This window comes from Isoptericola halotolerans, assembly GCF_013149785.1.
GTDB lineage: Bacteria > Actinomycetota > Actinomycetes > Actinomycetales > Cellulomonadaceae > Isoptericola > Isoptericola halotolerans.
In genome coordinates this window covers 430,087-479,066 of record NZ_JABEZU010000004.1, presented here as the reverse complement: position 1 = coordinate 479,066, position 48,980 = coordinate 430,087, and the positions used below count along the sequence as shown (strand labels likewise).

Annotated in this window: 49 protein-coding genes, 4 pseudogenes and 1 riboswitch (1 of these 54 running past the window's edge); of the genes and pseudogenes, 21 read left to right on the top strand and 32 right to left on the bottom strand. The window is 67.8% G+C overall.

Annotated features, from left to right (window positions below; translation table 11 throughout):
- Both HDG69_RS16865 and HDG69_RS16860 read right to left on the bottom strand, forming a co-directional pair.
- A pseudogene (locus HDG69_RS16865) lies at nt 1-101 on the bottom strand (superoxide dismutase); the annotation flags it as partial.
- A 268-nt stretch (nt 102-369) separates the two neighbouring features.
- Nucleotides 370-1,812, bottom strand: a complete 1,443-nt coding sequence (locus HDG69_RS16860; protein ID WP_246256762.1) for an MFS transporter — start codon at nt 1,810-1,812, stop codon at nt 370-372.
- Between the two features lie 227 nt (nt 1,813-2,039).
- Nucleotides 2,040-2,192: riboswitch (cyclic di-AMP (ydaO/yuaA leader) on the top strand.
- A 68-nt stretch (nt 2,193-2,260) separates the two neighbouring features.
- Here HDG69_RS16860 and HDG69_RS16855 point away from each other — a divergent pair.
- The 3 genes from HDG69_RS16855 to HDG69_RS16845 all read left to right on the top strand — a co-directional run bounded on the left by HDG69_RS16855 (nt 2,261) and on the right by HDG69_RS16845 (nt 5,292).
- Nucleotides 2,261-3,067 (top strand): M15 family metallopeptidase, encoded by an 807-nt coding sequence (locus HDG69_RS16855; RefSeq protein ID WP_171784971.1) that lies wholly within the window; start codon nt 2,261-2,263, stop codon nt 3,065-3,067.
- Between the two features lie 43 nt (nt 3,068-3,110).
- On the top strand, nt 3,111-4,508 hold the full coding sequence (locus tag HDG69_RS19655) for a polysaccharide deacetylase family protein (protein WP_171784970.1): 1,398 nt from the start codon (nt 3,111-3,113) through the stop codon (nt 4,506-4,508).
- A gap of 151 nt (nt 4,509-4,659) precedes the next feature.
- Nucleotides 4,660-5,292, top strand: a complete 633-nt coding sequence (locus HDG69_RS16845; protein WP_171784969.1) for an Atu4866 domain-containing protein — start codon at nt 4,660-4,662, stop codon at nt 5,290-5,292.
- 41 nt (nt 5,293-5,333) lie between these two features.
- On the opposite strand, the gene HDG69_RS16840 is transcribed toward HDG69_RS16845, so the two are convergent.
- Nucleotides 5,334-6,500, bottom strand: a complete 1,167-nt coding sequence (locus HDG69_RS16840) for an AI-2E family transporter (protein ID WP_171784968.1) — start codon at nt 6,498-6,500, stop codon at nt 5,334-5,336.
- A gap of 164 nt (nt 6,501-6,664) precedes the next feature.
- Here HDG69_RS16840 and HDG69_RS16835 point away from each other — a divergent pair, with 164 nt between their 5' ends.
- Nucleotides 6,665-7,075, top strand: a complete 411-nt coding sequence (locus tag HDG69_RS16835; RefSeq protein ID WP_171784967.1) for a nuclear transport factor 2 family protein — start codon at nt 6,665-6,667, stop codon at nt 7,073-7,075.
- Between the two features lie 27 nt (nt 7,076-7,102).
- Here the strand turns inward: HDG69_RS16835 and HDG69_RS16830 are convergent, their stop codons facing one another.
- A complete protein-coding gene (locus HDG69_RS16830; RefSeq protein ID WP_171784966.1) occupies nt 7,103-7,357 on the bottom strand; it encodes a hypothetical protein in 255 nt (84 codons plus the stop codon).
- A 336-nt stretch (nt 7,358-7,693) separates the two neighbouring features.
- Here HDG69_RS16830 and HDG69_RS16825 point away from each other — a divergent pair, with 336 nt between their 5' ends.
- From HDG69_RS16825 to HDG69_RS16810, 4 genes are all read left to right on the top strand, one after another.
- Nucleotides 7,694-8,119, top strand: a complete 426-nt coding sequence (locus tag HDG69_RS16825; protein WP_171784965.1) for a hypothetical protein — start codon at nt 7,694-7,696, stop codon at nt 8,117-8,119.
- Nucleotides 8,116-8,457, top strand: a complete 342-nt coding sequence (locus HDG69_RS16820) for a transcriptional regulator (RefSeq protein WP_171784964.1) — start codon at nt 8,116-8,118, stop codon at nt 8,455-8,457. The genes HDG69_RS16825 and HDG69_RS16820 overlap by 4 nt, the downstream gene beginning before the upstream one ends.
- Nucleotides 8,458-8,501: 44 nt before the next feature.
- Nucleotides 8,502-9,032, top strand: a complete 531-nt coding sequence (locus HDG69_RS16815; protein WP_216645805.1) for a GNAT family N-acetyltransferase — start codon at nt 8,502-8,504, stop codon at nt 9,030-9,032.
- A 150-nt stretch (nt 9,033-9,182) separates the two neighbouring features.
- Nucleotides 9,183-9,989: a GNAT family N-acetyltransferase gene (locus tag HDG69_RS16810; RefSeq protein WP_216645804.1), complete on the top strand. Its 807-nt coding sequence runs from the start codon at nt 9,183-9,185 to the stop codon at nt 9,987-9,989.
- A gap of 115 nt (nt 9,990-10,104) precedes the next feature.
- Here the strand turns inward: HDG69_RS16810 and HDG69_RS16805 are convergent, their stop codons facing one another.
- The 5 genes from HDG69_RS16805 to HDG69_RS16785 form a co-directional block, all read right to left on the bottom strand.
- Nucleotides 10,105-10,797 carry a histidine phosphatase family protein gene (locus HDG69_RS16805; RefSeq protein WP_171784962.1) on the bottom strand — a complete coding sequence of 231 codons (693 nt, stop codon included), beginning with the start codon at nt 10,795-10,797 and terminating at the stop codon, nt 10,105-10,107.
- Between the two features lie 302 nt (nt 10,798-11,099).
- Entirely contained in the window at nt 11,100-13,088 is a 1,989-nt protein-coding gene (locus tag HDG69_RS16800) for a right-handed parallel beta-helix repeat-containing protein (RefSeq protein WP_171784961.1), read from the bottom strand.
- Nucleotides 13,089-13,131: 43 nt separating this feature from the next.
- On the bottom strand, nt 13,132-13,965 hold the full coding sequence (locus tag HDG69_RS16795) for a carbohydrate ABC transporter permease (RefSeq protein ID WP_171784960.1): 834 nt from the start codon (nt 13,963-13,965) through the stop codon (nt 13,132-13,134).
- Nucleotides 13,965-14,810, bottom strand: a complete 846-nt coding sequence (locus tag HDG69_RS16790; protein ID WP_171785012.1) for a carbohydrate ABC transporter permease — start codon at nt 14,808-14,810, stop codon at nt 13,965-13,967. Before HDG69_RS16790 ends, HDG69_RS16795 begins: the two co-directional genes overlap by 1 nt.
- 86 nt (nt 14,811-14,896) lie before the next feature.
- On the bottom strand, nt 14,897-16,195 hold the full coding sequence (locus tag HDG69_RS16785; RefSeq protein ID WP_171784959.1) for an extracellular solute-binding protein: 1,299 nt from the start codon (nt 16,193-16,195) through the stop codon (nt 14,897-14,899).
- A gap of 193 nt (nt 16,196-16,388) precedes the next feature.
- On the opposite strand from HDG69_RS16785, the gene HDG69_RS16780 reads away from it, so the two are divergent.
- Nucleotides 16,389-17,429: a LacI family DNA-binding transcriptional regulator gene (locus tag HDG69_RS16780; protein ID WP_343036486.1), complete on the top strand. Its 1,041-nt coding sequence runs from the start codon at nt 16,389-16,391 to the stop codon at nt 17,427-17,429.
- A 481-nt stretch (nt 17,430-17,910) separates the two neighbouring features.
- On the opposite strand, the gene HDG69_RS16775 is transcribed toward HDG69_RS16780, so the two are convergent.
- The 4 genes from HDG69_RS16775 to HDG69_RS16760 form a co-directional block, all read right to left on the bottom strand.
- A complete protein-coding gene (locus HDG69_RS16775; protein ID WP_171784957.1) occupies nt 17,911-18,063 on the bottom strand; it encodes a substrate-binding domain-containing protein in 153 nt (50 codons plus the stop codon).
- A 269-nt stretch (nt 18,064-18,332) separates the two neighbouring features.
- Entirely contained in the window at nt 18,333-18,581 is a 249-nt protein-coding gene (locus HDG69_RS19455; RefSeq protein WP_171784956.1) for a transposase, read from the bottom strand.
- Nucleotides 18,582-18,737: 156 nt separating this feature from the next.
- A complete protein-coding gene (locus HDG69_RS16765) occupies nt 18,738-19,556 on the bottom strand; it encodes a PaaX family transcriptional regulator (protein WP_216645803.1) in 819 nt (272 codons plus the stop codon).
- Nucleotides 19,553-20,122, bottom strand: coding sequence for a GNAT family N-acetyltransferase (locus HDG69_RS16760; RefSeq protein ID WP_171784955.1), 570 nt, complete (start codon nt 20,120-20,122; stop codon nt 19,553-19,555). Before HDG69_RS16760 ends, HDG69_RS16765 begins: the two co-directional genes overlap by 4 nt.
- Before the next feature lie 90 nt (nt 20,123-20,212).
- On the opposite strand from HDG69_RS16760, the gene HDG69_RS16755 reads away from it, so the two are divergent.
- The 8 genes and pseudogenes from HDG69_RS16755 to HDG69_RS19200 all read left to right on the top strand — a co-directional run.
- Nucleotides 20,213-21,199, top strand: coding sequence for an alpha/beta hydrolase family protein (locus tag HDG69_RS16755; protein WP_343036485.1), 987 nt, complete (start codon nt 20,213-20,215; stop codon nt 21,197-21,199).
- A gap of 189 nt (nt 21,200-21,388) precedes the next feature.
- Nucleotides 21,389-21,991: pseudogene (locus HDG69_RS16750) on the top strand (transposase); the annotation flags it as partial.
- Nucleotides 21,992-22,724: 733 nt separating this feature from the next.
- A complete protein-coding gene (locus HDG69_RS16745; protein ID WP_171784953.1) occupies nt 22,725-23,729 on the top strand; it encodes an NADP-dependent oxidoreductase in 1,005 nt (334 codons plus the stop codon).
- A 44-nt stretch (nt 23,730-23,773) separates the two neighbouring features.
- The gene (locus HDG69_RS16740; protein WP_171784952.1) at nt 23,774-24,640 is read left to right on the top strand and encodes an alpha/beta fold hydrolase; all 867 of its coding nucleotides are present in this window, start codon (nt 23,774-23,776) and stop codon (nt 24,638-24,640) included.
- A 233-nt stretch (nt 24,641-24,873) separates the two neighbouring features.
- On the top strand, nt 24,874-25,476 hold the full coding sequence (locus tag HDG69_RS16735) for a TetR/AcrR family transcriptional regulator (RefSeq protein WP_171784951.1): 603 nt from the start codon (nt 24,874-24,876) through the stop codon (nt 25,474-25,476).
- Nucleotides 25,477-25,616: 140 nt separating this feature from the next.
- Nucleotides 25,617-26,429, top strand: a complete 813-nt coding sequence (locus HDG69_RS16730; RefSeq protein WP_171784950.1) for a GIY-YIG nuclease family protein — start codon at nt 25,617-25,619, stop codon at nt 26,427-26,429.
- Between the two features lie 213 nt (nt 26,430-26,642).
- Nucleotides 26,643-26,786: a hypothetical protein gene (locus tag HDG69_RS16725; RefSeq protein WP_171784949.1), complete on the top strand. Its 144-nt coding sequence runs from the start codon at nt 26,643-26,645 to the stop codon at nt 26,784-26,786.
- 396 nt (nt 26,787-27,182) lie between these two features.
- Nucleotides 27,183-27,519: pseudogene (locus HDG69_RS19200) on the top strand (hypothetical protein); the annotation flags it as partial.
- Between the two features lie 156 nt (nt 27,520-27,675).
- Here the strand turns inward: HDG69_RS19200 and HDG69_RS19195 are convergent.
- Both HDG69_RS19195 and HDG69_RS16715 read right to left on the bottom strand, forming a co-directional pair.
- Nucleotides 27,676-28,149, bottom strand: a pseudogene (locus HDG69_RS19195) (DUF4265 domain-containing protein).
- 210 nt (nt 28,150-28,359) lie between these two features.
- A complete protein-coding gene (locus HDG69_RS16715; protein ID WP_216645798.1) occupies nt 28,360-28,890 on the bottom strand; it encodes a barstar family protein in 531 nt (176 codons plus the stop codon).
- Nucleotides 28,891-29,197: 307 nt separating this feature from the next.
- Here HDG69_RS16715 and HDG69_RS16710 point away from each other — a divergent pair, with 307 nt between their 5' ends.
- Nucleotides 29,198-29,380 carry a hypothetical protein gene (locus HDG69_RS16710; RefSeq protein WP_171784948.1) on the top strand — a complete coding sequence of 61 codons (183 nt, stop codon included), beginning with the start codon at nt 29,198-29,200 and terminating at the stop codon, nt 29,378-29,380.
- Nucleotides 29,381-30,396: 1,016 nt separating this feature from the next.
- On the opposite strand, the gene HDG69_RS16705 is transcribed toward HDG69_RS16710, so the two are convergent.
- From HDG69_RS16705 to HDG69_RS16695, 3 genes are read right to left on the bottom strand one after another with little or no spacing between them, the layout of a single operon-like run.
- Nucleotides 30,397-31,320, bottom strand: a complete 924-nt coding sequence (locus HDG69_RS16705; RefSeq protein ID WP_246256755.1) for a DUF4231 domain-containing protein — start codon at nt 31,318-31,320, stop codon at nt 30,397-30,399.
- Entirely contained in the window at nt 31,317-31,778 is a 462-nt protein-coding gene (locus tag HDG69_RS16700) for a TIR domain-containing protein (RefSeq protein ID WP_171784946.1), read from the bottom strand. Before HDG69_RS16700 ends, HDG69_RS16705 begins: the two co-directional genes overlap by 4 nt.
- Entirely contained in the window at nt 31,775-32,362 is a 588-nt protein-coding gene (locus tag HDG69_RS16695; RefSeq protein ID WP_171784945.1) for a rubredoxin-like domain-containing protein, read from the bottom strand. The genes HDG69_RS16700 and HDG69_RS16695 overlap by 4 nt, the downstream gene beginning before the upstream one ends.
- Nucleotides 32,363-32,646: 284 nt before the next feature.
- On the opposite strand from HDG69_RS16695, the gene HDG69_RS16690 reads away from it, so the two are divergent.
- Both HDG69_RS16690 and HDG69_RS16685 read left to right on the top strand, forming a co-directional pair.
- A complete protein-coding gene (locus HDG69_RS16690) occupies nt 32,647-33,273 on the top strand; it encodes a hypothetical protein (RefSeq protein WP_171784944.1) in 627 nt (208 codons plus the stop codon).
- Nucleotides 33,274-33,297: 24 nt separating this feature from the next.
- Nucleotides 33,298-34,269, top strand: coding sequence for a thymidylate synthase (locus HDG69_RS16685; RefSeq protein WP_171784943.1), 972 nt, complete (start codon nt 33,298-33,300; stop codon nt 34,267-34,269).
- A 10-nt stretch (nt 34,270-34,279) separates the two neighbouring features.
- Here HDG69_RS16685 and HDG69_RS16680 read toward each other — a convergent pair whose 3' ends face one another.
- The 8 genes from HDG69_RS16680 to dnaB form a co-directional block, all read right to left on the bottom strand.
- Complete coding sequence (locus HDG69_RS16680) at nt 34,280-35,236, bottom strand: nucleotide kinase domain-containing protein (RefSeq protein ID WP_216645797.1); 957 nt, start codon at nt 35,234-35,236, stop codon at nt 34,280-34,282.
- A gap of 1,026 nt (nt 35,237-36,262) precedes the next feature.
- Nucleotides 36,263-37,126, bottom strand: a complete 864-nt coding sequence (locus HDG69_RS16675; RefSeq protein WP_171784941.1) for a hypothetical protein — start codon at nt 37,124-37,126, stop codon at nt 36,263-36,265.
- Nucleotides 37,127-37,272: 146 nt separating this feature from the next.
- Nucleotides 37,273-37,680 (bottom strand): hypothetical protein, encoded by a 408-nt coding sequence (locus HDG69_RS16670; RefSeq protein ID WP_171784940.1) that lies wholly within the window; start codon nt 37,678-37,680, stop codon nt 37,273-37,275.
- Nucleotides 37,677-37,940 (bottom strand): hypothetical protein, encoded by a 264-nt coding sequence (locus HDG69_RS16665; RefSeq protein ID WP_171784939.1) that lies wholly within the window; start codon nt 37,938-37,940, stop codon nt 37,677-37,679. The genes HDG69_RS16670 and HDG69_RS16665 overlap by 4 nt, the downstream gene beginning before the upstream one ends.
- Nucleotides 37,941-37,975: 35 nt before the next feature.
- A complete protein-coding gene (locus tag HDG69_RS19695; RefSeq protein ID WP_171784938.1) occupies nt 37,976-38,314 on the bottom strand; it encodes a type IV toxin-antitoxin system AbiEi family antitoxin domain-containing protein in 339 nt (112 codons plus the stop codon).
- 138 nt (nt 38,315-38,452) lie between these two features.
- Nucleotides 38,453-38,953 (bottom strand): WhiB family transcriptional regulator, encoded by a 501-nt coding sequence (locus HDG69_RS16655; protein ID WP_171784937.1) that lies wholly within the window; start codon nt 38,951-38,953, stop codon nt 38,453-38,455.
- A gap of 47 nt (nt 38,954-39,000) precedes the next feature.
- Nucleotides 39,001-39,210, bottom strand: a complete 210-nt coding sequence (locus HDG69_RS16650) for a hypothetical protein (protein WP_171784936.1) — start codon at nt 39,208-39,210, stop codon at nt 39,001-39,003.
- Nucleotides 39,211-39,599: 389 nt separating this feature from the next.
- A complete protein-coding gene (gene dnaB, locus HDG69_RS16645) occupies nt 39,600-42,194 on the bottom strand; it encodes a replicative DNA helicase (RefSeq protein ID WP_171784935.1) in 2,595 nt (864 codons plus the stop codon).
- A 306-nt stretch (nt 42,195-42,500) separates the two neighbouring features.
- Between dnaB and HDG69_RS16640 the strand changes: the two genes are divergently transcribed.
- Nucleotides 42,501-43,814 carry an MATE family efflux transporter gene (locus tag HDG69_RS16640; RefSeq protein WP_343036484.1) on the top strand — a complete coding sequence of 438 codons (1,314 nt, stop codon included), beginning with the start codon at nt 42,501-42,503 and terminating at the stop codon, nt 43,812-43,814.
- Nucleotides 43,815-43,920: 106 nt separating this feature from the next.
- Here the strand turns inward: HDG69_RS16640 and HDG69_RS16635 are convergent, their stop codons facing one another.
- The 6 genes from HDG69_RS16635 to HDG69_RS16610 all read right to left on the bottom strand — a co-directional run.
- Nucleotides 43,921-44,937, bottom strand: a complete 1,017-nt coding sequence (locus HDG69_RS16635; protein ID WP_171784933.1) for a hypothetical protein — start codon at nt 44,935-44,937, stop codon at nt 43,921-43,923.
- Nucleotides 44,938-45,135: 198 nt separating this feature from the next.
- Complete coding sequence (rplI, locus tag HDG69_RS16630; RefSeq protein ID WP_171784932.1) at nt 45,136-45,585, bottom strand: 50S ribosomal protein L9; 450 nt, start codon at nt 45,583-45,585, stop codon at nt 45,136-45,138.
- An 18-nt stretch (nt 45,586-45,603) separates the two neighbouring features.
- On the bottom strand, nt 45,604-45,840 hold the full coding sequence (gene rpsR / locus HDG69_RS16625; protein ID WP_106265817.1) for a 30S ribosomal protein S18: 237 nt from the start codon (nt 45,838-45,840) through the stop codon (nt 45,604-45,606).
- Between the two features lie 78 nt (nt 45,841-45,918).
- The gene (locus HDG69_RS16620) at nt 45,919-46,479 is read right to left on the bottom strand and encodes a single-stranded DNA-binding protein (protein ID WP_171784931.1); all 561 of its coding nucleotides are present in this window, start codon (nt 46,477-46,479) and stop codon (nt 45,919-45,921) included.
- Nucleotides 46,480-46,596: 117 nt separating this feature from the next.
- Nucleotides 46,597-46,887, bottom strand: a complete 291-nt coding sequence (gene rpsF, locus HDG69_RS16615; RefSeq protein WP_171784930.1) for a 30S ribosomal protein S6 — start codon at nt 46,885-46,887, stop codon at nt 46,597-46,599.
- Between the two features lie 165 nt (nt 46,888-47,052).
- Nucleotides 47,053-48,980, bottom strand: the 3' portion of a protein-coding gene (locus HDG69_RS16610) for a transglycosylase domain-containing protein (protein WP_171784929.1). The gene runs 601 nt beyond the window's last position; only the last 1,928 of its 2,529 coding nucleotides appear in the window; the start codon falls outside the window, past its right edge; the stop codon is at nt 47,053-47,055.

Below are 48,980 nucleotides of genomic sequence, written 5' to 3'. Positions count from 1 at the left end.
GCGTGGTGCTTGTCGTGGTGCAGCTCCATGATCTTGCCGCTGATGTGCGGCTCCAGGGCGCTGTAGTCGTAGGGCAGGTCAGGCAACGTGTAGACGGCCATCGTGCATCGGTCCTTCCGTAGAGATCAGACATTCCGAGCCTAGGACCTCGACCGCTCTTGAGGTCAACGGAGACCAGCGTCACACACGGAGCGGCCTTGTCGCGCCCGAGAGCCCGAATCGGGCGAAGAGCCGCGGGTCGAAGAAGGCGACGAAGGCCAGGGCTGCGCGGGACCGCCCAGGCTGGTCGGGAGCGGTACCCGAGCGCCAGCAGCTCGGTCCGGTCGGGCCGGGTACGCCGGTGGAACTCGGCCGTCAGGTCGAGGCCGCTCACCGCCCGACCGCCGTCGCCACGGACTCGGGCACCGGCTCGTGCCGCCGCCCGGCACCCAGCAGCGTGACCGCGAGCACCGCACCGATCGTGGCCACGCCGGCCAGCACCAGCAGGGCCACGGCGAACCCGTCCGTCAGTGCCGTCGTCGTCGGCTCGGCGTCCCGGACCGCGTAGCCGACGACGACCGCCGAGGCCAGCGCCGCACCCAGGGTGGTCCCGACGGCGAAGGAGGTCTCCTCCAGGCCGGCCGCCAGCCCGGCGTCCCCGTCCGCGACGCCGGACAGCGCGGCGATCTGCCCGGCGACGAACGCCGCACCCATCCCGGCGCCGAACAGCACCAGGCCCGCCAGCAGGTCCCGCACCAGCGTCCCGTCGGACGAGAGGCGGCTCAGCAGCACGAGGGCCCCGGCCAGCACGGTCATGCCTCCGGGGGCGACCAGCCGGAACCCCGATCGCGTCACCAGGTGCTGCCCGGCCAGCACGCCCAGCACGGACGTGACGGTCATGATCGCCATGGTCAGGCCGAACTGGAGCGCCGAGAAGCCCAGCACCTGCTGAGCGTAGAGAGTCATGACGATGAGCAACCCGTCGACGGCGATGCCGGCGGTCAGGATCACGACGTTGCCCCCGACCAGGGCGCGCGAGGCGAAGATCCGCAGCGGCACCAACGGCGCCGGGCTGCGCTGCTCGACGACGACGAAGAGGGCCGCCGCCACCACCGTTCCCGCGAGGAGGAGCACCGTGAGGGTGTCGACCCCGTGCTCGGCGACCCGGAAGAGCGCGAGCAGCAGCAGCACCAGTCCGCCGGTGGCCGTGACCGCGCCCGGCAGGTCGAGCCGCTGCCGGTGCGCCGTGGCCTCGGGCAGCAGGGCCGGACCCACGGCGAGCACGAGCAGGCAGACCGGGACGTTGGTGAGGAAGATCCACTCCCACCCGGCCCGGTCCGTGAGCACGCCGCCCAGCAGCAACCCCACCGAGGCACCGGTGCCACCCAGCCCGCCCCAGATGCCCAGCGCCTTGTTGCGGTCCGGCCCGTCGGGGAAGACGCCCATCAGGAGGGAGAGTCCCGCGGGCGTCATCACGGCCGCACCGACGCCCTGGAGCGCCCTGGCAGCGATCAGCAGCTCGCTGGAGGCCGCCAGCCCGCACGCCAACGACGCCACCGCGAACAGCCCCACCGAGGCCAGGAAGACCCGCCGTCGTCCCAGACGGTCCGCGAGCCGCCCGCCCAGCAGGAGCAGGCCGCCGATCGCCATGCCGTAGGCGGTGATCACCCACTGCACCTCGGCCGGAGCGAAGTCGAGCTCCGCGGCGATCTCCGGCAAGGCCGCGTACACGCTCGTGGAGTCCAGCACGCCCATGAACATGGCCAGGCACACCACGGCCAGGCACCACCATCGCCGTCGGGCACCCGTCGTGCCGCTGTCGCCGCTCATCATCTGCACGCCCCTCCCTCGGCACCGCCCCGGCCCGGTCGGACCACGAGCGTTCTGGAGGTAGATCCCTGGCGGGGCCACGACTCATCGGTGCGGGTTCTCGTGGCGGTCCGAGAGCCGGCAGGCAGGCCCGGTCGACATCGTCGTTACGTCTTCGTGACAAAGAGGTCGGGAGTGGATATGGTCTCTCCATCTCGCGAAGCGAGGTGCGCGGGTGGCTCGCCGAGCCCTGTCACCACCCGTTGCTCCCCAGATCACGACAGGGACGGGGGACCCACTTCTCGGGCGCGCACCGCGTCCTCGGGGTGAAGCCGGCTCCGCCGGCCGGGTCAGTCTCCGACCCGAACCCGACAGCTAACCCCGCAGGCGTCAGGAGATTCCTCATGGACGACCCCTGCCCGCCCGCCGACGCGCGAACCGACCGCCGACGTCGGGCCCGGGGAGCCGCGGCATGAAGCACGCGCGCGACACCGCCGCGCCGGCTCCCTCCCGGCGCACGCGTCAGGCCACCCGTGGCCGCCACTTCGCGGAGAAGCCACGCCGTCGCTCCACCGCCGGACCGCGGGTCACGCTGAGCGTCACGGCCGCCGCCGCCCTGGTGCTCACCACCGGCGGTACCTACCTGGCCGAGGCGGAACCCGCCGGCACCACCACCGACGCCGACACCACCACCCGCACGGTGAGCTCCGCCGCCGTCCGCGCGGCCGTGCCGGACCGGCCGGCCGTCGAGGACCCGCCCGCCGTGACGGTCGACCGATCCCTGGGCGTGTCCCGCAGCGACGAGCGGCTGCCCCGCACGGACCGTGCCATCCAGCCGGCACCGGAAGCACCCGAGAACCCGCCCGGCTGCGACGTCGAGGTGACGACCGGGTGGTCCAACGGCCGGATCCCCCGCGACCAGCTCTGCGCGCCGTGGCCCGGGACCGTGCTGGTCCGCGCCGACGTCGCCCGCTCGCTGGCCGAGCTCAACGAGCTCTACACGGCCCGGTTCGGGGAGCCGATGTGCCTCACCGACGGGTACCGCTCCTACGAGCTGCAGGTCGCCACCAAGGCCGCCAAGGGCTACCTCGCCGCCACCCCCGGCACCTCCAACCACGGCTGGGGCCTCGCCGTCGACCTCTGCCCGGAGACCTACGCCGGGGACCGCTGGGCGTGGCTGGACGCGAACGCGCCGGCGCTCGGCTGGGTCAACCCGGCCTGGGCGCGTCCCGGGGGTTCGAAGTACGAGCCGTGGCACTGGGAGTCGACCGAGGTCTAGTCCCGGGGTAGCCGTGGCACCGGGTTCCCCGGAAGATCGTGCTGTGAGCACCTCTCCTGGATCTTCCGCCGAGCACACCCCGCAGCGCGGGCGTGGTGTGCGCTGGTGGTGGGTCGTTCTCGTCGTCCTGGTCCTCGCGGCCGTCGCCGTCGGGACGGTCGAGCACCGGGCCTGGGTCAGGGCGGTGGCGGAGCACGAGGCCGAGGTCGCCCGCGTCACCGAGGAGGCGGCCGCGTCCCAGGCCCGCGCCGAGGACGCGTACACGTCCAGCCTCGACGATCTCGACCGCACGACCGAGGAGGCCCGGTCGGTCCTCGCGGCCAGCGAGGACCAGGTGCCCGACCCCGACGTCCGGGACACGCTCGCCACGGCGCTCGACGACGCCGAGGAGCTGCGCGACACCGAGGTCACCTACCAGGAGGTGACACGGACCGTCGACGAGGTCACCCGCCCGAACCCGTTCCACCCCGAGACCCTCCCGGCGGTACAGGTCGAGGCGGTCGACGGTTCGGACCCTGCGCCCGCCGACCTCGACGCCGCCGCCACCGACGTCGACGAGGCGAGCGCCGCCGTCGTCGAGGCGCGCCGGCAGTGGGCGTACGACGAGCTCCAGGCCGCCGCGGTCGAGGGCCGTGACGCCCTGAGCGACCTGGACGGCCAGGTCGGCGCGGGCACCCTGCGTCCGCTCGACGAGGCGGTCACCGAGGCCGGGGCCGCCCTCGACGCCGGGCCCGACGCCGTCGACCCGGACGAGGCCCTCTCCCTGCGCGACACCCTGCTCGAGACCTCCGAGGCCCTCTGGTCCGACCGGCTGGCCGACATCCGGACCGGACGTCTCGCCGCCGCCCGCGACGACGGCGTCGACTGCCGCGTGGACAGGTGCGTCGCGCTGACCTTCGACGACGGGCCCGTCGCGGACACACGGCGCCTGCTGCGGATCCTCGAGCGCAAGGACGCCCCCGCCACGTTCTTCCTGCTGGGTGAGAGCGTCGCCGCCCGTCCCGGGATCGCACGCGCCGTCGCCGACGGCGGTCACCTGGTGGCGAACCACTCGTGGAGCCACCCGCAGCTCACCACGCTCGACGACGCCGAGGTGCGCGACGAGCTCCGGCGCACCCAGGACGCCGTCACCGACGCCACCGGGTCCACACCGTTCCTGCTGCGCCCGCCGTACGGCGACGTCGACGGCCGTGTCCGGACCCTCGCGACGCGCACCGGGCTCGACGTCGTCCTGTGGAGCCTCGACAGCGACGACTGGCGGACCCGCGACGCGCAGCAGATCCGCCGGGACGTGCGCGACCGGGTGAAGGACGGCAGCAACGTGCTGCTGCACGACATCCACCCGACCACCGTCGACGCCGTGCCGAAGATCATCGACGACCTGCGTGACGAGGACTACGTGCTGGTCACGGTCGACCTGCTCGTCGGGACGGGGTCGTGAGCGGGGTGCCGCGACCCACGAGGCGGGTCGGACCGCCCTGGTCAACCTGGGTGCAGCAGGACCAGGCAACGTCACCGGGACCCGCGTAGGTTCGTCGCCAGAGACGTCCGCGACCCCCGCCGCGGTGAGACCGAGGAGGAGCCCGACGACCATGCTCGTCCGTGACGCCACGATCCACACCGCTCCGGGCAAGGTCCACCGTGGTGACCTGCGGGTCAGCGGCCCTGTCATCGCCGAGGACGACGTCTCCTGCGACGACACGACGATCATCGAGGCGTCCGGGTGCTCCGTGGTGCCCCTGCTCGTCGACACGGTCTTCGCGGCCAGCCCTCCGGCACCGGACGACAGCTTCGACCTCACACCTGGTCGTCCGGCGACCTTCGCCGTCATCCAGGGGTCGGTCGGTGTCTCGGCGATCCGGAGCATGCTGGTCGTCAGCCCTCGCGACCTGGAGGCCGTCGTCGTCCATGGGCAGCAGGTGGTCAGGCACGGCGCACCACGGCGTCCTGCAGGCACGGACGACCTCAGCAGGGACTCCCCCCGCCTGGGCGCATGGACGGACTCCCGCCGCGACATGACCCAGTACCTCAGCCCGGACGGGCGTTACAGCGAGACGCGGGGCGGCAGACGCGACGCCTACACCGGCAGCTTCTGGCTCGACGACGATCGCATCACCTACCTGGACGACACCGGCTTCTGGGCCTTCGGCCAGTACCACCGCGGCATCCTGCACCACGCAGGGTTCGTCCTGCATCGCGCCGGCGAGCGCGCGGGACCTCCCTAGACTTCTGGTGCCCCTCGGCCGGACGGGGAACGAACCCCTCGTCAGACGGTCTCGGAACGTTTCTTCCGCGCGAAGCGTGCCGGCTGGTCGGGCCCGTCCCACACCTGGATCGCCCGCCAGATCGACGCGGCGATCGGCACCGCCAGGACGGCGCCCGTGATGCCCACGAGCACCGTGCCCGTCGTCAGCGCGAAGAGGATCACCAGCGGGTGCAGACGCAGGGTCCGGCCCATGACGATCGGCTGGAGGAAGTTGCCCTCGAGCTGGTTCACCCCGACGACGATCGCGACCACGATGAGCGCCTCGACCGGGCCCACCGCCACGAGAGCCACGAGAGCCGCCAGGATCCCCGCCAGCGTCGCACCGACCAGGGGGATGAACGCCAGCAGGAAGACGAGCACCGCCAGCGGGATGACGAGCGGCACACCCACGATCGCGAGCCCGATCCCGATGCCGATCGCGTCGACCGCCGCCACGATCGCCGTCCCGCGGACGTAGTTGCCGAGGGTGCTGATCGTCGCGGCTCCGACCCGGTGCCCCCGCTCGTAGCCCGCCCCCTCGAACGGCCTCAGCAGGAACTCCCACATCGCCGGGCCGTCCTTGAGGAAGAAGAACAGCACGACGATCATGATGAAGAAGCCCGCCACGAAGTCGGCGGTCTGGGAGACGCCCGCGATGGCGCCGGTCCCCACGGCGCTCGACTGCAGGAAGTCCACCGCGGAGTCCCGCACCGACTCGAGCTGTTCCTCGGAGATGTCGAAGGGCAGGTTCTGGACGTAGGACTGCAGGGAGTCGAAGCCCTCGAGCGCCTGGTCGCGCAGCTCGTCCCACTGGTCCACGACCGCACGCACGACCAGCCACACGACCGCCGCCAGCAGGACGACCAGCGTCAGGAGCGAGGTCCACGTCGCCACGATCGACGGCACACCGCGCCGCCGCTGGAACGAGACCAGCGGGGAGATCGCCGCCGCCAGCACGAGCGCGACGAGCACCGGGATCACCACGAGCGTCAGACGCGTGCCCACGAACACGAAGACGGAGACCACCGTGAGGATCGCCAGGACCTGCAGCGACCGCGTGGCGACGCGGCCGACACCGTCCGACCAGAGCCGGGACGCTCCCCCCTCGGTACGAACCTCGTGTGCGGGCGGTCGCACCTCGGTGCTCGTGCGGGTGGTCGGCGGTCTGCGGCGGCCGAAGAGACCCATCGACTGTCCTTCCTCGTGGTGGTTCCGGCGGTGCACGGCTGTCCCGACGCTATGGTGCGCCGGATCTTGTCGCGCGGCGACCTGCCACGCGCAGCGCCACCAGACCCTCGGCGACCCCGCCCGCCCGGTGAGAGTCTGTGAGGACCAGGCCGGGAGGAGCACGCATGGGCCACGACGTGAGCGAGGCGGGGTCGAGCGATGGCCCGACGGCAGAGATCGTCGCGATCAGTGACGAGTGGTCCAGGGCGATCGTCGCCAACGACGCCGGACGGATCGCCGACTTCATGGCGGACGACTGGGTGATCGTCTCCGAGCAGGGCACCACAGCACGGGAGGAGTTCCTGGCGCTGGTCCGGTCCGGGGAGCTGACCCACACGGCCATGGAGCGCGTCACGGCCCCGAGGGTCCGGGTCTGGGGTGAGACGGCAGTGCTCACGGCGCGCGTCACCAACACCGCTCATCATGCCGGGCGACGACTCGACGCCGACGAGTGGACCACCGACGTGTTCGTGCGACGGGAGGACCGCTGGGTATGCGTCCTCAGCCACATCACCGCGGCGGCCGGGCCTGGCTGACAAACGGTGGGCGGGCCGTCGGGCGGGCTACGCGCGGACGACGCGGAGCTGCCAGCCGACGACGGCGGCGACGATCGCCAGGCTCAGCCAGCACAAGCACGCGACCAGCGCGCCGTGGGCGCCCGCGAGCCTCTCGGCCGCCAGGTCGTTGCCGCTCCGGGCGCCACCGAACATCGTCGAGACGTACCACCGGTTGCCCCACCGGAAGCCGTCGGCGACCGCGAGCAGCGCGGCGACGACGGCGACGCCCCGGGCGGTCCTTCGCAAGGTCTCGCTGCGCATGGGCCGAGAGTAGCCGTCAGGTCCGGCGAAAATCCGTCTCCCACCCGTCGTCAGGTGGCGCGCGCGCGCCCTTCCGACCTCCGGACGGACCCGCGGGGCGGCCAGGTCGTCGTCATGACCATGGACACGACCCGTCATCGAGGACGCGTTCATGGCCGACCCTTCCGTGGTGCCCCTCGGAGGATGCTCGCACCCGGGCTGCCTTGCGGAACCCGCGCAGACCTCCCGACCCGCGCCGGTGCTCAGGGCTGCAGGAAGACGAGCGCGCATATCCCTTCGGCGGGGGTGACGTGCATGACTCGGGAGGTGTGACTTTATCTATGTTAAAGTGCTTTCATGCCTGACAACGAGATGACGCCTCATGAAGCCGAACGTCAGCTGCACCAGGTCGCCACGGTCGCGGCGCACGCCCGCAGGGCGACGCGTTGGTACCCCTGGCTGAGCCTCGCGCACGCCGTCACCGCCCTCACCTACACCGTCGCGCTCGACGTGCTCGGAGCGCCGTGGTGGCCGGCGACCGGAGTCTTCGCCGTCGTCCTTGCGTTGCTGTGGTCCGCCGTGGCGAGGAACCATGAGGCCGCCCCACGCCACTGGATCCGCGACATGGGGATCTCCGTCGCGACGTGGGCGATCCTGTACTTCGTCATGCTCGACCCCGCCCTGCAGCTCCTCGGCGCGACCGGGGCCTCATGGTGGGTCGCCGCCGGCGTCGTCGCCGCGTCACCGTTCGCCGCCTGCGCGTTCGCGAGTGCGCGCCGATGACCCACCCGCGAAGGGACCTGGACTCCCTCATCCACTCCCCCGTCCGCTTCTCCGTCCTCGCCGCCCTCGCACACCTCGAGAGCGCAGACTTCCGCTTCCTCGCCGACCTGGTCGAGGTGAGCGACTCCTCCCTCTCCCAGAGCTTGACTGCCCTGGCGGACGCGGACCTCGTCGAGATCCGTAAGGAGGCCGCCGGACGGCGGACTCGCACCTGGGTTCGCATCACCGACCACGGCAGCGAGGCCTTCTCGCAGCACGTGCGCACCCTGCAAGAGATCGCAGACACCGGTGCGATCGAGCAACCGAGCCGAACTCCCTTGAAAGGCGATGCCTCGTGACGACTTCCGTACGCCGCGCTACGCAGGCCGACCTCCCCGCCGCGGTGAGCGTGCTCGCCGCCGCATTCCGCGACTATCCCTGGACGAGGTGGGTGATCCCGAACGACGACTACACCCACCGGCTCGCCGAGCTCCAAGAGATCTACCTGCAGCTGGCGCTGGAACACGGCGTCGTGCTCGTCGACTCACAGGTGCGCGCCGTCACGGCCCTCATGCCACCCACGGCTCCTACCCCACCCGCAACGGTCCAGGAGAGGATCGCAGACCTCCACGGCACCCGACTCCACGCCGTCGCGAACCTCGACCTCCCGGCGTCCCCTTCAGACGCATGGATTCTTGCCACACTCGGTGTCGTCCCCGAAGAGCAGGGTGCAGGCCTCGGGACCCTCGTCACCACCGCAGCACTGCAGCATCTCGACGAGACAGGTGCGCCGCGCGTGTCCCTCGAGACCTCCGACGCCCGCAACGTCACGTTCTACGAACGACTCGGCTTTGCTCTGACGGACACCCACCACACCGGCGACGGACCCGTGGTGCACAGCATGATCAGGAACTCATCGCCCGCTCGATCATGAGACCCGTTCAGCTCGAGCACCACGCATCAGCTCAGGGATGCTCTGCGCGACCTTGGGCGTCGCTGGCGACGAGCACTCCCAGCACCTGCTGCTGCCCGGGCGGCTCAATTCGCGTGCGTTCCTGCCGCGGTCATGCTGGGCTCCTCTGCCATGAGTGATCCCTTCCTCGACGAGGCCGACGTGACGCTCCGGATGGAGCGCAACCTGGCAGAGCATGCCTGTCACCTGCACAGAGGCATGGCTGGTGCGACCGTGACGGAACGCGGTGACCTCCTGGTCGCCGACAGCGGGCTGGACGACGACACCTTCAACATCGTTGCCGCAGCCCGCTTCACCGTCACCGACGCCGCGGTACGCATCACCGAGACGGCTCGGGCACTGGCTCGCACCGGCCGCACCTTCTCCTGGTGGGTGGGCCCCGCTTCAACACCAGCGGACCTCAGCACCCGTCTGACGGCGGCTGGCCTTCCTGCGTCCGAGCACGAGACAGCGATGTGGACCACGCTGGACGACAGCCTGGCGCCGCCCAGCGCCCAGGACCTCGACATCCAGCAGGTCACCACACCTGGGCAGCTCGCCGACCACGCCACCGTGCTGGCCGCGAACTGGGACCCGCCCGCAGACACGGTCCGCCGCTTCTTCACCCAGGCTGCGCCGCAGGCGCTGGCCACGCAGTGTGCGGCCCGGTACCTGGTCGGCTACGTCGAGGGTCGTCCGGTCTGTTCCGCCGAGGTGTTCCTCCATGCGGGAGTCGCCGGCATCTACAACATCTCGACCCTCGCCACCCACCGTCGACGGGGCTACGGCGGCGCCATCACCCGGGCGACGCTCCGCACGGCCCTCGACAACGGTCACCGCGTCGCGGTCCTGCAGGCGTCACCCGACGGTGAGCCGGTCTACCGCCGCCTGGGGTTCCGCTCCTGCGGCCAGTTCACCGAGCACGCCGTCGTTCCCTGACCTTGCTCGACGCCGACCCCCCCTGGGACCGTGGTCATGAACGCGCCACGGGGCGTCGGCGATTGACCGAGAGTGCGGCCCGCACGTCGGAGCTCAGTAGCCGTGGCGACGGTCGTCAGTCGGCAACGAGGTGCGAGGTCTCCCCCACCGCCACCACGGCGCGGTTGTGGAAGAAGCCGTCCTCACGCAGAGTCGTGATGCTCCCCGAGCGCACGTGGAAGGCAACGTGACCGGTGGCCTCGATCGGCATCCCGATCCACGCGGCAACCACGAACGTCGCCGCGAAACCGTGGGTCACGACGACCAGGTCGTCCACGTCGCGTGCCAGGGCTTCGGACATCGCCTCGTAGACCCGGCACGCGACCTCCAGGCGCGACTCGGCCCCCTCGACCCCCTCGTGGTGACGCAGCCGGTCCCCCACCGCCGGCGGCGCGACGAACCGTTCGTCCAACCACGACTGCTCACGACCACCGGCCACCCCGTACGACTTCTCCCGCAGACGCCTGTCGAGACGGGGTTCGACGCCCAGGTCGTCGCCGATCGCCGTCGCCGTCTGGGCCGTCCGGCGCAGATCCGACGAGACCACGGACCGGCTGCGCTCCTCGCTGATCCTCCCGGCCAACGCCGCAGCGATCCGACCCGCGTCGTCGAGACCCTTCGCCGTCAGCTCCGAGTCGAACTGGCCACCGACCAATCCGTCGACGTGGTGTGTCGCCTCCGGGTGCGTCACCACGAAGACAGTGCGCGCTCGCGCAGGCACGACGCCAGGAAGCGGTGGTGCGGGAAGGATCGAGTCAGTAGCGGCCATCGCAGGATGGTGGCACACCCCACGCCTTCAGACAGGTCATGGAATCACCAGTCCGAGGTCATCATGACCTCGAAGTGCGTGGATGGAGGATCGACAAAGCCAGGTTGCGTGGACATGCCTGCCTACCTTGCGCGATCTCGGTCGCGTCCGGGGAGGCACCCGTGCCAGCATCACGACGCGGCCCGGTGCTTCTCGGTCAGCAGTACCGTGTGGCGGGCACATTCCCACGAGCCGGCCGAGGTGATCCGCCGCACCGTCACCTACCCGTGCTGCGGTCCCAGGTGACGTCGGCGACGCTCGTCTCACCACACCCGGATGCGCGATGCGCCCGAGGCGAGGGCGGCGAGCGGACCGGCGGGGTAGGTCTCCGTAGCGGGCTTGAGCGTGCCGACGAGGTCGGTGTCGACCTGGACAGGACTGCCGTCGCGGTCCTCGAACTCCGCGTCCACGAGCCGGACGCGCTCGAGGTCCCTGCCCGTCACGGGCCTGGTGCGCACTCGGTCGAAACCTGGAGGCAGGGTCGCCTCGAGGTAGACCCCGTCGCCGTCCTCCACGACGACCACCGAGACGTCCGGTTCGTCGACGACGACCGCACCCTCTTCCGCCTCGTACGGTGCTGCGCCCGAGGCGTAGACGTTGTCCCGGATGTAGACCGGCTGCTTGGCGCTCATGAACCGTTCGTGGTCTCCGGTGGAGGGATCGGCGAGCTGATCGAGATAGTCACTGAGCGACGACGGGTGCCCGTCGTACCCGGCGGTGCCGTAGCCGACGACCTGGCCCTCGCGCGCCGTCGGCCCGTAGGCGTGGCGCGCGTCGCCGCCGAGGAAGACGTTCCCGATGTGGCGGTCGTCGCCACCGAAGATGGCGGCATAGCCGGAGACCTGAGTGCTGTGCGGCACGTGGTAGGGCGTGGGCCGCTCGACGACGGGCTCGAGCGAGACGGTGCCGCACACGAGGTTGTTGACGAAGGCGCCACCCTGGCTGAAAACCTCCAGCGACGCACGTGAGCCGAGGACGTTGTGGTCGACCAGGTAGGGTCCGTGGCTCACCTCGACGAACAGGTCGCGGTTGTTGTCGTGGAACAGGTTCCGGGTGACCCGGGTGCCCTGTGTCTGCCAGTCCAGCCAGGTGCCCAGCGTGCAGTCGTGGATGCGGTTGTGCCGGATGGTGACGTCGATCGCGGCGTGCAGCTTGATGCCGCCGATCTCGTACCCGTAGAACTCCCGCTTGGTCCCGATGTGGTGGATGTGGTTGTCCTCGATGGTGGAGAACACGCAGCCGAGGTGCCCCACGACGGCGTTCTGGCCGCAGTCGTAGATGGTGTTGCGGCGCACGACGTGCGAGCCGACGTGCTCGCGGTCCCAACCGATCTGGCGTGCGGTGAACACCGACTCGAGCTGGTACTGGTAGCCGGGCTTGTCCCCCCGCAGCGTGGCGTAGTTGTTGCCGGTGGAAGCCTCCTTGCCCAGCGAGATCGCCGAGCACTTGGCGTCGTGGATGACGTTGTCCTCGATGATCCAGCCCTTGGCCCAGTTGGGCCCGATCAGGCCCGGCTGGTCTGCGGTGGGCGGTGCCCATGGGCTCGCGGCGTGGGCCAGCTCGAAGCCGCGCACCGTGATGTAGTCGATGTGCTGCTCGGTGGGGTAGAAGACCGACCGGCGCACGTTGATCTCGACCGTCTCGGCGTTGGGGTCGGCGTCCTGGAAGTTCGCCCAGATCGTCGTCCGGTCCGGTCCGACCTCGGCGTACCAGACATGGCGCGTCTGCTCGGGATCGCGAACGAGGTCGGTGGCGCCGGTCCAGTCATCGATCATCTCGGTGCGCAGCGGTGGGTCGAAGACCTCCGACAGGCTCGACACCTCGTAGAAGCTCCGACCGTTCAGGTAGACGTCGCCCAGGTGCCTGCGTGGCGTGTCCTTCTCCGGGTAGACGATCCAGTCGCCCTCGATCTCCTCGGCGTACGGGTTGAACGCACCGAACAGGGTGTTGGGGACCGCGACCGTCCACACGTCCCCTCCACCCCGTTCCCATCCCGTGACCGGCTCCGAACCCTTGATGACCACGTGCTCGCCGGGCGCGGCCTCGTAGGTGATGCGCCGGCTGTCGCTGAGCCCGCCACGGGGCGGCGTCACCCACTCGCGGTACTCCCCGCCGTGCACGACGACGGTGTCCCCCGGTCGTGCGACGGCTGCGGCCCGGTTGATGGTGCGCAGCGGGCTGTCCGCGCTGCCGTCCGCGGCGTCGGACCCGGTGGTGGCGACATGGAGGGCGGTGGACGGGACGGTGTTCATGGAGCTCCTCGAAGTGCTGAGTAAGGGAGCCGGCGGCGGCCGGCTACTTGCCGAAGCCGGCGGTCAGGCCGGACACGAGCTGGCGGCGGCCCACGATGTAGGCGGCGAGGATGGGAAGGACGGACAGGACGACGGCGGCGAGCACGGCCGGCACGTTCACGGAGAACTCGCCCTGGAAGGACCACAGGGACAGCGGCAGCACGCGGGTCTCGGCGCTCTGGGTGAGCACCAGAGGGAACAGGAACCCGTTCCACACCTGCAGGGCGTTGTAGACGCCGACCGTCATGACGGCCGGGCGGGTCAGCGGCAGGGCGAGGCTCCACAGGGTGCGCCACTCTCCCGCGCCGTCCACCCTCATCGACTCGAACAGCTCCGCCGGCACGTCGCGCAGGAAGTTGGTCAGGATGAGGACCGACAGCGGGATCGCGAACGCGATCGACGGAAGGATGATCGCCCACAGGGTGTCGTACAGCCCGAGCTGCACGATCAGGTAGTAGACGGGGATGATCGTGGCCTGGATCGGGATGGCGATGCCGAGCAGGAAGACCTGGAACAGCCGCGCCGTCGACCGGCGGCGGGAGCGCACGACGACGTAGGACGCCATCAGGCTCACCGCGAGGATCACGAGGACCGAGACCAGGGTGACGACCACCGAGTTGCCGAAGTAGCGCAGGAAGTCGTTGGCCAGCACCTGCCCGTAGGCGTCCAAGGTCGGGTTGGTCGGCAACGAGAGCGGGTTCTCGGAGTAGTAGTCGGCCTGGGGACGCAGGCTCGTGACGAGGATGTAGTAGATCGGCACGATGATGATCGCCAGCCAGACCCACCCGGCCAGGCCACCCAGTACGTTGGGCGTGGTGCGCGAGGTGCGTGCGGACATCAGACGCCCTCCATCTGCGAGTCCATCTTGTTCGCTCCCGAGAACCGGTTCAGCCCGATCGAGACCGCGAGGCCGACGGCGACGAGGACGACGGCGATGACGCTCGCCTTGCCCATGTCGTAGCTGCGGAAGCCGGTCAGGTACATGTCCAGCGGCAGGATGCGGGTCGCGTTGCCCGGTCCCCCGCCGGTCAGGACGAAGATGAGGTCGAAGTACGTCAGGGAACCGACGATCATCAGCGTCGAGGACGTCACGATCGTGTACTTCAGCTGCGGCAGGGTGATGTGGAAGAACTGCTGCGCCCGGCCGGCGCCGTCGAGCAGCGCCGCCTCGTACATCGACTTCGGGATCTGCCGGACGCCGCCCTGGTAGAGCAGGGAGTGGAACGGCACGAACGACCAGGAGACGACGAACAGCACCACCCACAGCGCCAGGTCGGGGTCGCCGATCCAGTCCTGGGACAGCCACGAGACGCCCAGTGCGGTGCCCAGCCCGAAGTTGGGATCCAGCAGCGCCCGGTAGGCGATCGCGACGGCCGCCGCGGAGAACAGCAGGGGCAGGAAGTACAGCACCGAGAGCACGGCCCGGTAGCGCTGGCGGCCGGCCATGAAGACGCCGAGCAGCAGCGAGACCGGTGCCTGGAACAGCCAGCTCGCCACGCTGAGGACCACGGTGAGGCGCATGGCATTCTGCGTCACCGGGTCGGTGAGCGTGCGGCCCCAGTTCTCGGCGCCGGCCCAGACCGGGGCGCCCAGGCCGTCCCAGCTCATGAACGACAGGACGACCACGCCCAGCAGCGGCACCACGGCGAACACGCCGAACAGCAGCAGGGCGGGCCCGGCCATCCAGATCGACGGGCCGGCCGCGCGGCTTCCGGGGGCCCCGCGGCCCTGGCGCGTCTGCGTCAGGGCTGCGGGGCTGGTTGCGACACTCACAGCGTCGCGTTCATCGCGTCGGAGAACTGCTGCGGGTCGATCTGCCCCAGGAACAGCTGGCTCAGGTTGTCCAGCAGGGCCTGGGACTGCGCGGCCGGCAGGGCCTGGTCCCAGGAGAGCTGGAAGTGCGGGGCATCGCGCACCATGCCGTAGACGAACGACAGGTAGTCCGCGTCGTCCTGCTGCTCGATCTTGTCCTCGAGGCCGCTGATCGGCGGAACCGTGCCGATGGCGAGCAGCTCGTCGACGGCGTCGTCGTTGAGCACCTCGGAGGCGACGAAGGACTTCGCCGTCGCCTGGTCCTCCGCGGAGGCGGACGCGGAGACCGACCAGAAGTTCGACGGGTTGCCCACGACGTTCGCCGGGTCCCCCGCACCGCCGTCGACCGCCGGGAAGGTGGTGTAGCCCAGGCCGCCGGACTCGACGAGCTCCGGGGCGTCGTTGAGGAAGTTCGGGTACACCCAGCTTCCCTGCAGGATGAACGCCGCCTTGCCGGTGTGCACGAGCGCGGTGTCGGCGTTCTGGTCGGCGTTGACCGAGCCGAAGCTGTCCCCGAACGCGCCCGCGTCCACGAGCTCCTGGATCTTTGTCGTGGCCTCGATGACCGCCGGGTCGGACCACGCGCCCTCCTCGCCGTCGAGCACGGCCTGGAAGACCTCCGGGCCGCCGATGCGGTCGGTGAGGTACTGGATCCACATCAGCTCGGGCCACACGCTCTGCCCGGCCAGCGCGATGGGGATCACGCCCTGGTCCTTGAGGGTGCCCGCCGTGGTGAGCAGCTCGTCGTACGTCGTCGGCACCTCGACACCGGCGGCGTCCAGGACCTCCTGGTTGTAGTACAGGACGACCGGCTGGCTCTGCGTGTTCGGCACGGCGTAGGTCTTGCCGTCCACCTGGCCGTTCGCCGCGACCGACGGGATCAGACGCTCGGTGAGCTCGCGTGTGTCATCCGTGAGGTCGACGACGCTGTCGTTGGCGACGTAGTCGGCCAGCGTCCCGCCGGCCCAGGAGTAGATCAGGGTGGGTGCGTTGCCCGATCCCACCGAGGTGCGGATCTTCTCCTTGTACGCGTCGTTCGCAAACCAATCGACCGCGATCTCCTGGTCAGGGTTCTCGGTGTTCCACGCGTCGAACTGCGCACGGAACATCTCCTCGCTACCGCCGGTCAGCGCCCATGCCGTGGTACCCGCGGAGGCCTGCCCCGGCTGGGTGCCCTCTCCGCACGCTGCCAGCAGTCCGGCCACCGCCACCGCGACGACCGCGGCGCTCGTGCGCCGCCCGTTGCTCAGCCTCATCGCCAGAGTCCTCTCTCTCGCCGACACCACCGTCGACAGTTCGGAAACAGTTTCGCTCTGTTTCCTTGACTCTCGGACGCTAGAACGACTCGGTACGGCTGTCAAGCGCCGTTTGAGGCTTTGGTGTGGCTACAATGACGGAAACAGTTTCGGCGACACGAGAGTGCTGGCGACGATCGAGGGGATCTCAGTGGTGAGTACGACGAATGCGTCGCGACCGACGCTCGAACAAGTCGCCCGTGCCGCGGGCGTCTCCAAGGCGACCGCCTCGAAGGTCCTCAACCACCGGCCGAACATCTCCGCGGAGACGCGCCGTCGAGTCGAGGAGGCCATCGAGCAGCTCGGCTACGTGCCCAGCACCGGGCCGCGCGAGACCACCGCGCTGCGCAAGGTGAACGTCGTCTTCGACACGCTCGTGAACGTCTACTCGATGCAGGTCCTGGACGGCATCGTCGCCGCAGGCCACACCCATGACGTCGAGGTGATCGTCGACGTCCTCGACAGCGCGGGCGGCCGACCCAACGGCCCGCTCTCGCCCGGATGGATCCGTCAGCTCGCCACCCAGGGTCGCGCCGGCGTCATCGTGGTCACCTCCGAGCTCACGCCCGACCAGCGCGACCAGATGCGCGCGGCAGGACTGAGCGTCGTGGTGATCGACCCGCTCAACCCGCTCGACGACGAGGTCGTGTCCGTCGGGTCCACCAACTTCACCGGCGGCCTGCAGGCGACCAAGCACCTGCTCGGGCTCGGACACCGCCGCATCGCCTATGCCGGGGGCCCACCCGTCTCCGGTGCCTCCCGCGAACGGCTGCAGGGATACCTCAGCGCACTGTCCGACGACGGCATCGCCGCCGACCCGGCCCTGGTCCTCGAGGAGGGCTTCACCTTTCTCGCCGGGCTCGAGATGGCCACCACTCTGCTCGGCCTGCCCGAACGGCCCACCGCCATCTTCGCCGGCTGCGACGCCAGCGCCCTCGGCGTCCTCGAGGCAGCGCGCCGCCACAGCCTGCGCGTTCCCGAGGACCTCTCGGTGGTCGGCTACGACGACACCTACTCCGCCCTGTCCACCGCACCGCCGCTGACCACCGTGCGCCAGCCCATCATCGACATGGGCCGCGTCGCACTGCGCACCCTGCTGCAGCAGTCACGCGGGGAGCGGCCCGACTCGCATCACATCCAGCTCGCCACCCAGCTCGTCATCCGTGAGTCCACCGCGGCGCTGAGCGGTAGCTGAAGCGGAGAGACGGGCGGTTCCGCCGGGGTCCGTGGAGCGAGGTGCTCAGCCACTGGCCGGCGGCCACGCCGGCATCGCCGCGTCGGTCAGACGCTCGAGCACCTCTCGCCCTGCCCAGTCGTCAGCCTGCTGGTTCATCCCCTGGATGACCGCCGGGTCGAAGCTGTCCGGGAAACCAGGTCAGGCCGTGCAGCGCAGATTGCGCGGACACGCCTGCCTACCTTGCGCGAACTCGGGCGTGTCGCGCGTGGTGCGCAAAGTAGGTTGCACGGGTCGCGGCGGAGAATCAGGACCCGGTTCCACACCGGACTTCGACCGTACGAGGCACTCCCGTACGGTCCTCGCAGTCGCCGAGCGAACAGCGCCTGCTCCAACCCGTCGGCAGCGACGGACTTCTCGGTCGTCTCGCCGGGAATACCCGAGGGACGGTTGACTCCCGCTCTGTGAGGACTGTGCACCTGGTCGCGAGCCGCCTACCCGCTCAGGCCGTCTCACGCTCGACGAGCTGCACCTGCAGCCCGACTGCCGTCTCGGGGCCGCCGTTCTTGTCGAGCCGAGCGAGCAGCGCGCGGGTCGACACGGCGGTCACCTGCGCGATGTCGTACGCCATGGTCGTCAGCGGGGGGACGGTCACGGGCTGTTGTCCATGCCGATGAGGGCAAGGTCCTGTCACACGCGCGGTGGCCGGCGTCGCGAGCCTCGTTGGCCAGCAGCCGGTACCCGAACTCCGGGTCGTCGCGGTGGGCGTCGAACAGGGCGTTGGCGAGGTGGGCCTGCTCGACCTCTCGATCGGTGATCGGGTTGGCGAGCCACCGGTAGTAGGGCTGACGGGCGAGGTTCAGGACCCGGCACGTCACGCGACGAGGATCCCGTCAGCGGCGAGCTCTCGGACGAGCGGGCAGCTCATCTTCCCGGCAGGTGCGCCTGGGCGAAGTACGCCGCCGCGCGACGCAGCACCTCGTTCTCCTGCTCCAGCAGGCGGACCCGCTTCCTGGCTTCGCGCAGCTCGGCCGACTCACTCTTCGTCACGCCGGACCGGCTGCCGTCCTCGACGTCAGCGGCGTGGATCCAGTTGCGCAGGCACGACTCGGAGATGCCGAAGTCCTTCGCGATCTGCTTGACCGTGGACTCGCCACGACGGGCGACGGCCACGACATCGCCTTGGGATGGGGTCTGGGCACGGGACACATCCTTCCAGCAGCACCCGAAGGCACCACAGGCCAGGTGTCACCTATCCGTGCAGCAGTCCCCACCCCGTGGGAACGCAAAAAGTAGCTGCGCCTTCTCTGCTTCGTCTGCGATTTCCTTCTAGGGGCGTTGGGGCAGCCAGCCGAGATAGAGGAGTTCTCCTGCAAGGTCTCGTGTCAGCGCAGCCCAAGCGTCGTGCCACCTGCGTCGAATCTGTGTGGGAGCCCAGGGCTCGGTGCGTAGTTCGAGAGGGATGAGCGGGTCAGATCGCATCGCCTGTTCTAGCGCCTCAGCGAGGTGCAGCTGTCCCACCAGTGCGGCTTCGGCGCCGGTTTCCATCGCGAGCTGGACGTGCTCGATCGCCTGGTCCACAACGGCGTAGGCCTCGATGATCCGGGCCCGGGGCCACAGCGCCTCGGTCACCGCTTGCGGGTCTGTCACGCCTCGTACGTCCACCCCGGTCGCAGTGGCCTGCACGAGGTGGCTGCGCTCGTGGGTATCGAGCATGTCGGCCAGGTTGTGCGGGCTGAGATACAAACCGGTCGACACCGCGGCAGCCCCGGTGTCGACCAGCTGGCGGCGTAGGGCGTCGCGTGCAGCGCGATCGGCCTCGGGCGTGCTGACCGCCAGCAGCCGCCAGCGTCCGTCCCACGGTGCGAGCCCTTGGTCTTGGGCGAAGGCCAGCCGGAGGGCGAGGCGGTCCCGGCCCAGTCGCTGCCGACCGGCAAGGGTCAACTCCGCCGTGCCACTGCGGCCTCGACCGGCCTGGACGATGTCCCCGGCTGCGACCATGCGGCGCAAGGCCAGTCGTAGGGGCTGGTCAGCGATCCCTGCGGCATTCGCGGTGTCGAACACCACATCCAACGGCACCTGCCCGTCGGCGGGTAGGAACGCCTCGATCACGGTACGCGGCGCGATCGGAAGGGGCACGGCGCTCACGCGTCGGTCTTCTTGCGCATCGTCGTGTAGTGCTCGAAACCGTAGAGGTGCTGCAACGGGCCGAGCGAGCCCCGGTCGACAGTCGTGAATCCTCGGCGCCGGTACAACGCGGCAGCGCGTGGGTTCGTATCGATCACCGACAGCTGAACAGCCCTATCGCCGCGCTCACGTGCGAGCTCGACCGCCGCGTCCAAGAGCATCGAGCCGATCCCGTGACCACGGTGAGCCTCGTTCACGCAGATGCCGTCGAGCACGAGCACACCCGGTCGCCCATGGCGGCTGAGCAGCGAGAGCACACCCACCGCCCGCACAGACGCCGTGCGAGACAAGTGCCCGCGCAGGTGCCTCCACGACAGGTCTGCTGTGCCGCGACCGTCCTGGTAGTAGCCGCACACACCCACCACCTTGCCCGCAAACCTCGCCACCAGCATCCGGTCCGCACGCAGTCCCGCCGTCACGACCCTCGCGCCGGTCTCCACGTCACGGAACGCCGCGGCCAGCTTCTCTCCGAACGCACCCCAGTACAGCGCTCCGACGCTTGCGCGCTCACTGGTCACGAAGCCCATCCCGATCGACACCTCATCCACATCGAGAAATGTATCATCTACACTACGAACGTGAATATTTCGAGACGTAAGCGTCGAGTGTGGTTCGTCGTGGTTGCCGTGGTGGTCGCGATCGCCCTCGGAGGAGTGGGCGTGACGCTGGCCGGCAACGACTACCGCTTGCGCCAGGAAGCCCTGTCGATTCCGGTCTCGGGCGGGGCGCTCGAAGCCGTGCTCACGCTCCCGGCCGAGGAGCCCGCACGCGGACTGGTCGTGGTGGTCCACGGTGATGGCCCCGTCGGCGCGACTCATGACGGGCTCTACCTTCCGTGGTTCGAAGCCGCCGCGGACGCGGGGTTCGCCACGCTGACCTGGAGCAAACCCGGAGTCGGTGGCTCCGGCGGAGACTGGCTCGATCAGACCATGGACGATCGTGCGGACGAAGTGTCAGCTGCGATCGACTGGGCGCAGCGGCAGGCCGCCATACCCAACGACACGATCGTGCTGTGGGGCGCAAGCCAAGCAGGCTGGGTTCTGCCGAAGGCGGCCGTCTCTCGCGATGACATTGACGGGATCGTCGCGGTCGGTCCCGCGATCAACTGGCTGCGCCAAGGACGCTACAACCTCCTCGCCGAACTCGACCACGATGGCGCTACCTCCCGCGAACGTGAACAGGCCATCGCCGTCAGCGATCAGACACGCACCCTGCTCGAACAGGACGCCGACTACGACACCTATCGCGCGGCCACCGACGACCCCGATCCGATGGACGCCGGCCGCTGGAGCTTCGTCTCACTCAACTACACCTCCGACGCCACCGACGACCTCGTGGCGATGGCAGACAAGAACGTGCCCGTGCTCCTCATGCTGGGCGAACACGACCGCAACGTCGACGTCACCGAGACCGCCAGCACCTACCAAGACCTGCTCGGTTCCGACGTGAGCGTCGAGCACTTCGACGCAACGCACTCCATGGCCAGACCCGCCGTCGAAGACTCAGAAGCACTCGGCCTCATCACTGGGATCCTCTGGCCACGAGCCCTCTTCGCTGACGACGTTCTCGACACCTACAGGGAGTACCTCAAGAGCCTGCGGTAGCCGCCCTGGTCCGCCCATGGTGGGAACATCAGTGGCCAACGAGGGACATCACGGTCGAGAACTTCAGCGCGCGACTGTTGCGCCCCGGGTCTGATGGAGGCTCTGGTGTGTCCCGCGGGTCTGTCTGGTTAACGGTGGGTGGGTCTCGGCCTGACACGCCGAGCGAAGGCTTGGCGGGAAGCAGGCAGGATGACCGAGATCATCGAGCCCGTGACGCTCGACGAGGACGAGAAGCAGGTACTGGCGCAGCAGCTGGTGGCGCAGGCGAAGGCGGCGGGGATCGATCTGGTCGGCCCGGACGGGCTGCTGGCCGGGTTGACGAAGCAGGTCTTGGAGACCGCGCTGGACGAGGAGCTGACCGAGCATCTGGACTACCCGCCCGGGCAGCGGGAGGCGAAAGCGGGCACGAACGAGCGCAACGGCACCCGGTCCAAGACGGTCCTGACCGAGATCGGTCCGGTCGAGATCGATGTGCCCCGGGACCGGGACGGGTCGTTCGAGCCGGCGATCGTCAAGAAGCGGCAGCGGCGCCTGAACGGCGTGGACGAACTGGTGCTGTCCTTGACGGCGCGCGGGCTGACGACCGGGGAGATCAGCGCGCACTTCGCCGAGGTCTACGGCGCGTCCGTCTCCAAGGACACCGTCTCGCGGATCACGGACAAGGTCGTCGCGGAGATGGCCGAGTGGCAGACCCGCCCGCTGGACGAGGTCTACCCCGTGATCTTCATCGACGCCCTGGGCCGCCCAGGACGGTCGTCACGACACACCAGAGGCCGCGTTGGCGCTGCCCCCGCTGTACTCCGTCCGTCAGCCGGCCGACGTCATGGCCCGGATCGATCTGCTCGACGGCACCGTCAGCACTGACGAAATCCGCTACGGCGTCACGCTCGTGCACCGGGCGAGCACAAGCGCCGTGATCTTCGTCCGCGTCGAAGGGTGGTGACGGCGAGGACGTTGGCCGCGATCACGATGCCGATGCCGAGCAGCTGGTGCAGCGTCAGGTGCTGCTCCAGCAGGAGCAGGCCGGACAGGTCCGCCAGTGCGGGTTGGGCGTTGGACAGGAAGCCGAACAGCCGCGGCGGGGCAGAACGTCAGGCCGCGGCGACCCGCAATCAGCAGCTCGAGCGCCGCGCTGCGCGAGCAGCCCTCGGGCTCGCAAGCAAGATCCGCTCACGCTTGTCCTGCGGGGCCCGCTCGCGGCGCCCGGTCGGCCTGCGTCCATGCTCCAAGCGGCCCCCTCTTGACAATATTTCTGAGGCCGCTCATGATTGAGCCCACTCGGCCTCACCGGGCGGGACGAGATCCCCAGGAGGGCGATATGTCGCAGCAAGGAGCGGCGCAGAGCTTGCCCGGCATCTTTCCCGGCGCGAGGGTGACGGACTCCGGCCAAGGCGCCGTCTTCCAGTACCGCCGGGAGTTCGTCGACGCCGCGTGCGACTTCCTCCACCGCTAGTTCCCGCCGCTGCACTCATCCGTCATCGGCACGAGCCAGCACCACACCACCAGACCAAGAAGGACAGCCACCATGCGCGCGTTTGTCATCAATGAGTACAAGGAGCCGCTGCAGGAAGCGGACGTCCCCGAGCCCGTGGTCGGTGAGCACGACGTGCTCGTCCAGGTCCAGGCCGCCGGGCTCAACGTCGTGGACGAGAAGATCCGGCAGGGGTCGTACAAGGCGTTGCTCCGGTACGAGCTGCCGCAGGTCATGGGCAGCGACGTCGCCGGAACGGTGATCGACGTCGGCGCCAAGGTGCGGGGGTTCGCGCCCGGCGACCAGGTGTACGCCCAGCCTCGCCTCGACCGCATCGACCGCATCGGAACCTTCGCCGAGCGCATCGCCGTACCCGAGGCCGAGGTGGCCCTCAAGCCCGCGTCGGTCAGCCTGGAAGAGGCGGGCTCGCTGCCGCTGGTGGCCCTGACCGCGTGGCAGGCGCTCGTCGAGAGGGGCAACGTGCAGCCGGGGCAGCGAGTCCTGATCCACGCCGGCGCCGGTGGCGTCGGAACCATCGCGATCCAGCTCGCCAAGCACCTCGGCGCCACGGTCGCCACCACGGCCAGCGCCGGCAACGCCGACTTCGTCCGGGAGCTGGGTGCCGACAGCGTCATCGACTACCGCAACCAGGACTTCGAGCAGCTCCTGGACCGGTACGACCTCGTGCTGGACAGCGTCGGCGGGGAGACCCTCGAGAAGTCGCTGCGGGTGCTGCGTCCCGGCGGCAAGGTGATCGGGATCGTCGGGCCGCCCGACCCCGCATTCGCCCGCGAGAAGGGCCTGAACCCGGTGATGCGCCTCGCCATGGCAGCGCTCAGCGGAAAGATCCGCCGGCAGGCGAAGAGGCTCGGGGTGACCTACGAGTTCCTCTTCATGCACGCCAGCGGCGAGCAGCTCCGCCAGATCACGGCCCTCGTGGACGAGGGCGTGGTGCGCCCCGTCGTCGGGCGGGTCTTCGATTTCGACGAGACGGCGCAGGCCGTGCAGTCGCTCGGCAAGGGCGGCGTCCGCGGCAAGTCCGTCATCACCGGGGTCTGAAAGCCCTTCGCACCCGTCGAAGGACCAGGAATCAGGAGAACATCATGAGCACCGACAACACGTCGAACAAAACCGTTGTCACCTCGTACGCGCACGCCCCGACCCGCACCATCACCGCCGGCGGCGTCACCTACGCCTACCGTGAGCTCGGTCCGAAGGGTGGGATCCCCGTGGTGTTCTTCGTGCACCTCGCCGCGACGCTGGACAACTGGGACCCCCGGATCGTGGACCCCATCGCGACGAACCGTCACGTCATCACCTTCGACAACCGCGGCGTCGGCTCCTCCACCGGCACCGTTCCCGACAGCATCGAGGCCATGGCCGACGATGCTTACACGTTCATCAAGGCCCTCGGCTTCGACACGATCGACATCTTCTCCTTCTCCCTGGGCGGCATGATCGCGCAGGACCTCGTGGTCAAGCACCCCGACCTGGTCCGCAAGCTCGTCCTGACCGGCACCGGACCCCGGGGCGGCAAGAACATCGACACGATCGTCGCCACCACCTACTACGACATCCTGCGCGCGACCCTGACGCGGAAGGACCCGAAGGAGTTCCTGTTCTTCAAGCGGAACGCCGCCGGCAAGCCCGCCGCCCGCGCGTTCGTCAACCGCCTCAAGGAGCGCACGGTCGACCGCGACAAGGACATCTCGATGAAGGGGTTCCGGACCCAGCTCAAGGCGATCCAGAGGTACGGGCGCTCGGCCCCGTCCGACCTGTCGACGCTCACGCAGCCCACCCTGATCGCCAACGGCGACAACGACCGGATGGTGCCCACGGTCCTCTCCGAGGACCTGCACCGCCGGATCAAGGACTCCGAGCTCGTCATCTACCCCGACTCCGGGCACGGCGGCATCTTCCAGTTCCACCAGGAGTTCGCCCCTCTGAGCGCCGAGTTCCTCGGCCGCTGACCGCACCGGACGCCCGGGACCAGGACATCCGGAGGGGCCTGCACCCCACGATCAGCGCCGCGGCCCCGTGCTTCGAGGAGTGTCGACGAGCCGACCGTGCTGGTCACAGCCGCCCAGGGCGGTTCGGTCGAGGCGCTCCATCCCGAGCTCTGCGACACCAGGACGCCCCCGACCGGCGTGGAAGAATGAGCGCCGGCACGTCCGAGCCCGCTCAGCAACGAAGGAGGGCAGCCATGCCACACACCTCCCAGCCGGTCGGACGGCGCGAGCGGAACAAGCAGGTGAAGCTTGAACGAATCGTGGCCGCCGCGAGCAAGCTGTTCGCCGAGCGGGGCGTCGACGAGGTCACCACCCAGGAGATCGCCGAGAAGGCCGACATCGGTGCGGGCACGCTGTTCCTGTACGCCAAGACGAAGGGCGAGCTGCTGCTGCTCGTCCAGAACTCGACCTATGCCGAGGCGCTCGAGCAGGGCAAGGCCGCGGCTGCCGCCGTCACCGACCCGATCGACGCGGTGATGGCGATCGTCCGCCCCGTCGTGGAGTGCAACCGCAAACAGGTCGACAACGGGCGGACCTACCTGCGAGAGATCGTCTTCGGCGACCCTGCCGAACCCCACCACCGCGACGCCCTCGCCCTGGTCGCAGGGACCGAGGAGGCGATTGCCGCCGTCCTGCTGCGTGACGGGCAGGCCAGCGCGCAGCAGGCTGCGGCACGAGCCCACATCGTGTCCGCGATCATGTTCGTCAGCATGGCCACGACGATCAACGCCGCCCACCCGGTCGGCGCCGTCGTGCAGGAGATCCGGGACCAGGTGCAGACTCTCCTGCCGAAGTGAGACCCCTGACGGCACATCGTCGGGGCGGACGATGCGGTCGGCGGTCCGTCAATGAGAAGTTCGGTCGCGTTACGGTCTCGGCCTACGTTGACGGAGGTGTCGATGTGCGTTGACCACCGGACATTGGAGACGAGGCCCCGATGACGCTGACGCTCGAACCCATCCTGCGCAGCTCCGGCATCAGCCCGGCCGACGCCCTGGTGATTCGCCACGCCTACGTCAAGGAGCACGAGGACACCGGGACCAGTGGCATCCACGCGGACTCGACGGACGACGAGATCCTTGCCTACACGGCCAGCCAGTCCTCGAACCCGCGCCAGTTCCCGGCCGACCCGCCTCGCTACTGGATCGTCTTCGTGCCCGAAGGCGGCACCAGAGCTCGCCTGTGGTCGGTCGTCGAGCATCGCGGCGAGACGTCGAACGACGGCCAGCGACGAACATTCGACCTGGCCCAGTCCGACCACATGCAGGACCTCAGGGAACGCCTCGTCATCGGCTGGCGATCACCACGAACCTGGCGGCTCAACGGCCCGACAGCTGCCGGCTACCCCGTCGTGGAGATCGCCGACTCGCAGCCCGTCCCGTTCCCCGGCTTCGATCGACTGGTCCTCGATCACGCGCAGCTTCAGGCTGTGATGCGCGAGCACCGCTATGCCGCGTGGCGCACCGCGCTCTCCTCCGTGGTGGGGATCTACCTGATCACCGACACGCGCGACGGCCGTCAGTACGTCGGCAAAGCCGACGGCGCCGAGAGCATCCGCCAGCGCTGGAGCGCCTACGCCTCCAACGGACACGGCGACAACGTCGAGCTGCGCGGCCTCGACCCGACAAGCTTCCGGTTCTCGATCCTGCGGGTGTTCGACCCCGCGACACCGACACCCGTGATCGACCAGACAGAGAGTCACTTCAAGCACATCCTGGACACACGGAAGCACGGCCTCAACCGGAACTGATCGCTGGAGCAACAGCACCCGTTCACCCCGCTGTGCGGACGTCTTCCGGCGTGTCCGCCTACGTCGCGTCGTTGATTCGCTGGGCGCCTCGCTCTCGGCGCGGTGTCCCTGTGCGGTCGAGGCCGCGACGCACGGCGGCCTGTGTGCGTCCCGTCAGTTCGCCGATCTCTCGCAGGGAGCGGCCGGCGGTGTACTGCCCGTTAGCCTCGCGTCATGGACCTGGCTTCGGTGCTGATCTCCGGTGGCGCGCTCCTCGTGGCGATCTTGGCCGCCGTCTTTTCCGGCATCTCGCTCGGCTACGGCCGCGGTCAGCGTGACGCCGCCATCCGTCAGGCGATGGCCTCCGCGGCCCGCTGAGCAACCGTCTCGACCGCCGCGCGAGAACTGCTGGGTGCGGCGGCAACGATCCGGTGCAGGGCGATGGCGCCAGCATGACCAAGTATGAGTCACATGATGAGATTCTCGCGGTGAGCATGACATCTATCCATCCCAATGGGCAGGGTGCTAAGGTCTGCGCGAGAGCGTTTGAATGCGTTCTGCGCTTCGCCCTGGACGGCGGTGTGATCGACTTGATCCCTCGTATAGAGATGTAGGATTGGATGCAGAGTGCGTAAGCGTCGCGGCATTGCTGACATCCTATTGACCATCCTCCTGGTAGTGGGGGCGGTGGCACTATTGGCTTATGTGGCTTTGATGCTCGTGCTGTATTTTTCTTGGCCTAGCTGAGTGGCCATTATCCCCATACTGTGCGGCATGGTGTTGCCCGCACATGTCAAGTCAGTTGCGACGGTTCCAAGGGGGTTGAGATTGCTGGGGAAGCCGCAGGCGCGGCGGTATAGCCCGGAGGAGAAGGCCGCAGCGGTGCCGCTGGTGCGCACGTTGCGGGCGCAGCTGGGGACTGAGCACGGGACGGTGCAGTGGGTCGCGACGCAGCTGGCAGGCCGATATCGACGACGGTCACGCGCCCGGTGGGACGACCGCGGAGGCGCAGCGGCTACGTGGGCCGGAACAGGACAGCCGGGAGTTGCGTCGCGCGAACCGGCCCGTCGCTCGACCGTGGGCCACGAGCACTGGACCCGGGCCGCGACCCTGAGATTGGCAAGTTGATCGATGACTGGGCGAAGGCCCTCGTCAACGGGCTCAACGCAGATGAGGGTGTAGCCAGTCAGGGTCGCGACAGCGGGGTTCCGCCCAACCTCGCGGCAGCCGGGCTTGTTGATGTGCTCGCCGGGCAAGCTGGTGAGCGTCAGGCGCTTCTTCCGGTCTCGTAGACGAGGTGGCCCTGGCTCTCCCGCTCAGTCAGGTAGGTGGCGATCTCCTGAGCATGCGTGGCATCGCGCGCGTCCACAGCTAGCGAGCTCGCCGACGACCACTCAAGGAGGCTTCCCATCGTGGTCAGCTGCTCCACCGCACTCTCTCTGTGCCCCAGCATCGGGCCCGCGAAGTAGACACGGAACACGTAGCGACCGGATCGGCGCAGCACTCCTGCCACGACGTACTCACGCTCCGCCTGCGGAGCCGTCTACACCAGGTCTCCCAGTGCAACGTCATACAGGAAGAACGGGATGCAGCACACTTCGAAGGTGTCGTCGCTGACCTGGCGGCACCACAGCTGTTCGTAGCGTCCTTGCTCGGGCAGTGCGGCATGGACGATGAAGCTCGCGCGCTCGCGCCAGGCCGGCTCGTCGTGAACTGAGAACTTCTCCGGTGGTGCACTCATCCGGTAAGTCTCCACGTCTTGCGAGGTCGATGGCACTCGACTCCCGCCGGCGACGCGGCCGGGCAGTCCGACGCGCTTCTGCATGAGGTGCGCAGGGCGACACATGGCGGTGGTGGCTGGGACGTGGTCAAGGCCCCCTGATGATGGGGGTTCCTACGCCTGGAGCCTGCCCCGGTGGCTCAAGAGGGAGGTTCATCGCAAGCGCTCAGCTCAGACTCCTCGCTGAGAGTCCAGCCACTCTGCGGGGTTCCAGGCGACGGCCTGAGCACAGACCGGCGCGAGCGCGAAGCGCGGATCGTCACTCTGGAGCAGACAAACCAACCGGCGGCCGAACAACGAGGCGGTCCGCGACTGGTCCGCGAAGCACCCAGCCAGGGTCTGGGCTGCGACGGGATCCGCCGCGGCGAAGGAGTCATAGCCGGTCAGCACGAGCGCGAGACCCGTGGCATCGGCGGGCACGCCATAATCCCCAGCTGCCACGTCGGACAGGCAGTCGTTCAGAGCGTCGAAGTTCCTGCCGAAGTAGTCGGGGAATTCCAGCGCCACGGCAAGGGCGTCGAACATGGACGCCGCGTCGCACCATGCGTCAGCCTCGATGCGGACGACGCGGTAGCCGAGCGCCGACAGCCTGGTACACGCACCATCCAGTACCGCGAGATCCCAGTAGAGACCCACGGCTCCGTTCTGCATCAGGACGAAGTCGAACGGCGGAGTCGACTCCGCCGGGTCAAAGGCAGGCACGATCCAGTGTCACCCCGCTTTGAGTCCTCGCTCCGGTCGCCCCGCTTCACGCTGCCGTTCCGCCATGAGCCACCGAGCGCCCACCACGCCGACAGCTGCCGGCCCAGCGTCACGCACCGAGGGACCTTGTAACAAACATGGAGGATCTTGCAATCTAGGCTGCACGTCGACAAAATTGTCGACGTGCAGCGCAGATTGCACGGACACGCCTGCCTACCTTGCTCGATCTCGGGCGTGTCGCGATGGCCGCACAAAGTAGGTTGGATCGTCCCTCGATGCAGATTCCTGCCTGCGGGACAATGGGCCTGTGAGCGGCTTCAACTTCTTCGATGCGGCGATCTTCGCCTCCTCGAAGGTGCCGACCAAGGTGTCGTCGCGTACGTTGCGGGCCGCCAAGGAACAGGCACTCATCGACTCCAACACGCGGCGCGACCTCGAGACGGTTCTCGGCGAGGAGCTGCAGCTGCCGTGGTCGGTGTCGGATCGTTAGCCGAGTGACAGGGACTACACCGAGCGCGACGTCATCCAGGCCTACATCGAGGGCTGCGAGCTTCCCCGGCTCGTGGCCCTCGCCCGCCGCATCGTCGCGGAACTCGATCTGAGCGACGCCACCCTCGCCGACCTGACCGCTCTGCGCTCTGTGTACGACCGCGGAGGAGGTGTCGGATCGCCGGCGAAGAACCTGATCTTCGCCGCGAACGGTCCTAAGCCCGAGCTCGTGTTGCGCGATGCCGTGCGCAACGAGATCGAGTTCGTCCGCAATGGCGAGTACTGCCTCGTCTACGATCGGCCGATCCCTGCCGATGGACTGGCGTCCTGCAGCCTGATCGAGTGGTGGCGAGAGCGCCAGGGCGTCGCCGGTAGCGTTTCGGCCCGCGACGTCGGCATAGACCTACACGGTCGCCTACGGGCGACGCTGGGAGGCAACCTGGCCGAGCGCCGCGTCTTCGACGCCTACGCGACGCGCTATAAGGACGAGCAGTTCGACGCCCCAGCCCTGATCCCCCAGGCGTCCAGACGGCCTCGTCGAGGCTGGAATCCGCCTGTGTCCGGGCTCAGTACATGCAGCGCACGTCACGAAATGCATGGCTTGCATAGTTTTGGTCCCCATTTGGTCCCCCTCAGCCAACGTCGCCTGCGCCTCCCAACGAGTGACGCACCCAGCCCGCGGTGCCCAGACTGGACCGTGAATGAGACCCCGAGGCGAGTCTGGATAGACCGGGTCAAGGGCCTTCAGCCGCGGGTCCGACAGTCGCTACAAGTGGGCTCTGTCCTGAATCCACGCGTCGCAGGATGTCTGGTCCCCCTTGTGGTCCTAGACAGGAAACATGAGGCCCGTACGCTAGCCAACGTGAAGCCGCAGAGCGCATCGCGGCACATTGCCCGAACTCCCCCGGCAAGCCGAGTTGGCCGCGCGCAGACCGGAGTTGTCGACCGTAATCTCGAAACGTGACGGGCCATGTAATACCCCCAAGCCAGAATGTTCAGTTGCGCCCGAAAACTCGATCAATTCCTACCTATGTGGGGAGGCGGCAACGGCTCCTCACCACGGGTAGCCAGCCACATCGTGTGCTCACGACTGATCGCCTCCTCAGCGTCCGCCACCGCCTGCGGCCAGTCCTCAGCACTCACTCCACGGAGAACGTCTGCTTGAACAGCAAGTTCACCTGCCGCCACTCGATACGCGGACGTCAGTTGGGAGTGTTGCCTGATCGCCAGCCAGGCGGCTCCCCCTGCAACGAACGCGGCGACGATACCGGCGAAGTCGAAGGGCTCGTCACGCCCTAGGGAAAGAGCCGAAGCTACGATCGCGAGCAGTTCGCCAAGAAGAAGAGCATAACGCCATGTTGTGGCGCGGACTTCGTTCTTCCGTGCATTGGACGAGTACCAGATGCGCTGTTCTTCTGTCCTGTGTTCGAGGTAGGCGCCCCTGCGTGCGGAGAATGGCGATCGGCGGAGTTCAAGCATGCTGTCGGTGAGGACGGCATCGCCAGGACCTACGTTGATTCGGTCCTTGCCACGTTGCAGAACTTCGCTGACTCGGGTTCGAAGCAGTGCCTCGGCATCACCTTCAGTGAGATTCGGGCCGAATGGCTCTCCCTGGACGGCGAACCGCCACGCGAGTGTCTTCGTAGACTCGGCGACCGCTCGTCCGGCGTACCAGTCGCGTTCGGGCTGAAATCGGATCAAAGCTAGTTCGGCTAGTGCGGCTACTACGAACGCGAGAAGTAGTACAAGACCAGAAAAGTCAAAACTTCCAATGGCGATGCCCAGCGCCGCGGCGAGCGTTGCCACTAGAAGTGCAACCAGCCGGGAGGCGCTTAGCCGAACATACGTTGTTTGTCCGCGCCCAGACGCGTCGCTTGCCGCATCGTGAATAACGGGCAACTTGATGTTCCTTGGCCTGTGGGAGTTGCTGTGGCCGTTCATCGCGTGCACGTGCTCATCGTGTTGGTCGGCATTGACCTGCCGCGACTTGTCGCAGTGATCGCTCGCTCGATGGCATCGTCAAACTGGTTGACATCTGCCGGAGTATTCCAGTCGAGAATCTCAGCGCCGTACTCTGTCAACCCTTCAGGGACTGGCGCGCCGGGGTCGATGCGGATGCCAATGATGCCCTTTCCCTGTTCCTTGCTCCACTGGATCTCCTTCTCGACCCACTCGCTTTGGGAGGTCTCCTTCCCGATGAGCACGATCGTCGCAGATGACCCTTTGATCCGTTCCTTGATCTTTCGGCTAATGTAGTCCGCGTCCTGGCTCTTCACCGGGTCGAGCAGGTGCCGCCCCGTGAAGTCAATCTTGACGTTCGTGTTGTATGTCATCAGGTTCAAGCCACGGGCTTTCATCTGATCGGCATGCTGGTAACTGATAAAGACTCGACGGGTCATGCGCCCTCCTCGGCAGGAGCGAGCGTTGCCATCTGTTTGCACAACGGACACTTCTTCAGCAGCGCGCCGCTCTTAATGAGATATCCACACTCTCGGCATCGCCACTTGCGGTTCCTGGAACTGTTGGGCACCTTCGAGAGTTCAGCGTCTGTCTGGTAGTAGTCGGGAGCGTCTGACCAGCTGAATCCACCCTCCCGCCCCCACGAAGGGTACGCGCAGCCGGATCGAGCACGCGCAAAAGCTTCCACCCGCTCGATCTCGCCCAAGTATTCGGCCGTGCGGTCAGGGCGCTCATCGCATATCCGGCGAAGAGCCGCCACAGTCTCAATATCGATCGGCTTCATCGTACGGAACCGCGTGGAACAGATGGCTGCCAGCGACTCAGCCAGATCGCTCGTAAGGATGGGGTCGATGAAGTGCAACTTGTCGGCGGCGAGGGCATAGTCACGGTTGACCGCACCCTGAGTACCTTCCGTGTACCAGCCAACGTGGTAGTACCCGGAGATCACTCTCCCCTGGTGCGGTTTACGTGTCGTGAGGAAGAAGATGGTGGACGCGCCATCGAGAACGATCCGGTTTCGCATGGACGGCTCGCACGTAGAGAACAGACCGTAGGTTCCGGTCTCAATGTTTGGGTCGCTCTTATTGTCCGCAGGTCGGGTAATCTCCCGAACTGGCCATCGTGCGAGGGGCTCGGAGAAGTAGACAGACAGGTAGCCGCGGCCAGCGTCAGGGAGCTCGCGCCACGGGTCGCCAGGGCGACGCGCCGCCGCACTTCCCTCGTGACCCCGGTGCCGTCCCATAGCCTGATCATAGGGGTGACCTCTGACACGTCCCGGGAGCCACGCTGTGTGGAGAGAAGGAGCTGATGATGGCCAAGGCTGGTCTCACCATCCGCTCGGGTGCCGTCATCGTGTTTGAGGGCCTCGATCAGACCGGTAAGTCGACGCAGCTCGACCGCCTCCAAGGCTCAGTCGACACTGGGTCCACAGTGTTCGCTCACATGCCAAGCGGCTTCACCACGTTCACCGAACGGGTGTACAGAGCACTGGAGGGCGAGACCCCTGACGAGAAGCCTACGTCCGGCCTCGCTCAGCAACTAGCGCACCTCGCGTGCCATGCGGAGTCTGTGCCTGGTCTCAAGAGAGCTGCGGAGAAGCAATCTCTGATTCTGGATCGTTGGTGGTGGTCCACTCTCGCTTACGGCTGGTACGGCGGACCAGTGAAGCAGTCAGGACTCCCGGAGTCGAGTTTCAGGGAACTCATCGACACTATCTGGTCACCGATCAAGCCGTCTATCGTCTTTGTATTCCTCGAACCCCACCACCTCGACTCGAACAACGCACCGGGCGTGCAGGCCGGCTATCGAGCACTCTTGGAGGAACATGCTGAGTCCGCGGTTGTTGTTCCGATGGCGGACGAAGAAGAGACATACTCCTTTGTGACTGAGACACTTCTGGATCGCGGACTTGCTGGCCGAGTTCAGAATCGGTAAGCCATAGTGGCTGTCTATCGAGGTGTGGAGCAAGCCTTCTTAGCCGAGTTGCGCGCCGTTGTTGACTCAGGAGACCCTGTTGAGGTCCGCGGAGAGCGGACCCGAGAGCTGCGGGCGCGGCTTGTCGAGGTATCCGACATTCGGTCCCGCTACGTGATACTCCCCCACCGAAACAACAACGTTTTTGCCTCGATCGCGGAGAGCATGTGGGTGATCGCGGGCCGAAACGACTTGAGCTTACTCAGCGCCTATCTAGAGCGAGCGATCGACTTCTCAGACGACGGCCTATCGTGGCGTGCTGGTTACGGTCCGCGGCTTCGAAACTGGAATGGCATAGACCAACTCGTCGAGATCGTGAAGATTCTCCGGGAAGACCCACTCTCGCGCCGGGCCGTCGCCAGCATCTACGATCCGGATCGCGACTTCGTTGAGAGTCGGGACATCCCGTGCAACAACTGGCTTCACTTCCTCATGAGGGACGGGCGTCTCGACCTCCACGTTGCTGCGCGCAGCACCGACATATGGTGGGGATTCTCCGGCATCAACGCCTTCGAGTGGACACTGCTGCTTGAGGTGATGGCGCGGTGGCTCAATTGCGTGCCTGGCCGACTGGTTTTTTTTAGCTCCTCCCTGCATCTCTACGCGCGCCACTTCGACAGGGCTTCACGTCTCTTAGCCAGTCAACCGAATCGGGCCACGTCAGGCGAGGCGGAACACCCGCAGTTCGATACAGACTGGGAGGATACGTCTGCTGCGTGGGACGAGTGGATGCGGCTGGAGGCCGGCATCCGGTCTGGCCAAGAGCTTTCGGTGCTCAACTGCAAACTCACCGACCCACTCCTGCTCGCATACATTCGGATGATTGATCTGTATTGGGCGGCGCAGGGTGGAGCCACTGCGGAGCTTATAGAGGAGAAGTTGGCCGGGCTTGGGAACGGCAGACTTGGTGCCGCAGCACGCGAATATCTCGGACGAACTCAACGTATGCAGCACTGAGCCCGACAGCCTAGGTAGGTGTCGCGAGCGCGCTCGACCGGTCCGATACCCGTTGATTGATTCCCCACTTTGGCGGGAAAAAGGGCCTTGTCGGAGGACCCTTAGGTGCGAACTGCTGTTTGATCCTGTTGCGGTTTCCGACTCCGCGCACGTTGGGATGCATCACTCGCGCGTACTTGTCGGTCTCGCAGAACAGATTCTGGCAGTCGATGAGTGTCAAGGACCGCCCAAACAGGTCGTCGAACTCGATCCCTTCTTGGTCGAACTGTACCTGTTGCGTGTCGACCATCCATCGGATGACGTCTTCCGCAGAAACGCCGTTGAGCTGCGGGAAGCATTTCGCGATGCCACTGCGTGCGCCCGGCCCGGGCACTACGAAGTCGTTCTCATCAAAGTCGATCACCGAGGTGTAGTTGAGGTCAATTGCTAGCTGGTACGAGAGGAAGGGGCCGAGTGAAGGAAAGGCCAGAATCGTCTCAAACACTTGGCGAAGAGTACCAGCATGCTCGACCTGTGCGGCAACCCCGGAACGCATCATATGCTCGATTAGCAACAGATGGTTGCGGTGCTTCCGAGCCGCACCGAACGGCGGGGGTGGAACAATGTAGGCCGCAGAGTAGACTCTGTCGCCGCTCGCAATTTTTGCGTCGAGAACCTTGCTGTAGGCATCGACGTCGAATGTTGATGTTGTGATCTGGCCGAATCTAGACTCCAGCGAGTCCCAAGTTGATGGCTTGTTGAAGAAGCGAAATAGCAGAACACGCATGACGAGGTTCTCGGGGTCCTGAGGACCCTCGTATGCGACCCGTATCAGATCTTGTGACACGCGGTCGGCGGCGCGATAGGCGTTAGTAAAGCGATATTTCAAGAGAACAGCGTCATCGGTCCACGGACCAGGTTCACCACGCAACCTCGCGTGATATACGTGCTGCCGTTCAGCCGCCAAGTGCCAGTAGGAGGGAAGCACCTCTGAAACCCCGACATCGTGCCGACCAACTCTCACGCGCCGCATCGAGCCCTCCTGTCAGTGCATACCTCCAGCTTCCGCCAGTGTCTAGGTTGTCACGAGGAGGCCGGCGATGCCCGGAGACGCGCCACCGTCGCTCGTGGTTCAGGCATGCGTTCTCCGGACGCGAGTAGCAGGGCTCGCCATGAGCAGGAGACTGACCGGTCCGATCCAGTGGAACCTGAAGGCGTTCCAGACGAACAGCAGGACCAACAGGTAGAGGCACCCGGGACCGCCCTCGTTGACGATCGGGGTGCAGATCGTCGCGGCGTAGAGATAAGGAACGGCCAAGAGCATCGCGGGGACACCCATTTGAGGCCGCGTCTGGTGCGGATGGCGTCGGTAAGCAAGTTGGTGGGTGCGTAGCGGAGTACGCCGTAGCCTCGGACGCTGAGTGCTACAGATGTGCGGAGCCTCGTCATGGCGCGACGGTGTTCCGTCGTGGAGGCGGCTATGGACCGAGTGCCCTCGAAGGCGCTGTCTCACAGGACCCGCGTAGCTGAAGAACAGCCTCACCCTCCAGCCTACGACCGTGCTCTGACAGAGGGAACCTCTCGGTGCGCGGGCGTGTACCTCGTTGGTGAACTGGGACCGAGAGGACACCGATCATGGCGACACTGGCGGAGACGATGCAGGGTGAGCGGATGGCGCGAGTCGCGTTGTCGATGTTCGCCGAGCCAAACGACGCCACCACCGGGTGCGTCCTCGCCCACGTCAGCGGGATCGAGACGTTGCAGCTGACCGAGTCCGACCATCCTGTCCCGGGCCTTGCCCGCGCGGATGCGCTGATGTGGCGTGAACGGCTCGCCGCTCGGATCACGTTCGACTTGCCCGGCCGGGTGGCAGAAGCGCTAGACGGAGAGTTCGGGTCCCGAGGCAGTCAAGCAAGCCACGAGTTCGATGGCAGCCACGTGAACCTCCGACTCATCGCTTCCGCGTCCATGGCGCCGGCATGCTCAATGAGCGTGGTTCCCGTACCGGACCGGGTCACTCTGGTGCTGGAGTCACGGTCCGGGGCAGGTTCTTCCTCAATTGCTCGACCGCGCGCTGGGTGATCCTTTCCAACGGGGCGCCCAGCATCAGCGCGTATCGGACGACGGCACGCTCGGTGACCTCCGTGGCCAGTGTGACCACGGTGGAGATCGTTCCGGCATCGGGTCGCCGTACCGCTCGGAACCGGCCCGCCGAGAACTCCTCGCCGAGGTCGGTGCTGTAGGTGGCTTCAAGGAACCAGAGTTTGCCGTGGGCCGCGGCCGACGCGGTCCGCCACAGCGCTTCAGCGTCGTCGGGCTCAAGGCCACCGAGGTTCGCAGCGGCGCGCACCATGTCGAGATAGTTCGGTGCCACCTTGATTGGCCCCCCAGCCGTGTCTCGAACAGCCACGATCCTTTCCTTGACAGCCTCCTCGGCGCTTGAATCGACGAGCCGGGCGGTACGGCGCATCTCCTCGAGGTCGTTGACCGCCAGCCTCAGATGCCGGGCAATGCGCTCATCCTGCTCTTGAGGGCTAAGGAGCCAGACCGCTTGAGCTGCCGACTCCAACCCAGCACGCGCGAGCGTGAAGTACGGGCGGGGAGGGTTCTCGACTGGCACGTCCTTGATGAACACCCTCGGCGCCACCACGTTCGCCCACAAAGTCAGGTTGTCGAGCGCAGCATCAAGATGGCCCCTGACCGAGTCGGAGATGTATGGGCCGTTGCAGCGCATGTCATCCTGGGCAAGTCCACTTCCGGGAGCCGGGTCCCCGAGCTGATCCAACGTGGCCTGAGCTAGCCGCACCCGCGTCGCGGCCTCCTTCCAAAGGACCATGTCGTCCCCATCGACCGCCACCTTCACATGTTCGCTTGCCACGTGTCGCATCCTCCCAAATCATGTCCGCCTTGGGCACGCCTTCCGAGTCGAGAGCTCGCTGGATGGGTGGGTGACAACTGACCTGGGGCGCCTGGGCTGCTTTGCGCTGCCAGGTGACATCCGACCGTGCCGTGGTCCCTACGGGGTTACCACTCGTCGAGCGGATGCGTCTCCACCCACTGCGGTTCGTCGCTCCGTTCCCCGACCTCGATCAACGCGCGAGATCGGTCGACCCATGTTCCAGATGGAGACAACAGGATCAGGTCCCGGTCCTTGCCGATCCGCCACGCGTATCCATGCTCGCGGAGCAGGTCGTTCTCCCTCTTGCGCTCTCCCTGGTCGAGGACGTGCTCTTGCACGGCCTCGACATCGCGGGCCAGGCGGATGCAGCGCGCGCACTGGTGCCGTCGTCCGTCAAGACTCGACGGATGACGGGGGAACGAAGACGCGAGCAACACGTCCCCGCAGTCCTGACACTCCTTCGGGTCGTGGATGTGGGGACCAGCATCGACGTCGACCTGGCTCTCACAGTAGGTGCACCGGCGAAGTCTCATGTCCGCACGCTAGGCCGCGCCGCTGACACGGGCGCCAGTCGTCCTATCCCCCATTCCAGGGTGATCTCGTCGAGGGTTCCGTCGAGCTCAGTCACCGTCACGATGCCGCGTTTGAGCATGTCTGCTGCGACTGTGGCGACGTGGGCGCGGTCGTGATCGTCGGCGAGCAGGTCGGCCACCGTGCGCGCGGGCGTCGTGACGGGAAGGCCCTCGACCAGGGTGACCTCGTCGCGGCGCAGTCGTCCGCGATGAGCTCGCACTTCAGGGCGTCGAGCCCGGTACCGAGAAGGCAGTGTCACCTCGACCTGTCGATCGAGTATGTCCCCTGCGTGGTGAAGTGCTGCTGCTGTGGCGTGCGAGAGGACCCCAGCCTGCGGGGTGTCGGCCAGGCGCTCGTACGCGAGTCGGCTGGGTTCCAGCGACAGCCATACGGCGCGCTTCTCCAGTAGCTCATCCCCACCGCTGCCGGCGTGGCGTACACGCCGTGCATGACCCGCTCCAGCTCACCCCACTCGGCCATTCGCGAGAGCATCATTCGCGACACGCCGGCCGCCGTCGCCTGCGCCGTGGTGAGCAGGCCCCACTGGCCGGCCGCGATCCTCGCGACCGCGACCCGTCCCGCAACGCCACTCATGGATCGATTGTAACGCCTAGCGTTACTATTGGTCCCCGCAGGCGATGGTAGGGATCCACGGTTTGCTCTTCAGCAAGGCAGCCGCGGGTTGCGGTCTGTCACGGCCGCTTGGCTTGGCCGCTAGACGCTGCTCAGCCACTACGAGTCTCGATTGCTGCGGAGCAGCCTGTGCAGGTCGAGGCGGTTCGCGCGCCAGAGGCGCCGGTAGAGCTGGCCTTCGCGCCCTGAGTATCCGAGGGTGTGCACCGCGTCGGAGTACGTCTTGCCGTCGTCGATGGCCTGGGTGACGGCCTCGAGGAAGCTGCTTCTGCTCGCTGCAGAGAGTTCCGGGAGCTTTGGCGGGGCCAGCGCGCGGGAGTGGCTACGGCGCCGTGCTCGGCGTAGGCGGTCTCGTTGTCGCGCGGTCAGTCCGGCGCGCATCTCGGCGGCGATGACGTAGCGGGACTCCTCGGTCTCGAGGGCTTCGCGCAGGCAGCTGGCCGCTACTGGGCATTCGGAGCAGATCTCGCGTTGAGCCTCAAGGTCTGCGGCCTCGTCACCGTCGCCGAACCGTGGGTCGCCGCCACAGGCTGCGTACCGGTGCAATCCCCGCTGGATCGGCGCCGGTGGGCCGAGGACGAGCTCGGCCCACAACGCCACGGTCAGGCTCTGGGTCGGCCGGGGCGGGTATGGGCCGGGTGCTGTGATCATGGCGCCGTCAGGAAGTCCCGCACGGCGGCGATGTCGCCGGCGGCTACTCCGACGGTCGAGGACGGCCGCAGGAGCAGGCAGTTTGAGCCGTAGATCATCGTGAGCCGGCGTTGTTCGGGTGGAGTGATGTCGTCGTCGATCCAGGCGAACCGTCGGCCAGTGTCGATGTGGCGTCGGATGGCGTCGAACTTCAGGGATGCGTCCATCGTGTGCGTCTGGTCGAGGGTGTCGAGGTGCAGGAAGTCGGCCAGGCCGAGGGTGGGTGCGACGTGAGTGCGGGCGTCGTTGCCCCAGCTGGTGAGCCATCGCAGGTCGATGACGCCGTTGCGGTGGATCTCGTGAGGGCTTCGATCACGTCGGGACGGTAGAGCAGCCCGTAGCCGCCGGCACGCGCGAGCTGTAGGCCGTCGCGGGGCTCGATGCCGTAGGGGCTGATAACGCGTCGGGGTCAAGGATCAGCAGCGGCGCCGGATCGAGGCGGCGTTCCGGTTCGTGAGCCGGGTGGTTCACGCTGCAGTGTCCGGGTCGGGTCTTCCTGGGGTCTTCTTGCGTTCAGCTCGGCGAATGGGGCCTACACGTCGACAGACAACGCATCTTACACCTGCATATCCACGAACCGCGAATAATGGCCCTGGAATGCAACCGTAATCGTATCTGTCGGGCCGTTTCGGTGCTTGGCAACAATCAAGTCGGCCTCACCCGCACGAGGAGACTCCTTCTCATAAGCATCCTCGCGATGAAGAAGGATAACCATGTCAGCATCTTGTTCGATAGAGCCCGACTCGCGAAGGTCCGACATCGCCGGCTTCTTGTCCTGTCGCTGTTCCGGTCCACGGTTCAGCTGCGACAGCGCGATGACCGGGACCTCGATCTCCTTGGCCAGCAGCTTCAGCGCACGCGAGAACTCGGAGACCTCCTGCTGACGGGACTCGACCTTCTTGCCGGACGTCATGAGCTGCAGGTAGTCGATGACCACGAGCTCGAGGTCGTGCTTCTGCTTGAGGCGCCGACACTTGGCACGGATCTCGGTCAGCGACATGTTCGGCGAGTCGTCGATGAACAGCGGCGCCTCGGACACCTTGCCCATGACCTTGGCGAGCTTCTGCCAGTCGTCATCACCGAGCGAGCCGTTGCGCAGCTTCTGCAGGTGCACCCGCGCCTCGGCGGACAGCAGTCGCATCGTGATCTCGTTGCGGCTCATCTCGAGCGAGAACACCACGGACGTCTTCTGGTGCTTGATCGACGCAGACCGTGCAATATCGATGGCTAGCGTTGAGTTGTGGGTCGGGATCATCGACGGCGATGCGAGGTAAAGATGGTCGGGGTGATCGACCTCGACACAGCGCACGGCGACGGACGGCAGCGGGCGAACATCGACAACAAAGCGCGACGTGAGCTTGGCTGTCGGGTGGCGGCGACGCTCCTTGTGGACCAAGCGCTTTCTCTCAAGATGGAACACATTGTCATGGGTTGTGAAGGTGACAGTGAACGCCGTAGAAGATTCCGCTCGCCGCCCTGCCACCTTCTTCTCCCACCAGCCAGTGCGATAACCCAGGCTGTGGATAAGTTCGCGCACATTCTCGGCAAGGCGTCGGTCAGTGAGTGCGATCTGAGGACTGCCGGTCCGGTTCACCGTGCCGTCCGTGTCGAGCAGGCCGGCGAGCAGCGCTCTGCGCTGCGCCTCGGACGCCCGCAGGTAGGCGTTCGGAATGTGCTTGCTTCCGAGCACACCGAGCGCGCGAAGGATCCCGGCAACCGACCCTCGTCCCTGGTGGCACTCCATGCATCGTCGGTGACCGGAGCTCCGTCCTCCGCAATCAGGACACGTGGGTGGCGCGGTCGGCGCCGAAACCGTCTTAGCTCGACCCCCGCACGAACGACCGCAGGTCTTGACCTGCGACGTCCGCGGAAGGAATGTCGCTCCGCAGACTACGCATGCCCGTTCAGCGTTCGGCTCGTCCGCATGGAGCTGAATCTGGTACAGCCGGGCTGCGCCAGGTGAGCTCTTGCGCTCCCCGACCACATACCCGAGACCTTCAATCCGCATCGCGATCTCGGGGTCCTCCGAGGTAAACCTCGCGGACGCAGCGTGTCCGTCGCCCAGCCACACCCCGAGTACGTATGGATCCAGAGGCAGGTCGGCCTCAGGGAACTGCAGTGGAGCTGTCGTGGCAACAGAGTGATTCGCACGTCCGTCAGCCGTTGCGCAACGGAGCGACGCAAGAATCTCCTCGGTCGTGTGGATCGTGCTCTCAGGCGTCGTTCCCGCACGCACCTTCCGGCGCTGAGCTCGGGTGCTGGTCGCCCACTCGTGCCAGGCGTCCGCGACGATCGTCGTGCCGTCGTCGAACACGACCTCGTAGCAGGGTCGGCCGGTCATGACCTCGGTCGCGCGTACGACCCGCGTCGGTGTCCCGTCGGCCGCGATCAGCTCGTCCCCGACGGCGACGTCGCCCATCGTGGTCCAGCCGGTCGGCGTCGGCAGCGGGGTGTCCAGAGCGAGCGCCTTGCCCATGGCCGGACGCGCCGCGACCACGATCATCTGCCCGGGGTGCAGGCCGTTGGTCAGCCGGTCGAGGTCGGCGAACCCGGTCGGGACTCCGGTCATGCCCTCGCCGCGGTTGCCTGCGGCCTCGATCTCGTCCATCGCGCCGCCGATGATGTCGGCGAGCGGCGCGTAGTCCTCGGAGGTCCTGCGCTCGGTGACGGCGTAGATCTCGGCCTGGGCGTTGTTGACGACCGTGTCGACGTCGCCGCCGTCGGTCGCGTACCCGAGCTGGACGATCTTGGTGCCGGCCTCGACCAGCCGGCGCAGCACGGCCCGCTCGTGCACGATGCGCGCGTAGTACCCGGCGTTGGCGGCCGTGGGCACGCCGGCCATGAGGTCGTGGATGTAGGAGGCGCCACCGATCCGCCCGATCTCGCCGCGCTTGGTCAGCTCGGCGACCACGGTGATCGCGTCGGCCGGCTCGCCGCGCCCGTACAGGTCGATGATCGCGTCGTAGATCGCCTCGTGCGCGGGGCGGTAGAAGTCGACACCGCGGATCTGCTCGATGACGTCGGCGATCGCGTCCTTGGACAGCAGCATGCCGCCGAGCACGCTCATCTCGGCGTCGACGTCCTGCGGAGGGGTGCGGTCGAAGCCTCCTCGTGACGGTGCGTAGCCCGCTTCGAGCTCCTCGATCGACATGTCTCCACCTCCCCCGGCTCTCACACCGGCACCACGTCCGACCCGGGCAGATCGACCGGTCCTCAGGACCTTGTTCTACAGTCCCCCTCTGACACCCGGGACGACGCTAGGCGCGCCCGGGACCGCGCGCAAAAGACGCTGTGGACACAACTGTGGAAAGGGCTGTGGAAGACTGCCCAGACCTGTGCACCGATGGTGGACAACCCTGTGCACAACTGGGGACATCTCCTGTGTACAACTCAGGATCGGTCACTGACCTGCACCGACGTCGTACCCAGCCTGTGGAGAGAAGAAAGGTGTGGTGAGTTGCGCCGCATCGACCGCGAGATCCTCGCGCTCGCCCTGCCGGCCCTCGGCGCGCTCGTCGCCGAGCCGTTGTTCGTGCTCGTCGACAGCGCCGTCGTCGGGCATCTCGGCACCCCTCAGCTCGCCGGGCTCTCGCTCGCCTCGACCGTCCTCATCACCCTGGTCGGGCTGTGCGTCTTCCTCGCCTACGCGACCACCGCCGCCGTCGCCCGTCGCCTCGGAGCCGGGCAGGACCGCCAGGCCCTCCAGTCCGGCGTCGACGGCATGTGGCTCGCGCTCGGCCTCGGCATCGCCCTCGCCGCACTCCTGTGGACGACCGCGCCGTGGGCCGTCACCGCCCTGGGCGCGTCCGGCGACGTCGCCGCCCACGCGACGACCTACCTGCGCTGGTCCGCCCCCGGGCTGCCGGGGATGCTCCTCGTCCTGGCCACGACCGGCGTGCTGCGCGGCCTGCAGGACACCCGCACTCCCCTGTGGGTCGCGTCGGGCGGTGCGGTGTTCAACGCCGTCGGTTCGGTGGCGCTGGTCTACGGCCTGGGGATGGGGATCGCGGGTTCAGCCCTGGCGACGACGACGGCGCAGCTGCTGATGGCGGTGGTGCTCGCCGCCGTCGTGGTCGCCGGGGCACGCGCTCGCCACGCGTCGCTGCGGCCGCACCACGCGGGCATCTGGGCCAACGCCGTCGCCGGTGCACCGCTGCTCGTCCGCACGGTCTCCCTGCGTCTCGCGATCCTGCTGACGGTGTGGACCGCGACCTCGCTCGGTGCCGTCACGCTGGCCGGGCACCAGGTCGTCAACAGCCTGTGGGGACTGGCGGCGTTCGCGCTCGACGCGCTGGCCATCGCCGCGCAGGCGCTGGTGGGCTTCGGGCTCGGGTCGGGCGACCTGGAGCGGGTACGGGCCGTGCTGCGCCGCTGCCTGCAGTGGGGTGTGGGCGCCGGGGCCGTGATCGGCGTGCTGTTCGCGGTGTCGGGCTGGTGGATCGCCCCGCTGTTCTCCTCCGACCCCGACGTGCGTGTCGCGATCACCGTGGGGCTCGTGGCGTGCGGCGTGTTCATGCCGATGGCCGGCTGGGTCTTCGTGCTCGACGGCGTCCTCATCGGTGCGGGCGACGGTCGCTTCCTGGCCTGGGCGGGGATGCTCACCCTGGTGCTGTACGTGCCGTGCGTGCTGGCGGTCCGCGCCTGGGCGCCCGAGGGACCGGTCGGGCTGGCCTGGCTGTGGGCGTCCTTCGCCGGCGTCTTCATGCTGGCCCGGGCGCTCACCACGGGGTTGCGCGCCCGCGGTGACCGGTGGATGGTCACGGGCACCTGAGCCCGCACCGACCCGCCGCTCAAGCTGCGGTCGGCACGTCCGGCTCCGATCGGTACCTGCAGCGGCCGAGTGGAGCTGGAGGTACCGACCGCAGCGCCCGACGGCGTCACGTCGGCCGCGTGAGCAACGCAGGCCGTCGGACGGCCCGCCGCACGTCCGCGGGGAACCGTGCGAGCAGCCGGTGTGACACCGACTCCGGACGTGCGGCATCCTTCGAGGTCACACGCAGGGGCCGGCAGCCGGTCTGCTCCGCGATCGCGTCCTCCCGGCGTTTCTCGGCGACGAGCGCGCGCTCGGGGTCGTAGGCCTCGCCGAAGGCACCGGCCCTGTACTTTACGAGCCCGTCGAACTCGGCCAGCACACCGTGGTCGGGCCAGCCCAGGTCCACGCGGTGACGGCCGAGGCGGGTCTCCACGGGGACCTGCGTCCGTGGGCGCGGCAGCCCGGTCCAGTGCGCGACGTAGCGCAACCAGGTCTCCCACGGGCTCTCCGCTCCTGGGTCCGCGAGACCCAGCACCAGCAGGCCCCGACGACGACCCTGGCGGCGGCCCTGCACGATCGCGACCGACTCCTCCGCGTCGAGACCCCGGGCCAGCGCGGCATCGGCGACGACGAGCCCTTCGAGCGGCGGCAACGTGGTCACGCAGTCCGCGACCGTCCGGGCCAACGTCGTCGCCGGCAGGTCGAGCACCCGGGTCCGGTGCTCCGGCGGCACCTCGAGGAGGTGCCGCCGGACGTCCACGGCCGCACGGGACGACGCCCGGTACCCCTGCACCAGGTGCACCGCCGAGGGCAGCCGCCACAACGGCAGGTCATGGAGCATCGCCGCCGTCGCATGGCTGCACCAGTGCACCGCGCGCAGCTGAGCGCTGACCGCTCGCGCCCGGTCGAGGGCGAGGCCCCGCGCGGCCGACCACCCCGCACGGTATGACCTACCCCCGGCGGCCCCTCTGCCGTCAAGACCATCACCGCCTCCGGGCGGGACATCGCCGGGCCGTGTCCCGCCGTCGGGCACGGCACGGTAGGCACCGCGCCTGACCCGCTCGATCTCTCCTCGACGGCGCGCGGCCCGCAGCAGTGCGGCGTCGTGGTCACGGGCGACGAGGATCTCGGACGTGCTCATGCCGGCCAGCATGGCCCGGCGCCGTCGTCTGCCGCCGACGCCGTCCACAGGCCCCTCGTCGGGTCGGCACTTTCAGCTCCGATCGGCAGCTGGAGCGACCGATCGGAGCTGAACGTGCCGACCGGACGGGAACGCAGAAGGCCTCGTCGCCGCTCGCAGTGCGAGCGGCGACGAGGCCTTCGGGTGGTCGGACCAGCGTCAGCCGGCGACGACCGCGAGCTCGATCTTCGCCGACACCTCGGGGTGGAGGCGGATCGACACGGCGTGCTCACCGGTCGACTTGATCGGCTGGCCGATCTCGATCTTGCGCTTGTCGACCGACGGGCCACCGGCGGCGGAGACCGCGGCGGCGATGTCGGCGGTGGTGACCGCACCGAAGAGACGACCGGACTCACCGGCGTGCGCCTCGATGGTGTACGACTTCGCCTCGATCGAGGCTGCAGCAGCCTCCGCGTCCTCACGCGTGGCGATCTCGCGGGACTTGCGAGCCTTGCGGATCGCGGAGACCTGCGACTCGGCACCCTTGGTCCACGGAGTGGCCAGCGAGCGGGGGATGAGGAAGTTACGGGCGTACCCGTCCTTCACCTCGACGACGTCCCCGGGCTCACCGAGACCGGTGACCTCGTGGGTCAGGATCAGCTTTGCCATGATCTGGATCCTTTCCGGTCAGCGAGCCGACGACGAGTACGGCAGCAGGGCCATCTCGCGGGCATTCTTGACGGCCTTGGCGATCTGGCGCTGCTCCTGCACGGAGACGCCGGTGACCCGACGAGCGCGGATCTTGCCACGGTCGGAGATGAACTTGCGCAGCAGTGCGGTGTCCTTGTAGTCCACCGTCTCGACCTTCGCCGCCTTGAGCGGGTTGGCCTTCTTCTTGGGCTTGCGCACCACAGGCTTGGCCATGGTGAGTGCTCCTTACTCAGGATCGTCCCGGCCGGTACGTACCGCCGGGACAGGGGATGATCTGGGGTTGAGCGGCGATCAGAACGGGGGCTCGTCGGAGAACCCGCCGCCGGACGACGCCGGGCCTGCCGTGGCCCAGGGGTCGTTCTGCTGCTGACCGCCACCGGAAGAACCGAAACCGCCACCCTGGCCACCGCTGGGCTGGCCACCGGGGGCACCGGCGTTACCGCCGTAGCCCCCGCCGCCACCACCGAATCCGCCACCGCCGCCGGAGCGCTGGGCACGAGTGACCTTGGCCGAGGCGAACCTCAACGACGGGCCGATCTCGTCCACCTGCAGCTCGACGACGGTGCGCTTCTCGCCCTCGCGGGTCTCGTACGAGCGCTGCGTCAGACGGCCCTGCGCGATGACGCGCATGCCCTTCGTCAGCGACTCGGCGACGTTCTCCGCAGCCTCGCGCCAGATGGAGCAGCGCAGGAACAGCGCCTCTCCGTCCTTCCACTCGTTCGACTGCCTGTCGAACGTGCGAGGCGTGGACGCGATCGTGAAGTTGGCGACGGCAGCACCCGACGGGGTGAAGCGCAGCTCCGGGTCCGCAGTCAGGTTTCCAACAACCGTGATGACGGTCTCACCAGCCATGCCAAGCTCCTTCGTTCGTCCGCGAGATTCGGCTGTCCTCGATGTCCAGGGATGATCCCACCACGAGCCTCCCACAGGGAGGACGCACGGGACCGGGAGTGTTTCGGTTCAGCAGACTCAGCGAGCGCTGGGGCGCAGGATCTTCGTACGCAGCACGGCCTCGTTCAGGCCGAGCTGACGGTCCAGCTCCTTCGCGGTGGCCGGCGTCGACGTGAAGTCCACGACGGCGTAGATGCCCTCGGCCCGCTTGTTGATCTCGTAAGCCATACGGCGACGGCCCCAGATGTCCACGTTGTCGACGGTGCCGCCCTCGGTCTTGACGACCGTGAGCAGCTTCTCGAGCGACGGGGCCACGGTGCGCTCCTCGACCTCCGGGTCCAGGATCACCATCAGTTCGTACTGACGCATGTGTTCAACCCACCTCCTCTGGTCTCGACGGCCACGGTCTGTCCGTGGCAGGAGGGTTCTTGCGTGCGTCGGCCGCGCCCATCGAAGGCACGGCCAGTCCACCAGACTACCGTTCCCGGCACCCTGGCAGGAAGTCAGGCCGGCGAGCCCGTCAGGTGGCGTCGGTCACCCGTCGTCCTCGCCGCCACCGCCACCGCCACCGTTCCCGGGACCGTCGCCCGGGCCGTCGTCGTCCGGCGGGCCGGGATCAGGCTGCTCGGGAGGCTCTTGCTGCTCCGGGCCCCGCGAGACGACGATCGTCACCGTCGCACCGGGCTCCACCTCCGCACCGGCGCCGGGCTCGGTCCGCAGCACCTCACCGACCGGTCGGTCGCTGTACTCCTCGGTGGTGGACGACGACAGCCCGACCCGTCGGAGCTGCTGCTCCGCGGCGGTCCGCGCCTGCCCGGTGACGTTCGGGACGGCGACCTGCTGCGGCTCGTCGGACCTCCCGGTGGAGACCACCAGGGTGATCGTGGACCCGACCGGGACGCGCCCGCCGCCGTTACGGACCTCCAGGACGGTGCCCTTCGACGCCTCGTCGTTGACGGCCTCGGTGGCGACCCGCAGGTCCAGCCCCTCGAGCAGGTTCGTCGCCTGCGAGACGTTCATCCCGACGAGGTTGCCCGGCAGCTCGACCCACTCGACCTCTTCCTCCTCCGTCTCCGACGGCGTCGGGGAGGGCGAGTACGAGGGCGTCGGCGGCGTGTAGGTCGGGAACTCCTCGATCTCCTCGCCCTCGAGCGCCACCTGCATGAACTCCGTCCACGCCGCAGCCGGCCACGTGCTACCGGTGATCTCGGGATAGCCGCCGAACGTGTCGATCGGCTCCTTCCCGCCGAGGATGCCCTCCTCGACGTCGACGTTCTTGTACTGGCGCACGTTGACGATGGTGGCGAGCTGCGGGGTGTACCCGGCGAACCATGCCGTCTCGTTGTCGTTCGCGGTACCGGTCTTGCCCGCCACGGGACGGCGGGTGCCGTCGGGCCCGGTGAGGTCCAGGGCGGCGCGGCCGGAACCCTGCTCGACGACCTGGGTCATCGCGTACGTGGCGGCCGCCATCGTGTCCCGCTCGAACCGCTTCTCGGCCACCGTGTCGGGCTCCCAGCGCACGGTGCCGTCGCGGTGCTCCACCCGATCCACGACGTGCGGCTCGATGTACATGCCCTCGGCCGCGATGGTCGCGTAGGCCGAGGCGAGATCGACGGGGTACACGGAGTCGGTCCCGAGCACGTTGCCGTTGTTGGACAGGAGGTCGGTCGACTCGCGGATGCCGAGGCGGTGCGCCACCTCCACCGTCTTCTGCGGACCGACCTCCATGTTGAGCTCGGCGTAGGCGGTGTTCACCGAGTTGGCGGTCGCGGTGACCAGGTCGATGCTGCTGCCGAGGCTCTGGCCGCCGAAGTTGTTGACCGTCCAGTCGTTGCCGTTGTCGGCACCGGGGAACACCTTCGGCGAGTTCCCGTCGAACGTCGTGGTGAGGTCGTAGCCCTCCTCGAGGGCCCCGATGAGCGTGAACGGCTTGAACGTCGAACCGCCCTGCACGGTGTCCTGCGTCGCGGTGTTCAGCGACTGCTTGATGTAGTTCTTCCCGCCGTACAGCGCGACGATGTCGCCGTTGGACGGGTCGATGGAGACGATGGAGGGTCGCACCTTCTTGCTGGCGTCGTCGGGCATGTTCTTGACGATGTCAGCGGCCTCGCGCTGCAGCTTGGGCTTGATCGTGGTGTAGATCTGCAGGCCCTTGGTCTCCAACTCCTCCTCGGTCAGGCCGTTCTTGAGCAGCTCGGTCTTCACCGCGGCCATGACGTAGCCCTTCTGGCCACCGAGGCTGTTGGTGTTCTCCTGCTTCTCCACGAACTCCGGGAACTCGGCCGACTGCCGCTCCTCCTCGGTGATGTACCCCTGGTCGGCCATGCGGTTGATGCTGCGCTGCCACCGCTTCTGCGCGACCTCGAGCTGCACGGAGGGGTCGTAGTTGACCGGCGAGGGGATGATGCCGGACAGCATCGCCGCCTCGGAGTAGGTGAGGTCGGCGGCGTCCTTCTCGAAGT

Bases quoted from the DNA above. Each gene is read 5' to 3' on its own strand.
- HDG69_RS16740 (WP_171784952.1), top strand. From the start codon at position 23,774: ATGAGCACCGACAACACGTCGAACAAAACCGTTGTCACCTCGTACGCG.
- HDG69_RS16760 (WP_171784955.1), bottom strand. From the start codon at position 20,122: ATGGGCTTCGTGACCAGTGAGCGCGCAAGCGTCGGAGCGCTGTACTGG.
- HDG69_RS16830 (WP_171784966.1), bottom strand. From the start codon at position 7,357: ATGCGCAGCGAGACCTTGCGAAGGACCGCCCGGGGCGTCGCCGTCGTC.
- HDG69_RS16730 (WP_171784950.1), top strand. From the start codon at position 25,617: ATGACGCTGACGCTCGAACCCATCCTGCGCAGCTCCGGCATCAGCCCG.
- HDG69_RS16745 (WP_171784953.1), top strand. From the start codon at position 22,725: ATGCGCGCGTTTGTCATCAATGAGTACAAGGAGCCGCTGCAGGAAGCG.
- rpsR (WP_106265817.1), bottom strand. From the start codon at position 45,840: ATGGCCAAGCCTGTGGTGCGCAAGCCCAAGAAGAAGGCCAACCCGCTC.
- HDG69_RS16825 (WP_171784965.1), top strand. From the start codon at position 7,694: ATGCCTGACAACGAGATGACGCCTCATGAAGCCGAACGTCAGCTGCAC.
- HDG69_RS16860 (WP_246256762.1), bottom strand. From the start codon at position 1,812: ATGATGAGCGGCGACAGCGGCACGACGGGTGCCCGACGGCGATGGTGG.
- HDG69_RS16700 (WP_171784946.1), bottom strand. From the start codon at position 31,778: ATGACCCGTCGAGTCTTTATCAGTTACCAGCATGCCGATCAGATGAAA.
- HDG69_RS16620 (WP_171784931.1), bottom strand. From the start codon at position 46,479: ATGGCTGGTGAGACCGTCATCACGGTTGTTGGAAACCTGACTGCGGAC.
- HDG69_RS16670 (WP_171784940.1), bottom strand. From the start codon at position 37,680: ATGAGACTTCGCCGGTGCACCTACTGTGAGAGCCAGGTCGACGTCGAT.
- HDG69_RS16695 (WP_171784945.1), bottom strand. From the start codon at position 32,362: ATGCGAAACCGGATCGTTCTCGATGGCGCGTCCACCATCTTCTTCCTC.
- HDG69_RS16690 (WP_171784944.1), top strand. From the start codon at position 32,647: ATGATGGCCAAGGCTGGTCTCACCATCCGCTCGGGTGCCGTCATCGTG.
- dnaB (WP_171784935.1), bottom strand. From the start codon at position 42,194: ATGTCGATCGAGGAGCTCGAAGCGGGCTACGCACCGTCACGAGGAGGC.
- HDG69_RS16795 (WP_171784960.1), bottom strand. From the start codon at position 13,965: ATGTCCGCACGCACCTCGCGCACCACGCCCAACGTACTGGGTGGCCTG.
- HDG69_RS16650 (WP_171784936.1), bottom strand. From the start codon at position 39,210: ATGGACGCATCCCTGAAGTTCGACGCCATCCGACGCCACATCGACACT.
- HDG69_RS16635 (WP_171784933.1), bottom strand. From the start codon at position 44,937: ATGAGCACGTCCGAGATCCTCGTCGCCCGTGACCACGACGCCGCACTG.
- HDG69_RS16725 (WP_171784949.1), top strand. From the start codon at position 26,643: ATGGACCTGGCTTCGGTGCTGATCTCCGGTGGCGCGCTCCTCGTGGCG.
- HDG69_RS16805 (WP_171784962.1), bottom strand. From the start codon at position 10,797: ATGGCCGCTACTGACTCGATCCTTCCCGCACCACCGCTTCCTGGCGTC.
- HDG69_RS16735 (WP_171784951.1), top strand. From the start codon at position 24,874: ATGCCACACACCTCCCAGCCGGTCGGACGGCGCGAGCGGAACAAGCAG.
- HDG69_RS16810 (WP_216645804.1), top strand. From the start codon at position 9,183: ATGAGTGATCCCTTCCTCGACGAGGCCGACGTGACGCTCCGGATGGAG.
- HDG69_RS16785 (WP_171784959.1), bottom strand. From the start codon at position 16,195: ATGAGGCTGAGCAACGGGCGGCGCACGAGCGCCGCGGTCGTCGCGGTG.
- HDG69_RS16820 (WP_171784964.1), top strand. From the start codon at position 8,116: ATGACCCACCCGCGAAGGGACCTGGACTCCCTCATCCACTCCCCCGTC.
- HDG69_RS16800 (WP_171784961.1), bottom strand. From the start codon at position 13,088: ATGAACACCGTCCCGTCCACCGCCCTCCATGTCGCCACCACCGGGTCC.
- HDG69_RS16855 (WP_171784971.1), top strand. From the start codon at position 2,261: ATGAAGCACGCGCGCGACACCGCCGCGCCGGCTCCCTCCCGGCGCACG.
- HDG69_RS16840 (WP_171784968.1), bottom strand. From the start codon at position 6,500: ATGGGTCTCTTCGGCCGCCGCAGACCGCCGACCACCCGCACGAGCACC.
- HDG69_RS16835 (WP_171784967.1), top strand. From the start codon at position 6,665: ATGGGCCACGACGTGAGCGAGGCGGGGTCGAGCGATGGCCCGACGGCA.
- HDG69_RS16705 (WP_246256755.1), bottom strand. From the start codon at position 31,320: ATGAACGGCCACAGCAACTCCCACAGGCCAAGGAACATCAAGTTGCCC.
- HDG69_RS19695 (WP_171784938.1), bottom strand. From the start codon at position 38,314: ATGAGTGGCGTTGCGGGACGGGTCGCGGTCGCGAGGATCGCGGCCGGC.
- rpsF (WP_171784930.1), bottom strand. From the start codon at position 46,887: ATGCGTCAGTACGAACTGATGGTGATCCTGGACCCGGAGGTCGAGGAG.
- HDG69_RS16845 (WP_171784969.1), top strand. From the start codon at position 4,660: ATGCTCGTCCGTGACGCCACGATCCACACCGCTCCGGGCAAGGTCCAC.
- HDG69_RS16790 (WP_171785012.1), bottom strand. From the start codon at position 14,810: ATGGCCGGGCCCGCCCTGCTGCTGTTCGGCGTGTTCGCCGTGGTGCCG.
- rplI (WP_171784932.1), bottom strand. From the start codon at position 45,585: ATGGCAAAGCTGATCCTGACCCACGAGGTCACCGGTCTCGGTGAGCCC.